Origin of the sequence: Corynebacterium macclintockiae, from assembly GCF_027570165.1 — a bacterium.
Lineage (GTDB): Bacteria > Actinomycetota > Actinomycetes > Mycobacteriales > Mycobacteriaceae > Corynebacterium > Corynebacterium macclintockiae.
In genome coordinates this window covers 115,220-172,581 of the sequence record NZ_JAKMUV010000003.1, presented here as the reverse complement: position 1 = coordinate 172,581, position 57,362 = coordinate 115,220, and the positions used below count along the sequence as shown (strand labels likewise).

The 57,362-nt window shown below is 62.9% G+C and carries 53 protein-coding genes and 4 tRNA genes (2 of these 57 running past the window's edge); 9 read left to right on the top strand and 48 right to left on the bottom strand.

Going from position 1 to position 57,362, the window contains the following annotated elements:
* Positions 1 to 794 carry the 3' portion of an esterase/lipase family protein gene (locus L8U58_RS04270; RefSeq protein ID WP_034972488.1) on the top strand. The gene continues 136 nt to the left of window position 1, outside the view, so 794 of the gene's 930 nt are visible here — the last part of the coding sequence; the start codon falls outside the window, past its left edge; it ends in the stop codon at positions 792 to 794.
* A 26-nt stretch (positions 795 to 820) separates the two neighbouring features.
* On the opposite strand, the gene L8U58_RS04265 is transcribed toward L8U58_RS04270, so the two are convergent.
* The 15 genes from L8U58_RS04265 to L8U58_RS04195 all read right to left on the bottom strand — a co-directional run bounded on the left by L8U58_RS04265 (position 821) and on the right by L8U58_RS04195 (position 14,829).
* A complete protein-coding gene (locus L8U58_RS04265) occupies positions 821 to 3,499 on the bottom strand; it encodes a choice-of-anchor M domain-containing protein (RefSeq protein ID WP_269954763.1) in 2,679 nt (892 codons plus the stop codon).
* Positions 3,483 to 4,370, bottom strand: coding sequence for an anchored repeat-type ABC transporter permease subunit (locus L8U58_RS04260; RefSeq protein WP_269954762.1), 888 nt, complete (start codon positions 4,368 to 4,370; stop codon positions 3,483 to 3,485). Before L8U58_RS04260 ends, L8U58_RS04265 begins: the two co-directional genes overlap by 17 nt.
* Entirely contained in the window at positions 4,367 to 5,086 is a 720-nt protein-coding gene (locus tag L8U58_RS04255; protein WP_034971053.1) for an anchored repeat-type ABC transporter ATP-binding subunit, read from the bottom strand. Before L8U58_RS04255 ends, L8U58_RS04260 begins: the two co-directional genes overlap by 4 nt.
* Positions 5,083 to 6,147: a choice-of-anchor M domain-containing protein gene (locus tag L8U58_RS04250; RefSeq protein ID WP_269954761.1), complete on the bottom strand. Its 1,065-nt coding sequence runs from the start codon at positions 6,145 to 6,147 to the stop codon at positions 5,083 to 5,085. Before L8U58_RS04250 ends, L8U58_RS04255 begins: the two co-directional genes overlap by 4 nt.
* Before the next feature lie 105 nt (positions 6,148 to 6,252).
* Positions 6,253 to 7,818 (bottom strand): anchored repeat ABC transporter, substrate-binding protein, encoded by a 1,566-nt coding sequence (locus tag L8U58_RS04245; RefSeq protein WP_237744168.1) that lies wholly within the window; start codon positions 7,816 to 7,818, stop codon positions 6,253 to 6,255.
* A gap of 2 nt (positions 7,819 to 7,820) precedes the next feature.
* A complete protein-coding gene (locus tag L8U58_RS04240; RefSeq protein ID WP_051893658.1) occupies positions 7,821 to 9,629 on the bottom strand; it encodes a TIGR03773 family transporter-associated surface protein in 1,809 nt (602 codons plus the stop codon).
* A gap of 257 nt (positions 9,630 to 9,886) precedes the next feature.
* Entirely contained in the window at positions 9,887 to 10,597 is a 711-nt protein-coding gene (rplA, locus tag L8U58_RS04235) for a 50S ribosomal protein L1 (RefSeq protein WP_034971051.1), read from the bottom strand.
* 74 nt (positions 10,598 to 10,671) lie between these two features.
* A complete protein-coding gene (gene rplK, locus L8U58_RS04230; protein WP_034971050.1) occupies positions 10,672 to 11,112 on the bottom strand; it encodes a 50S ribosomal protein L11 in 441 nt (146 codons plus the stop codon).
* Positions 11,113 to 11,333: 221 nt separating this feature from the next.
* Positions 11,334 to 12,254, bottom strand: coding sequence for a transcription termination/antitermination protein NusG (gene nusG / locus L8U58_RS04225; protein WP_034972588.1), 921 nt, complete (start codon positions 12,252 to 12,254; stop codon positions 11,334 to 11,336).
* Positions 12,255 to 12,338: 84 nt separating this feature from the next.
* The gene (secE, locus tag L8U58_RS04220; protein ID WP_269954760.1) at positions 12,339 to 12,683 is read right to left on the bottom strand and encodes a preprotein translocase subunit SecE; all 345 of its coding nucleotides are present in this window, start codon (positions 12,681 to 12,683) and stop codon (positions 12,339 to 12,341) included.
* 40 nt (positions 12,684 to 12,723) lie between these two features.
* Positions 12,724 to 12,796: transfer RNA gene (locus L8U58_RS04215), tRNA-Trp, on the bottom strand.
* 277 nt (positions 12,797 to 13,073) lie between these two features.
* Positions 13,074 to 13,147: transfer RNA gene (locus tag L8U58_RS04210), tRNA-Met, on the bottom strand.
* Positions 13,148 to 13,220: 73 nt separating this feature from the next.
* Positions 13,221 to 13,293 (bottom strand) — tRNA-Thr (locus L8U58_RS04205).
* A gap of 275 nt (positions 13,294 to 13,568) precedes the next feature.
* Positions 13,569 to 13,650 (bottom strand) — tRNA-Tyr (locus L8U58_RS04200).
* Between the two features lie 168 nt (positions 13,651 to 13,818).
* Entirely contained in the window at positions 13,819 to 14,829 is a 1,011-nt protein-coding gene (locus L8U58_RS04195) for a polyprenyl synthetase family protein (RefSeq protein WP_269954759.1), read from the bottom strand.
* Between the two features lie 225 nt (positions 14,830 to 15,054).
* On the opposite strand from L8U58_RS04195, the gene L8U58_RS04190 reads away from it, so the two are divergent.
* On the top strand, positions 15,055 to 16,512 hold the full coding sequence (locus tag L8U58_RS04190; protein ID WP_269954758.1) for an FAD-dependent oxidoreductase: 1,458 nt from the start codon (positions 15,055 to 15,057) through the stop codon (positions 16,510 to 16,512).
* A gap of 37 nt (positions 16,513 to 16,549) precedes the next feature.
* Here the strand turns inward: L8U58_RS04190 and L8U58_RS04185 are convergent, their stop codons facing one another.
* The 5 genes from L8U58_RS04185 to L8U58_RS04165 form a co-directional block, all read right to left on the bottom strand.
* A complete protein-coding gene (locus tag L8U58_RS04185; RefSeq protein ID WP_035001649.1) occupies positions 16,550 to 17,236 on the bottom strand; it encodes a demethylmenaquinone methyltransferase in 687 nt (228 codons plus the stop codon).
* 28 nt (positions 17,237 to 17,264) lie between these two features.
* Complete coding sequence (locus L8U58_RS04180) at positions 17,265 to 18,557, bottom strand: glycosyltransferase family 4 protein (protein WP_269954757.1); 1,293 nt, start codon at positions 18,555 to 18,557, stop codon at positions 17,265 to 17,267.
* Between the two features lie 91 nt (positions 18,558 to 18,648).
* Positions 18,649 to 19,113, bottom strand: a complete 465-nt coding sequence (locus L8U58_RS04175; protein ID WP_034972497.1) for a DUF3592 domain-containing protein — start codon at positions 19,111 to 19,113, stop codon at positions 18,649 to 18,651.
* The gene (menD, locus tag L8U58_RS04170) at positions 19,110 to 20,990 is read right to left on the bottom strand and encodes a 2-succinyl-5-enolpyruvyl-6-hydroxy-3-cyclohexene-1-carboxylic-acid synthase (protein ID WP_269954756.1); all 1,881 of its coding nucleotides are present in this window, start codon (positions 20,988 to 20,990) and stop codon (positions 19,110 to 19,112) included. The genes L8U58_RS04175 and menD overlap by 4 nt, the downstream gene beginning before the upstream one ends.
* 48 nt (positions 20,991 to 21,038) lie before the next feature.
* Entirely contained in the window at positions 21,039 to 22,160 is a 1,122-nt protein-coding gene (locus tag L8U58_RS04165) for an o-succinylbenzoate synthase (protein WP_269954755.1), read from the bottom strand.
* A 44-nt stretch (positions 22,161 to 22,204) separates the two neighbouring features.
* Here L8U58_RS04165 and L8U58_RS04160 point away from each other — a divergent pair, with 44 nt between their 5' ends.
* The 5 genes from L8U58_RS04160 to L8U58_RS04140 all read left to right on the top strand — a co-directional run bounded on the left by L8U58_RS04160 (position 22,205) and on the right by L8U58_RS04140 (position 26,928).
* Positions 22,205 to 23,167 (top strand): 1,4-dihydroxy-2-naphthoyl-CoA synthase, encoded by a 963-nt coding sequence (locus L8U58_RS04160; protein ID WP_269954754.1) that lies wholly within the window; start codon positions 22,205 to 22,207, stop codon positions 23,165 to 23,167.
* Positions 23,168 to 23,246: 79 nt separating this feature from the next.
* Entirely contained in the window at positions 23,247 to 24,074 is an 828-nt protein-coding gene (locus L8U58_RS04155; protein ID WP_269954753.1) for a DoxX family protein, read from the top strand.
* Between the two features lie 198 nt (positions 24,075 to 24,272).
* On the top strand, positions 24,273 to 24,632 hold the full coding sequence (locus tag L8U58_RS04150) for a hypothetical protein (RefSeq protein WP_035007341.1): 360 nt from the start codon (positions 24,273 to 24,275) through the stop codon (positions 24,630 to 24,632).
* A 55-nt stretch (positions 24,633 to 24,687) separates the two neighbouring features.
* On the top strand, positions 24,688 to 25,974 hold the full coding sequence (locus L8U58_RS04145; protein WP_269954752.1) for an AMP-binding protein: 1,287 nt from the start codon (positions 24,688 to 24,690) through the stop codon (positions 25,972 to 25,974).
* Positions 25,975 to 26,028: 54 nt separating this feature from the next.
* On the top strand, positions 26,029 to 26,928 hold the full coding sequence (locus tag L8U58_RS04140; RefSeq protein ID WP_269954751.1) for a 1,4-dihydroxy-2-naphthoate polyprenyltransferase: 900 nt from the start codon (positions 26,029 to 26,031) through the stop codon (positions 26,926 to 26,928).
* 106 nt (positions 26,929 to 27,034) lie between these two features.
* Here L8U58_RS04140 and L8U58_RS04135 read toward each other — a convergent pair whose 3' ends face one another.
* A complete protein-coding gene (locus tag L8U58_RS04135) occupies positions 27,035 to 27,442 on the bottom strand; it encodes a DUF4229 domain-containing protein (protein WP_370546814.1) in 408 nt (135 codons plus the stop codon).
* Positions 27,443 to 27,532: 90 nt separating this feature from the next.
* Here L8U58_RS04135 and L8U58_RS04130 point away from each other — a divergent pair, with 90 nt between their 5' ends.
* Complete coding sequence (locus tag L8U58_RS04130; RefSeq protein WP_034971038.1) at positions 27,533 to 27,886, top strand: hypothetical protein; 354 nt, start codon at positions 27,533 to 27,535, stop codon at positions 27,884 to 27,886.
* On the opposite strand, the gene L8U58_RS04125 is transcribed toward L8U58_RS04130, so the two are convergent.
* The 22 genes from L8U58_RS04125 to L8U58_RS04020 all read right to left on the bottom strand — a co-directional run bounded on the left by L8U58_RS04125 (position 27,887) and on the right by L8U58_RS04020 (position 52,131).
* A complete protein-coding gene (locus L8U58_RS04125) occupies positions 27,887 to 28,948 on the bottom strand; it encodes a phosphotransferase family protein (RefSeq protein WP_034972504.1) in 1,062 nt (353 codons plus the stop codon).
* Between the two features lie 6 nt (positions 28,949 to 28,954).
* A complete protein-coding gene (gene rfbA, locus L8U58_RS04120) occupies positions 28,955 to 29,830 on the bottom strand; it encodes a glucose-1-phosphate thymidylyltransferase RfbA (RefSeq protein WP_034975576.1) in 876 nt (291 codons plus the stop codon).
* Positions 29,830 to 30,537 carry a dTDP-4-dehydrorhamnose 3,5-epimerase family protein gene (locus L8U58_RS04115; RefSeq protein ID WP_034980449.1) on the bottom strand — a complete coding sequence of 236 codons (708 nt, stop codon included), beginning with the start codon at positions 30,535 to 30,537 and terminating at the stop codon, positions 29,830 to 29,832. Before L8U58_RS04115 ends, rfbA begins: the two co-directional genes overlap by 1 nt.
* Positions 30,538 to 30,591: 54 nt before the next feature.
* On the bottom strand, positions 30,592 to 31,359 hold the full coding sequence (locus tag L8U58_RS04110; protein ID WP_034971034.1) for an iron ABC transporter ATP-binding protein: 768 nt from the start codon (positions 31,357 to 31,359) through the stop codon (positions 30,592 to 30,594).
* On the bottom strand, positions 31,356 to 32,414 hold the full coding sequence (locus L8U58_RS04105; protein WP_269954750.1) for an iron chelate uptake ABC transporter family permease subunit: 1,059 nt from the start codon (positions 32,412 to 32,414) through the stop codon (positions 31,356 to 31,358). The genes L8U58_RS04110 and L8U58_RS04105 overlap by 4 nt, the downstream gene beginning before the upstream one ends.
* A complete protein-coding gene (locus L8U58_RS04100) occupies positions 32,414 to 33,415 on the bottom strand; it encodes an ABC transporter permease (RefSeq protein ID WP_034980455.1) in 1,002 nt (333 codons plus the stop codon). Before L8U58_RS04100 ends, L8U58_RS04105 begins: the two co-directional genes overlap by 1 nt.
* Positions 33,416 to 33,469: 54 nt before the next feature.
* On the bottom strand, positions 33,470 to 34,468 hold the full coding sequence (locus L8U58_RS04095; protein ID WP_034975583.1) for a siderophore ABC transporter substrate-binding protein: 999 nt from the start codon (positions 34,466 to 34,468) through the stop codon (positions 33,470 to 33,472).
* A gap of 66 nt (positions 34,469 to 34,534) precedes the next feature.
* The gene (locus tag L8U58_RS04090) at positions 34,535 to 35,674 is read right to left on the bottom strand and encodes a GDP-mannose 4,6-dehydratase (protein ID WP_187402061.1); all 1,140 of its coding nucleotides are present in this window, start codon (positions 35,672 to 35,674) and stop codon (positions 34,535 to 34,537) included.
* Between the two features lie 15 nt (positions 35,675 to 35,689).
* The gene (gene ccsB / locus L8U58_RS04085) at positions 35,690 to 36,787 is read right to left on the bottom strand and encodes a c-type cytochrome biogenesis protein CcsB (RefSeq protein ID WP_269954749.1); all 1,098 of its coding nucleotides are present in this window, start codon (positions 36,785 to 36,787) and stop codon (positions 35,690 to 35,692) included.
* A gap of 71 nt (positions 36,788 to 36,858) precedes the next feature.
* The gene (locus L8U58_RS04080) at positions 36,859 to 38,496 is read right to left on the bottom strand and encodes a cytochrome c biogenesis protein ResB (protein ID WP_034971028.1); all 1,638 of its coding nucleotides are present in this window, start codon (positions 38,494 to 38,496) and stop codon (positions 36,859 to 36,861) included.
* A 94-nt stretch (positions 38,497 to 38,590) separates the two neighbouring features.
* Positions 38,591 to 39,388, bottom strand: coding sequence for a cytochrome c biogenesis CcdA family protein (locus L8U58_RS04075; protein ID WP_034971027.1), 798 nt, complete (start codon positions 39,386 to 39,388; stop codon positions 38,591 to 38,593).
* On the bottom strand, positions 39,389 to 39,994 hold the full coding sequence (locus L8U58_RS04070) for a TlpA family protein disulfide reductase (protein ID WP_080716903.1): 606 nt from the start codon (positions 39,992 to 39,994) through the stop codon (positions 39,389 to 39,391).
* A gap of 8 nt (positions 39,995 to 40,002) precedes the next feature.
* Complete coding sequence (locus L8U58_RS04065) at positions 40,003 to 40,608, bottom strand: histidine phosphatase family protein (RefSeq protein ID WP_034971026.1); 606 nt, start codon at positions 40,606 to 40,608, stop codon at positions 40,003 to 40,005.
* Between the two features lie 93 nt (positions 40,609 to 40,701).
* The gene (gene hemL, locus L8U58_RS04060; RefSeq protein WP_034971025.1) at positions 40,702 to 42,030 is read right to left on the bottom strand and encodes a glutamate-1-semialdehyde 2,1-aminomutase; all 1,329 of its coding nucleotides are present in this window, start codon (positions 42,028 to 42,030) and stop codon (positions 40,702 to 40,704) included.
* Between the two features lie 62 nt (positions 42,031 to 42,092).
* A complete protein-coding gene (locus L8U58_RS04055; RefSeq protein ID WP_269954748.1) occupies positions 42,093 to 44,864 on the bottom strand; it encodes a heavy metal translocating P-type ATPase in 2,772 nt (923 codons plus the stop codon).
* Between the two features lie 5 nt (positions 44,865 to 44,869).
* A complete protein-coding gene (locus L8U58_RS04050; RefSeq protein WP_237743919.1) occupies positions 44,870 to 45,406 on the bottom strand; it encodes a DUF2157 domain-containing protein in 537 nt (178 codons plus the stop codon).
* An 11-nt stretch (positions 45,407 to 45,417) separates the two neighbouring features.
* The gene (locus tag L8U58_RS04045) at positions 45,418 to 46,173 is read right to left on the bottom strand and encodes a hypothetical protein (protein WP_269954747.1); all 756 of its coding nucleotides are present in this window, start codon (positions 46,171 to 46,173) and stop codon (positions 45,418 to 45,420) included.
* 49 nt (positions 46,174 to 46,222) lie between these two features.
* On the bottom strand, positions 46,223 to 47,236 hold the full coding sequence (gene hemB, locus L8U58_RS04040; protein WP_269954746.1) for a porphobilinogen synthase: 1,014 nt from the start codon (positions 47,234 to 47,236) through the stop codon (positions 46,223 to 46,225).
* 35 nt (positions 47,237 to 47,271) lie between these two features.
* Entirely contained in the window at positions 47,272 to 49,128 is a 1,857-nt protein-coding gene (locus tag L8U58_RS04035; RefSeq protein ID WP_034971022.1) for a uroporphyrinogen-III synthase, read from the bottom strand.
* 41 nt (positions 49,129 to 49,169) lie between these two features.
* Positions 49,170 to 50,204: a hydroxymethylbilane synthase gene (gene hemC, locus L8U58_RS04030; protein ID WP_187402055.1), complete on the bottom strand. Its 1,035-nt coding sequence runs from the start codon at positions 50,202 to 50,204 to the stop codon at positions 49,170 to 49,172.
* Between the two features lie 8 nt (positions 50,205 to 50,212).
* Positions 50,213 to 51,691 (bottom strand): glutamyl-tRNA reductase, encoded by a 1,479-nt coding sequence (locus L8U58_RS04025; protein ID WP_034980483.1) that lies wholly within the window; start codon positions 51,689 to 51,691, stop codon positions 50,213 to 50,215.
* Between the two features lie 149 nt (positions 51,692 to 51,840).
* Entirely contained in the window at positions 51,841 to 52,131 is a 291-nt protein-coding gene (locus L8U58_RS04020) for a glutaredoxin family protein (protein WP_034972519.1), read from the bottom strand.
* 84 nt (positions 52,132 to 52,215) lie between these two features.
* Here L8U58_RS04020 and L8U58_RS04015 point away from each other — a divergent pair, with 84 nt between their 5' ends.
* Positions 52,216 to 53,439 carry an HAD family hydrolase gene (locus L8U58_RS04015; RefSeq protein WP_237745514.1) on the top strand — a complete coding sequence of 408 codons (1,224 nt, stop codon included), beginning with the start codon at positions 52,216 to 52,218 and terminating at the stop codon, positions 53,437 to 53,439.
* A 113-nt stretch (positions 53,440 to 53,552) separates the two neighbouring features.
* Here the strand turns inward: L8U58_RS04015 and L8U58_RS04010 are convergent, their stop codons facing one another.
* The 5 genes from L8U58_RS04010 to L8U58_RS03990 form a co-directional block, all read right to left on the bottom strand.
* A complete protein-coding gene (locus tag L8U58_RS04010) occupies positions 53,553 to 53,654 on the bottom strand; it encodes a 30S ribosomal protein bS22 (RefSeq protein ID WP_003855542.1) in 102 nt (33 codons plus the stop codon).
* A 214-nt stretch (positions 53,655 to 53,868) separates the two neighbouring features.
* Positions 53,869 to 54,069 carry a helix-turn-helix domain-containing protein gene (locus L8U58_RS04005; protein ID WP_034971019.1) on the bottom strand — a complete coding sequence of 67 codons (201 nt, stop codon included), beginning with the start codon at positions 54,067 to 54,069 and terminating at the stop codon, positions 53,869 to 53,871.
* Between the two features lie 372 nt (positions 54,070 to 54,441).
* Entirely contained in the window at positions 54,442 to 55,308 is an 867-nt protein-coding gene (proC, locus tag L8U58_RS04000) for a pyrroline-5-carboxylate reductase (protein ID WP_034971018.1), read from the bottom strand.
* Between the two features lie 119 nt (positions 55,309 to 55,427).
* Complete coding sequence (locus tag L8U58_RS03995) at positions 55,428 to 56,546, bottom strand: DUF2157 domain-containing protein (protein ID WP_269954745.1); 1,119 nt, start codon at positions 56,544 to 56,546, stop codon at positions 55,428 to 55,430.
* Between the two features lie 163 nt (positions 56,547 to 56,709).
* Positions 56,710 to 57,362, bottom strand: the 3' portion of a protein-coding gene (locus tag L8U58_RS03990; RefSeq protein ID WP_034971016.1) for a Ppx/GppA family phosphatase. It continues 283 nt past the right edge of the window; only the last 653 of its 936 coding nucleotides appear in the window; its start codon lies off the right edge, out of view; its stop codon occupies positions 56,710 to 56,712.

The window sequence follows — 57,362 nt, the reverse complement described above, 5'->3', positions numbered from 1 at the left end:
ATAACACGTGGGATTACGTGGCCAAGCACCTCATTGCGGCCGGTCACCCGGTTTTTGCCGTGAACTACGGGAAGGATCGGGACGCGTTGACGGGTAAGGCGCCGGGCGTGTACGCGAATAACTTCTTACGCTCATCGCAGCTGGAGGTCGCACACTTTATCGACGATGTCATCGAACGCACCGGCGCGCAAAAGGTGAACCTGGTCGGCCACTCGCAGGGCGTGGCGCAGGCGCGGCTGTATCTGTCTGACTCCGGCGGAGCGGACCGCGCGGATATCGCGCGTAATAAGGTGGATCGCCTTGTCGGCGTCGGGCCGGCGCATCACGGGACCACACTATCGGGCGTCTCTACCCTGGCCGAAAGGGTTGATCCGAGCAACAAGCTCGCCGGGCCGCTGGAGAAGATCCTGGGTGGCGCGGCGATCGACCAGCGCGTGGGCAGCGAGTTCGGCGAGCACTTGAACCGCGATGGGGATACCACGCCCGGGGTTGATTACACGATGATCACCGCAAAATACGACGGTATTGCGACGCCCCGCCTGAAGCAGGTGATGGTCGCCGGCGACGGTGCGCGGGTGCGCAACCTGAGTGTGCAGGACGATAACCCGTTCGATCTGTCCGGCCACCTGGCGATGCTGTATTCGCCACGCGTGGTGGATCTGATCCTAGAGGCATTGGCGCCGGGCGACGACGGCCCGGCTGCCTACCGCACTGCCAACCCGCTGAAGCGCAGCATGGTGCTGCCGTTGATGGGCGAGTTCCGAGTACCCGGCCGGCGGGGCCGGAAGGCCTAAGTGAGGAAGGCCTGAGCACTCAGGGCCTAGGCCTGGCCTTCCTCCCAGCCGTCCTCGGCATAAGCGCCCTCAGCGTAGGCCTGTTCCGCACGATCACGGCTGATCTCGCGGTAGGCCTGCAGCAACTGCAGAGTGTGGGCGCGCTGCATGTTGCGGGCAGCCACGAAGAACAGGAGGGCTCCGCCCAGCAGACCCATCAGACCCAGTCCCAGCAGGAAGCCGGTCGTCCAGCCGCCGCTAGTGAGGGTATCCAGGAAGGACTCGCTGGCGGTATTCTTCGTCTCTACGTTCTGAGCATCCTCGCTGTGCGCCACTGCACTGTTGTTCGGGTCGGCCTGCGCGGCTGCGTCGATGCGGCGAATACCGCCGCCACCGACGTCGCCTTCAGCTTCATCGCCGGCGACGTCTGCGGCACCGTCGGCCTCTGCGGCGTCATCAACAATTCCGCCGGTCCCACCGCCGGAAACATCACCGGAAGCACCGCCGGAAATCCCGCCACCGGACACCGCACCATCAGACGCAGCACCACCGGACGCAGCATCTGATGCGGCGCCAAGTGCCGCAGAGGAACCGCCCGAGTTAGCGCTTCCGCCATTGCTGGTTCCGCTGGAGGCGCCGTTAGAGGCGCCATTGCTGGCGCCACCGTTTGCGGCGCCTACTGCCGATGCGCCGGAATTGCCGCCGGTCGAAGGCTGCTGCGAAGCCTTACGGTTACCCCGCAGCGCCTCAATCCCGCCGACGATCTGATCCATGTACTTGCCGATCTTGACGTTTTCGCTGTCGAGGTGCTTCTGCAGCTCCTGGAGTTCCTCCAGACCAGACTTCCCATTGCCCGTATCGTCCCCGCACGAATCCTTGATGACGAAGAAGGTCTCCAGCTCCTTATCGAACTTCTTGCCGTCCACAGCGGTGCCCTGGTAGCGGAAGACTACGCGGTACGCGCCCGGCTTGGTGAAAAGGAACTGCTGGTGGTCGTGCGCTCCAACCGCATAGCTGACCTTGTGCTCACGGTGCTCGGAATCCAGACGCAGGCTGACACTACCCAGCCCATTGTCCGACAGGGTCACCATGCGACCGGGACCTTCGAAGTCCTTGATGGTCACGTCCACGCCCTGCTGAGCCGAGTTCAGATGCTCGGTGGAAAAGCCCAGCCACGGAACATCAGGATTTTCCCCTTGCGCCTGCGGGAGCGCATACCCGGTCTCCCCCAGTTCCTCCTGGTACTCCTCTGGGACTCCAACCTTGGCCTTCGGGCTATTGACTAGGAAAATGAAGCTGCCGGACTCGCGCTCCTGCACATTCGCAGGATCGGCGCCGTCCTTCAGGAAAGTGTGCGGATCCGCATCGGATTCGTCCGATGTGCCCACACCCATGTCCATGTGACCCTTGGGAATCACGGCGCGCTCAGTTCCCTGCCCCTCGCCGAAGGCATCGTTGACTTCGCCACGCACATCCTCATCGGGGATATCCGCCGGGGCCTCGCAGGTCGGGGCTGATTCCGTTTCAGATTCCGTTCCAGAGGGCTCCGCGGACTCGCCGGGCTCCTCGGTTCCGGTCGAGTCGGTCGACTCGTCCGTGGCGTCGGTCGACTCGTCCGTGGAGCCTGTGCCGTCGTCGCCGTCGGTTTCGCCCTCTGTCGCCTCCGTAGAACCCGACTCGTCGCCGGAATCAGCGTCGCTCGGAGTAGCGGAATCCGTCGGCTTCTCCGACTCGTCCGGCTTGCCCTGGTCCAGTGGCGCGATGGGCTCCTGGATCTTGTTCAGCCCCGTGGTCGTCCCCTCCGGCAGGCCGACCTGCTTGTCGGAACCGACCAGCCAGTTGATGGTGCGCGCTGCGGACTTCACGGTAGAGCCGTCCTTCTTCTTGACGTCCCACTGCATCGTCAGCTGATACAGACCCGGCTTAGAGAACGTCCAGCCGAAGTGCCCGTGCCCGCCGACCTTGTAGTCGTAGTTCTTCAGGCCTTCCTTGGTGGACAGCACGCGCTCCGGGGTAGGCCTACTGGAATTGTGGAAGAAAACCTCCACGTCGCCAGGGCCGGAGAACTTCTTCATGTGGAAGTGCAGGTTCGGCTCCGCAAAGTCCGTCGGCACTTTAAGCTCATGCGCCTCGTCAAAAGCTCCCAGGCCCGCCCAGATCGGGCGCCACTGGTTAGTGAAGTCCGCGTTCTGCGGGGCATGCCACAGCACCGTGCCGGGCTTGCCTAGGAAGGACAGCGCCTTCTTGTTCGGCACCTTGATGCGGGAGGCCTCCTTGCCGTCGATCGCGTCGGGTGCCAGTCGCAGGCAGACGTCATCGGCGGGCACGGGCTGCTGCCCATCGACCACCATTACGTCCGGCTTGCCCTTGTTATACGTTCCGTAAATCGCATCCACGTGGGCGTTGTACAGCAGCTTCCTGCCCGCACAAACGTGCGTCTTTCCGGTGGCCGGGTTCTTCACGTCCTTACCCACCGTCGGCCCGTCGCTGGTCGTACCAGGCTTATGCCCTGTTGGCGTGGCCTGCGCGCGCTGCAAGACGTCTACGTTGCGCTGGTCACTGGATAGTGGCGACGCCCCGTCCCAGGCGCCAAACGCCACCGTCAACACAAGCACGCCGAGGACTGCGAACATCGCTTTGGAGGCCTGCAACATCCGTTCGGCCTTATTCTGACTGCGCTTGAGCTCTGCGATGAGCTGCTGTCTGGGATCACGCTTGTTCTGCATTAGTAGCCACCACCTGTGAGGGTTTGTTGGATTGCTTGGCGGCGCGAATTGGCGTCGCCACAAAGAACGAGAAGAGGAAAACAACGGTGAGGACGAGGACGATCGTCGCGCCCGTAGGAACGTCGATGGCCCACGAGACATACACACCCACGAAGGAACCGACCATGCCGATCACGGCGCTGAGGCTCATCATGACGACCAGGCGGTCCGTCCACAGCCGCGCGGTCGCGGCCGGGGTGATGAGCAACGCGAGAACCAGGATGTTGCCGACCGTGCGCACCGACATCACCACAGCGGCGGTGACGGCCAGATACAGCACAATGTCGATCAACAACACGCGGATCCCCATGGCGGCAGCGGTCTCGCGGTCGACGGAAACAGCCACGATCTCCTTGTGCAGTGCCGCCACAGCCAGGATCACGATCGCCCCCACGACGGCGCTGAAGATGATGTCGGAGTTCGACACACCCGTGATAGAGCCGAAGAGGAAGCTATTCAGGCTAGCGGTATAGCCCTGCACCTTAGAGATCACGACCAGGCCGAGGGCAAAGGCCGCGGCGAAGAAAATACCGATGACGGTGTCCTCCTTCACGCGCCTGCGCTGCGAAAACAGGGCGATTAGAAGAGCCACCACGGCACCAGCCATCGCACCGCCGGCGATCACCGAGAACTGCAGGGCAAAGGCAATGGCCAGGCCGGGGAACACGGCATGCGCGACAGCATCGCCGATGAAAGCCATGCCGCGGAGTACCACGTGCGTGCCGATCACGCCACAGACCAGGGCGGAAAGAACCGCCACCAGCAGCGCCTTCGGCAGGAAGGCCAGGGCGGGGTTGCTGAGGTCAACCAGGAACTGGGAGAAAGAAATCACTGCGCCAACCCCACTCCCCGCAGCAGAGGCGAATCTGGGTGGACGTCGAAGGTCTCCATCCACGGTTCCGGGCTGCGCAGCTCCCCCGGCGCGCCGTCGGCCACGACGCGACCGTTCAGCAGAACGAGGCGATCACATACGTCGACGGCCTGCGCCAGGTCGTGGGTGACCATGAGGATGCTCATCCCGTCGGCGGCCAGCGAACGCAGAATCTCCACCAGCGCTTCGATGCTGGGGAAATCCATGCCGGTGAAAGGCTCGTCCAGAAGGAGCAGGGTCGGCTCCACCGCCAGGGCGCGAGCCACCAGGACGCGCTGCCTTTGGCCACCGGACAGCTGCCCGATGGGGCGATCCGCCAAGTGCTGCAGGTTCACGCGCTTCAGTGCATGCGCCGTGGCAGCGAAGTCCGCCCGGCGCGACCGTCGGAACGGCCCGATGCTGCCCGCCCGGCCATTGAGCACCGTGTGGCGCACGTCGATCGGATAGTCCCACGCGAACTCGTGGCGCTGGGGAACGTAGCCCACGCTCGCAGCCTTGATGCTGCCCTTGGTGCGCGGGATGAGACCCAGGATGCTGCGCATCAGGGTGGTCTTGCCCGCACCGTTGGGGCCCAGCAAACCAATCAACTCGCCGGGGCGCGCCTCGAGGTTCACGTCGGTGAGGATCTGCCGCCCAGCCAGCCGAACATTCAGATCCGCTATCTGCAGTGCGGTCACTTCAGCTGACCCCACAGCTCGTCCTCGATGCGCTTACGCTCCTTGGCGCCCTTGCGTAGGGAAAGGAAGCCAAAGACCAGCACAGCGAGGACGACCGCGCCCACGCCGACGAGGATCCACGGGAGGGCGGAGGATCCACCCTGGGAATCCTCGCTGTTGGAGTTGTTGCCCTCCGCATCTGCAGCGTTGTTGGCGTTGTTGCCGTTGGCGTTGCGGGCGTCACTAGAAGAACCAGCTGCACCGGCCTTCGGCAGTTCACCCTCCCAGGCGGCGTTCTGCGCCTGCGCGGGGTCCACGCCCACGGCGAACTTCAGGACCTTCGTCACGGTCTTCTCGGAGCCATCCTTCATCTTCACCCGCACGCCCATAGCCACCTGGTGCACACCCGGCTCGGTGAAAACCCAGTTCGCGTGCGTGTGCGTGTTCAGGTCTACCCACAGCTCCTGCGGGATCGGCTGGGCAGAGTTCCACAGCTCTTGGGGCTTCTCAAAGCCACCGGCCTGTAGGAACATGCTCATCTGGCCCGGCCCCTGGTGGCCGAGGTACTCCATGGTCACGCCTCGGCTGGCCTGTGCGATCAGCGCCGGAGATTGCGTGTTCCAGCCCAGCCACGGCACGCCCTGAACCTCGGTCTGCGGCAGAACCCAGACCTCCTGGCCCGGCTGCGCACCCGTGAACTCGTAGCCGCCATCGGCGGGCAGCTGCTGCTTGGACTTGTCGGACACGTCGAAGACCACATCGTCCAGCACGCGCCACACCGGCTTTTCCTGCGCGTCGTCACGCAGCTGCACGTCCAGCTTTCCGCCATCCAGTCGCATGCCCAGATCCGCGTGGCCGCGGTCGAACACGTGCTTCGTACCTGCGGGGATGTGCTCTTCCTTGTCGCTAACGTTCTGCTTCAGCGCCGGGTCTTCCTGGCCCTGGCTCTGTGCTTGTGCCTGTGCCTGCGCCGGTGCCACCACGCCCGGCAGTCCGACTACCGGCGCGCCCGCTGCCACCGCTCCCCCGGCCAGCAGCACCGCCGCAGTGGGGGCCAGGCAGGACTTCCTGATCTTTGTCATTCGCATGTTGTGGTTTTCCTTCAATTGCTTGGTTCTAAAGTTCTTCTTGAAACGTCTGTTTTCCCGCGGTGCCACGTTGGTTGTCCGTCAGCACCAGCACCCCGGCTACGCGCTGCTTAGGCACTCGGCCATCGACTCGGCATTGGTCCGCATCAGATCCACGTACGTCGGAGCCTTCTCATCCAGAGTGTCGCTGCGGATCTGGCACACGCTCACTCCCAGCCGATCCGCGATCTGCTGCAGCTCGCGGGTTCTGCCCGCCATGGTCGGCTCGATAAACACCGCTGGGACTTTGAGGTTTTCCAGCGTCCGCGTGAGGGTCACGATGTCCCGTGCACTCGGCTCCATCTCCGGGTTCGGGGTGACGAAACCTGCGATGTCCAGGCCGTAGGCGTCCGCAAAATAGGCGTAACCGTCATGGGCAGTAACCAAGTGACGGCGGTGCTCGGGGATCGTGTCGATCTTGCCCTTGACCTCGCGGTCGAGGCGGCCGAGCTCGTCCAGGTAATCCTGCGCGTTCTGCTGATACTCCGCGGCGTGATCCGGATCCACGCCGATGAGCTTGTCACGGATGACCTTCACGTAGGCCATCGCGTTCTTGGCGTTGTGCCACAGGTGCGGGTCAAGCTCGCCGTGGACGTGTTTGCCCAGCACCGCCTGCGGCAGCAGGTAGGTCTCGTCCCCCGCATTGCCCAGGAAGCGGTAGTTAGGGTCGCCCGGGATCGGCTGCAGCGTTCGGTTAGGCACGCTGACCACGGCTTTCTGGGGGTCGAAGGTGCCGCCGTCGCCAACGAAATTGATGCTGTTGTCGTCGGCGTTCACCGCGATGTCGTAGTGCCCACTGTCTATCTTTTTGGACGCCCCGTCCTCCGTGCCCACATTGAAGCGCACGGTCTGATCCGCGATGTGCTCTGGGGGTTTGCCCTCATCCGGCACCAAAGACGCGCGGAGGTGCAGGGTGTACGTGCCGGGTTTGGAGAAAGACCAGCTCATGTGGGTGTGCGCATCGACCGGCAGCGTGGCGGTATCGCCCTCGTACCCGCGGGAGGCATCGAAGCCATCGCGGGAGTTAAAGAAGACCTCCGGCTGGCCGAAAGTGCCGGTGATATAGGCCGCAGCATCGCCCGGCCCCTCCACGTCCGTAACGCTCAGGTGCATCTCGGAGTGGGAGGACCCACCGTGCCGGGCGCCGATTCCCTGGGCGCGGATGCCCAACCAGACCGAATCAAGCGCCAGATTCTCCACCAGGGGAATGACCGTAGCACCATGGTTTGCAGCAACATCAGCGAGGGATACGACCTCTACCCCGGGGAGCACGCCATTGTCCATGGTGCGCAGTACGGACTGCTGCTCCAACAGCAGTCCGTTGTTGAAGGCCACGTCCGCGTTGGCCAGGTTGCGCACGTCGCGCAGCGTGAGCTCATAGGTGTGCGGATCCGCAGTGTTCGGGATCAGCGAAGTCACGCGCGCCGCATCCCCGGCGACGTGGCGCGCCAAATCGGCGACAATCGGGGTGGAGGCCACGATATCCGTGATCCCATCGTCACGGCTCGGCAGGCTTGCACCGTCTGCGACCGTGCATCCGGCCAGGCCGGCGACAAGCAGCACTGCGCTGACGTTGGCGCACAGTGGCTTTGTAGCCCCCTTAAGAGATGAAACTGCGTGCCCCATTCTTAGAACTTGGGGCCTTTGGAACGAGGGGGCGTCATCGACCGAAGAGCAGCCACAGACTCCGCAGACATAGCATTCGTGCGCAGCATGTACATCACACCGGCGCCGAGGGCGATCAGGCCCGCGCCAGCAATGGCCAGAGCCAGCATCGCGGACGTGGAACCAGTATCGGCCAGGGAGCCGTCGGCGTTGGCAGCGCTGCCAGCATCGCCACCAGCCGCGCCCCCACCTGCAGCGCCACCCGCGGCACCGGCAGCACCGGACGCGCAGTCACCGTCGGTGGTGATGTCCGCGCCGAAGTCGAAGTGCCCGCTGTTAGCGTTGCCGCTGCCACCGACGGTGAAGGTCAGGGTGGCAGGAGCACTGATCTTCTTGCCCTGCTTCGTGGTGGCGGTCTGGGTGATGCCTACCTTGTACGTGCCGGGCTTGGAGAAGACCCAGTTCGGGTGAACGTGCGAGTTGCGCGGGACGACGTGAGCGCCAGACGCGTTTCCACCGCTGGCCTTGAACCATTCCTTGCCCACGACCTGGCCGAGGTTGCCCTGTTCGAAAACGTACATGCTGCCCGGGCCGCTGAAGGAAGTCAGCGCGAAGGTGACATCACCCTGCGTGTTGGCCAGCAGATCCGGGTGCATAGTGTTCACACCCACCCACGGCACGCCGTTGGTCTGGGTTGCGCCGATCATCCATGCGGTGCCAGCGCCGACCGGCCCGAGGGCCTGCGGCAGATTCGTCTTTGCCGCAGAGCCCAGGCCGAAGTTAAGCGCACCAGGCTTGGTCCACTTCGCTGGCTGCTGGCGATCATCCTTGATCAGCGGACGCAGGGCGGGCTCGCCCTTCTTGCAAGTAGCGGAGCCTTCGGACTTGCCATTTGCACTCGAAGTAGAAGAAGTGCTGTTGCCGCTGGCGGTGGATGCGGATTTCTTGTTGGAAGTGGAGTTGCTGCTGGACTTGCCGTTGGAAGTGGACTTGTTCGACGTACCTTGTGCGCTGCTAGCTCCAGTTGCGCCTGTGGCACCACCGGAGGTGCTGCCACCGTCAGCCGATCCGCCGCCCCCAGCAGCGTCTTCGCTACCGCATGGGGTCGCACCTTCGGCAGGCTGATCAGCGTTTTCATCCTGGTCGGACTTGCCTACTACCCAGGTGTAGGTCTTTACCTCGGACTTCGCTCCGTCCGCGGTAGCCTGCACCTGCATGGAGTAACGGCCGGGGCGCTCGAAGGCCCAGTTGGCGTGGACATGGCTCGGGTAGGACTGGTTGATGCTATTGCCGGACTTCACCTCGATGCCATCCGTGAGCAGCGGTGCCATGCGTCCGTTCACCTGGCTCCACATAAACACTCGGCCTGGGCCGCACACCCGGTTGAAGTTGATGTTTACGCCCTGGTAGTGAGGGGCAACACCCTGCGTATCCCAGCCAGGCCAAATCAAGTTCTCCTGCTGTGTCTGCGGAAGGTAGTAGGTCGGCACTCCGACCTCGGAAACGTCCTCAGTGCGGGGCTCGTACGCCTCTGCACCGACTTTGAGGGTGACGTTGTTCGGATCCCGCGCTACATGGGAACCCGTAGTGTCCTCAGTCAGATCCAACTTGAGGTTGCCGGAACCGGAGGAGGTGACGTGGAAGGCGTCAATATGCCCCTTATCGAGCGTGACAGAATCAGCCTTCGCTTGGGGCAGGCTCTGCAAGCCCAGGTCCCCAATACCAAGGAACGCAGTGAAGGCGGTCAGGAAAGCGGCTGCGAGGACTGCGACGGGGCGGCGGGCATTGCCATGGCCGCGTTGATCACAGGCTGTGAGGGGTGAAGCGGGCACCAGAATAAGTCCTTAAAGATGCAATGGGTCTAATTTTCATTAAGAACTATAGTGAACCGGCAAGCGTTTTCAAACAGTAGGTGGACTGCTGCCCCACCCACCGCTCCACCCCGTCGTTCGACCCGCTCCCCAAAAGGGACCACCCCGGGCGCCGGACATAGAAAACAGACATAGAAAAGCACCCTCGCCACTCGAAAGCAGCGAGGGTGCGAGCAGATCCCTAGATGAACTCTAGAAGATCCCCATCACGCCGAGACTTAAGCCTCTTCAGTGAAGTCCTTCACGATGGTGTTGTCCACCGGAACACCCGGGCCGTTGGTGGAGGCCATGGTGACCTTCTTGAAGTAACGGCCCTTAGCGGAGGAAGGCTTCAGACGCAGCAGCTCGTCGATCAGAGCGCCGTAGTTCTCAGCCAGCTGCTTCTCAGTAAAGGAAGCCTTGCCCAGGATGGCGTGCAGGTTAGCAGCCTTGTCAACACGGAAGGAGATCTTACCGCCCTTGATCTCGGAGACAGCCTTGGCAACGTCAGTGGTGACGGTACCGGTCTTCGGGTTCGGCATCAGGCCACGGGGACCCAGCACGCGAGCCACGCGACCAACCTTGGCCATCTGGTCCGGGGTAGCGATAGCAGCGTCGAAGTCGGTCCAGCCGCCCTGGATCTTCTCGATCAGCTCTGCGGTGCCAACGACGTCCGCGCCAGCTTCCTCAGCAGCGGTAGCGTTCGGGCCCTCAGCGAAGACGACAACGCGAACCTGCTTACCCGTGCCGTTCGGCAGGGAAACGGTGCCGCGAACCAGCTGATCAGCCTTGCGCGGGTCAACGCCCAGGCGGATAGCAACATCAACGGTAGCGTCGAAGTTCTTGGAGGAGGTCTCCTTGACAACCTTGGCGGCTGCCATCGGGGTGTACAGGCGGCCAGCGTCGATCTTCTCCGCTGCCGCGCGGTATGCCTTAGAGGTCTTGCTCATGGTTATTCCAATCTAAAGAGTTGTTGGAGTTGTGGTGCAGGCGAAGCAAGTAGCCTTACCACGGTCAGTGAAAATTACTTCTGCGGAGCGTCCTTGACAGTGATGCCCATGGAACGTGCAGTACCAGCGATGATGGCTGCACCGGCCTCAATGTCGTTGGCGTTCAGGTCTTCCTTCTTGGTGGTTGCAATCTCCTTGCACTGATCCCAAGTAACGGAACCGACCTTGTCGGTGTGCGGAACGCCGGAGCCCTTCTGAATACCCGCAGCCTTCAGCAGCAGCTTGGCTGCCGGCGGGGTCTTCAGCTTGAAGTCGAAGGAACGGTCTTCGTAGACGGTGATTTCCACCGGCACGATGTTGCCGCGCTGGGACTCGGTAGCAGCGTTGTAGGCCTTGGTGAACTCAACGATGTTCACACCGTGAGCACCCAGAGCCGGGCCAACCGGCGGTGCCGGGGTAGCCTGACCTGCCTGGATCTGCAACTTAATGAGGCCAGTGACCTTCTTCTTTGCCATCTTTAAACCTTCTTTCTGTTATCAACGCGATCCGCAGCACCCTATACCCTTGTTGAAACCGCAAGGTTCCGCATGGAGAAAGTTACGCCCGTTCCCGCGCCAATTGATGGCCAGCACGGGGTTTATCGCGTCGACCGGATGCCGGAGTTTCACCGGCCACCGGAGGATGTAAAACTTGCCTGTCGATCTGCGAGCCTAACCCGCAGACAACCTGCATAATTCTAGTTCAGCTTCTCTACCTGATCAAATTCTAGCTCAACCGGGGTCTCACGGCCGAAGATGGAGACCATGGCCTTCAGTCGGTTGTTCTCGGTATCGATCTCACTGATGGTTGCAGAGACGGAAGCGAAAGGACCGGACAGGATGGTGACAGACTCGCCTTCCTCGTAGTCCACCACAACCTGCTCGCTGGCCGGCTTCGGCGGGGTGGCCACACCGGTGGAGGAAACATCCACGCCCGTTGCCGGAACCTCTTCGCCATCCTCGGTCTCCTGCGGCTTCGCGGTCTCCGGCGGCAGCAGGAACTTCGCAACCTCGCGGATCTTCACCGGGGTCGGCTTACCTTCGTTGCCAACGAAGCTGGTCACACCAGGAGTATCGCGAACGACGGACCACGAGGCGTCCTCCAGAGACATACGCACCAACACGTAGCCCGGCAGCAGCTTGCGCTTGACGATCTTGCGCTTGCCGTCGCGCAGCTCTACAACCTCTTCGATCGGCACAACGACCTCGTGGATCTGCTCGTCCACTCCCAGGGTCTGCGCGCGCATCTCCAGGTTGGTCTTCACCTTGTTCTCGTAGCCAGAGTAGCACTGGATGATGTACCAGTCGCCCGGCAGCTTCTTCAGCTGGCGCATGAACTGGCGCAGGCGGGTCTTGTACGCCTCCATTGCCGCATCCTCGGCAGACTTCTCTGCCTCGTTGCCCTCGCCGCTCTCGGAGGCCTCGGCGCCCTCAGCCGTCGCCGTTTCTTCGGCCCCTTCGGTCGCTGGGGCTGCGGCGTCGTTACTAGTGACGCCCTCAGCCTCAGCACCCGCAACGTCCTGGTGCGCCTCAGCAACAGCCTGCTGTACGTCTTCTTGCGCGGCCGCAGCAAGACTCTCTGCGCTGACGGCCTCGTTGTTCTGGTTTTCTTCGGTCATGGAAGCACCCTCCATCCATTAAAAATCCGCCTGTCGCCGGGCGGCGAAGGCGGTGTAAGAATTGATGTTCGCTAGTGTAACACGTTAGCGCATGATCTGCTGCAAGCCCCAGCTAGCGGCCCAGTCAGTACCTGCAACGAGGGCGCAAACGAAGATGAGGAACAGCAGCACGATGATGGTGTAGTTCACCATCTCGCGGCCAGTGGGCCAGATAACCTTGCCCATCTCGGAGATCACGCCGCGGATATAGTCCGCAATGGCGCTAAAGGGGTTCTTCCTGGTCTTAACAACCTCCGGCGCCTTGGAGCTGGAGTTTGCAACCGCGCGGGACGTCGTGGCCTCGCCGGCCACCTGGCGCTTGCCGGACGGACGAAGGCTGCCGCCAGTGCCGGATTCACCGGCTGCAGTCTTTTTGCTCTCGTCGCTCACGTCTAAGTTCTCCTTAAAGGTACCTGCAAGGAAGATCGTGCAGGGGCGACAGGACTTGAACCTGCAACCTGCGGTTTTGGAGACCGCTGCTCTGCCAATTGAGCCACGCCCCTATCGAAGTTCTGATTCACGAGTGTACGCGACCAGATCAACATAGGTGAAGCAACATGCTGCGAGCGCCGAAGTTGACCCCGTTATCCGGGTTCGTTCCTTCCTGCGCCGTGCAGTCAGTGCAACGTTCCAAAACAATAGCAGGGTTACGAGTGCGCAACCAAATGGGGTGCGGGCGCTGGGGCTAAGGGGACTGGAGCTAAAGGGGGCGGGGCTAGGGGGAGCAAACACAAAACCACCCGGTGACTTTGATCACCGGGTGGTTTTGTTTCTAGTTTGTAGCGGTGGAGGGACTCGATCCCTCGACCTCACGATTATGAGTCGTGCGCTCTAACCAGCTGAGCTACACCGCCATCGACGCCACTTTCCTACGGACCGTCAACGGTCTGTGTCTAACGTCGCGTGACGGTGCGCATAAAATGACAGAGCCCCCTGACGGAATCGAACCGTCGACCTTTTCCTTACCATGGAAACGCTCTGCCGACTGAGCTAAGGGGGCAATACTTCTTTTTGCTCTGCGGATTGTTTTAACCGCATCGCTTGAAGCCTGAGTTAGCTTAACCACCCAGCTACGTTTTACACAAATCGGCTGGCCAGGCGGCCATTCCAGCCTCATTTTAGGTGCAAGTTCGGCACTCTTCGCCACAAATGTCGTTAGAACGACATCTAGCCCCTCCCCGGAGCCAGAACCCGCACCCCGGACATAGCAAAACCCGGTGGCTACCTCCCGCACAGGGAAGCAACCACCGGGTTGTTGTTTGCCATTTGGCTTTGTGCCAGATGATGGATTCGAACCAACGAAGGCAGAGCCGGCGGATTTACAGTCCGCTCCCTTTGGCCGCTCGGGCAATCTGGCATGCACCATTCGGTGCGCTGGTAACTCTACTACGAGTCGCCCCAACTTATGCAAATCGCCTGCACAAAGCACCCTCCGGAAGCTACCCCGAGCAGCTCCAGCTGCAAGCCAGCACCTGGGGCTGCCTTGAAACAAATGCTCGGAACAAATACTGCTCCAAACCGGAAGCTACCCCAACCGCTCCAAGGCGAAGTCCATCAGGCGCCGCAGCGCATTGGTCACCTGATTGTCGGGCAGCTTGGCCAGCTCGTCTTCACCGTACTGGCGGTACCGCTGGACGACCTCGAAGGACTTGTCGCGGCCTTCGGAGCCGCGGATAAGCTCCAGCGCCTCGTCCACCAGTTCATCATCCGTCACCGGTCCGGTGAGGATCTCGCGCAGTCGCGCCCCTGTGGCGTCATCCTGCTGCATTGCATAAAGAACCGGCAGAGTGAAAACACCCTCGCGCAAGTCCGTGCCAGGCTGCTTGCCGGAGACCACCGGGTCGGCCCAGATGTCGATGATGTCGTCGACAATCTGGAAGATCTGGCCAACATTCCGGCCGAACTGGAACAGCGCGTCGCGGTACTCGTCGGAAGCGCCACTGTGCAAGGCACCCAGCCAACCGGCAGAAGCGATCAGCACGCCCGTCTTCTCCTGGATGACGGTCAGGTAATGCTCGATCTCGTCCTCCCCCTCGCGGGCGCCGACGGTTTCGCGCATCTGCCCGGTCACCAGCTCCCGGAAGGTCTCCGCGAAGTGCTGCACCGTTTCGGTGCCCAGCTCTGCCATGATGTCGCTGGCAATCGCAAACAGGTAATCGCCCGCCAGGATGGCCACGGAGTTGTTCCAGCGCTTGTTGGCGGATTCCGCCCCGCGGCGTTGGTCGGACTCGTCCATAACGTCATCGTGGTAGAGCGTAGCCAGGTGGGTTAGCTCCACCACCGCGGCAGCCTCGTTGACTTGCTGTGCCGTCGGGTTTTCACCGTAGTGGGCCGCCAGCAGTGCAAACATCACACGGAAGCGCTTACCACCTGCGTCGAAAAGGTGGCTGATCTTGTCGGTGAGGAAGGATTCGCCAACCGACAACCGGTCCTTCAGCAGCTGCTCAACCTGCTGCATCGACTGGCCCAAGGCCTCGTTGAGTTGCGCGTCCCCGACGTCAGGGAGCGCCGGTTTACGGGGTGTGGCACTTGGCATGTCCGTGGTCAGCCTCGTCTTTTCCTCTTGAACTTCACATGCGGTCTTTCACATGTGGTCTTTACGTGTCTACGGACACTTTAGTCCATTACCCAGACGGTGTTTAACCCGCGTGTTCCCGTGTCGACGCCTGCGTCTGCCGAAGTGTCTCCCCTGGCATCTGCCCAGGCGCCTACCCAGTACCGACGCCACCGCGCCCGCACCCGCGTGGAACAATGGGTGTCGATGAACTCCCCCGCCGCTGAAACCTCCAATCTTGTGACCTGTGATGTCGTTGTCGTGGGCGCTGGCCCGGCCGGCTCCGCTGCTGCTTTCCACGCTGCTCGCGCCGGTTTGGATGTGGTGATGGTGGACATGGCCGACGTTCCGGGTACAGCACCGGGTACTGGCAGCACTGACAACAGCGCCTCGGGTTCCCTCCCCCACGGCCGCGACAAGACCTGCGGCGATGGCCTCACCCCGCGCGCCGTCGCCGCTTTGGAATCGATGGGCGCGCTCCACCTTCTCGACGGCGCCCCGCACATTCAGGGCCTCAAGCTGCACGGTTTCGGCGGTTCCGTCACCGCACCCTGGCCTTCGGGCAGCTTCCCGCAGCGCGGTTCGGCCATCCCCCGCTCGCGCCTCGACGCCGCTCTGGCCCGCCTTGCCATCGCTGCCGGTGCGCGTTTTATCCAGGCCAAGGTTATGGACGCCACCTCGGATCCAGTAACCCAGCAACTCAGCGAGGTCGCTGGCACTCGCACGGGCGAAGGCACCCAGGGCGCTGGCGCTGCCTTGCCGGTGAAGATCCGCGGACGTTTCTTTGTGCTGGCAGAAGGAGTGCGCAGCGGCATCGCCCGCAAGTTGGGAGTGCAGTGGGATAAGGGGCTAGTGCATGGCATCGCGGCCCGCAGCTACATCGACACTCCCTTCGGAGACGAGCCGTGGATCCATTCGCACCTGGAGCTCAACGACTCTTCGGGCACGGCCCAACCGGGCTACGGCTGGGTGTTCCCTCTGGGCAACCCGGCTGAAGGGACAGGTAGCAACCTCGCCACAGTTGAAGGCATTGGCAAGGCGAACCTCGGCTGTGGTGTGTTGGCCACCACCAAGCGCCCGGCGAAGGTGAACACCAAGAAGCTGCTGTGCGACTATGCGCGCCAAGTCAGCGATGAGTGGGGCATCGTCGGAGAACCGACGTCCATCACCTCCGCACTGCTGCCCATGGGCGGGGCTGTCAGCCGCGTGGCCGGACCCAACTGGGCCGCCATTGGAGACACGGCAGCGCTCGTCAATCCGCTGAATGGCGAAGGCATCGACTACGCCTTGGAATCCGCCGAGCTGCTGGTTCGGTTATTGGTTGACGAGTGGGGCGGACCGGAGCGGTGGGCGTCCAGAATAAAGAGCAACAATGGCGCCGGCATAGCGCCAGAATGGACGGCCGAACTGCAGAAACAGTACGGGCTTGCGTTCGGGCTGGCGCGGCGGCTGGCGGTGGTGCTGACGATGCCGGGGCTGATGAGTGCGCTCGGACCGATCGGCATGCGCGGGCCGCTGGCGAATCGTGCGATGGGGGTGGCCACGCGCCTGATGGGCAACCTAGTGAGCGCCGAGGACCGCGACGTGGCGGCCAGGCTGTGGCGGGGCGCGGGGCGAGTAGTGAACCTCGCGCCGATCGATAAACCCTTTGCAGCGCGGGGCTAGATTGCGCCGCAGAACGACGGCGCGGGGCTAGTCAGGCCTAGTGGCGAATAGCGCTGTGGAGGGCGACGATACCGCCCGTGAGGTTCTGCCAACCGACCTCTCGCCAACCGCAATCGCGGATCTCCGCAGCGAGTTCCTCCTGGTCAGGCCAGGCGCGGATCGATTCGGCGAGGTATTCGTAAGCCTCCGCGTTGGAGCTGACAAGCTTCGCGACCTTTGGCAAGGCGCGCATCAGGTATTCCTTGTAGACCGTCTTGAAAATCGGAATAACTGGGGTGGAAAACTCCGCGACGGCGAGCTTGCCGCCCGGTTTCGTGACGCGCGCCATCTCACGCAGGCCGGCGCGGAAGTCCACAATGTTGCGCAGCCCGTAGTTGATGGTCACCGCGTCGAAGGTCTCGTCCGCGAAAGGCAGGTTCGTGCCGTCCGCGCACACCATCGGGACGTCTCGGTGGGAACCCGCGGCGAGCATCCCGAAGGAGAAGTCGCAGGCGATACAGGTGGCGCCGGTGCGGGCGAATTCCTCGGTGGAAACGCCAGTGCCAGCGGCCAGGTCCAGCACCAGGTCACCGGGCTTGAGGTCCAGGCGCTTGCGGGTGCGGATGCGCCAATAACGATCCTGGCCGAAGCTCAGCACCGTGTTGGTGAGGTCGTAGTTCTTGCCGACCGCGTCGAACATCGACGCGACTTCCTGCGGTTTCTTTTCCAGACTTGCCCGAGACACGACTCACATCTTAGCGCGGGCATTTCGTCTACTTCGCGACGGGCTCAGCCGCTACCTCGACCTCGGTCTCGTCGGTGGTCGGGCGGGGAACCTCCCGCACGCCCGTGAAGTCACGCTGCGAGTTCGTCCGCGGCGCAGCCTTGCCACCCTGCGCAGCCTTGCCACCCTGCGCGATGGCCTGGCGGTAGTAGCCAAGCAGCTGGTCGCACAGGCTGGCCCAGCTCTTGTTCTGCACACCCTCGAAGGCATTGTCGCGGTAGGCATCCAGGCCACCCGCCAGGATGGAATCCACGGCCTCGACCAGCTCTGCCTCGAAGTTCTCCACATTCAGCAGGAAGCCGTTGTGACCTGGCTTGATCAGGTCGATGGGGCCACCGGCGGCCGGGCCGATCGTCGCCACGCGGGAAGCCTGGGCCTCCTGGATCGCCTGGCAGAAAGTCTCGAACTGACCGGTGTGCACGAAGATGTCCAGGCTGGCGAACGCGTGGGCCAGGTCTTCGCCATACAGCCCACCCGTAAATACTGCGGTGGGCATCAGAGCCTTCAGCTCATCCATCTCCGGGCCATCGCCGACGATGACCAGCTGCACGTCGTCCCGCCCGTTCAGGGCTGCCATGCGCTCCACGGATTTCTCCGCAGCCAGTCGGCCTACAAAGCCGACGATCTTCCGGTTCGCTTCCAGCGCGTCTGCGCTCGCCGTGCCGCCGCGCTTACGCTCGCCTTCCAGCAGCCATTCGCGCCGCAGTTCCGCAGAGCGCTTGGCCGGGTTGAAGCGCTCCGTATCCACACCACGCCCCCAGTGCGCCACGCCGCGCACGCGGTTTTCTTCCAGCTCGCGCATCGTCACGGAGCTCGGGGCCAACGTCATGGCACACATGTTGTGCATGACTCGCACCCAGCGCCATGCCATCTTGGACAGGAACTTCATCTTGTAGTTGTTGGCGAATCCGGCAACGTCGGTCTGGAAGATCGCCACGCACGGCAGCTTCAGCGCCTTGGCCACTACCGCGCCTGCACCGCCCAGGACGAAGGGGCTGGCTAGGTGCACAACGTCCGGCTGGAACTTCTTTAGCTCCGTGTAAAGGTTCGTCATGGGCACGCCGATCGGCAGAGAGTTAATGCCCGGCACATCCACTACGGGCACGCGGGCGATGCGGAAGCCCTCGTAGGTTGCAATTTCTTCCTGTCCCTTCTTCGCCCCCGGTGCGATAACCAGGGCTTCGTGCCCGTTGGCACGCAGATGCTCTAGCACTCGGAGTACGGAATTAACCACTCCGTTGACGTTGGGCAGAAAGCTCTCGGCGACAATTGCAACTCGCATACCCTTCAGCATCCCTTTTGTAGGTCACACCAGCGTTTCTTCTGGGTAAAAACATTAACAAGTCTAGGGAAACAAAAGGTTACTTTCGACGTCAAAAGCCATGCTTCTTCTGCCAGCGCCGGATCAGTAGCGACAGGACGGCGCAGACAAGCAGCCCGGCGGACATGGAGGACAGCGCTGGCAGGAATGCCAATGTCCACCCCCTCCCCTGAACCTTCACGTTCTCGGGGTCGCTGACCTGGTATTCAACTTTTACGTTTTGCCCTTCTTCCAGCCCGGAAGGGTACTTCAACCCTTCCTCGGGCTGCTGGTAGTTGCCGTCGGCATCGCGGAAACGCACAGTGGTTCGCAGGGTCTGCACGGACACTACTTCCGCCGTCGCCTCCCCCTTGTCGCGCGAAATCGCATAGTCGTCGATCGCCGAGGTCACGATCATGCCGCCGCACACCAAGATCACCAACCCGGTCAGCGCGATCACGGCCTGTTTCGCGCGCCGCAGCCTACGGGCCGCACGGAATTGTTTCGGCGTGAGCTCGGCGTTCCTCACGCGATTCATCGCTTACCCGCAATTCTTTTTTCTATTTCTTGACGCCCACGCCTGTCCACCTTCACTTCCAGCACCGTGATCCCGTTTCCGCCGAGCTCAGCGTGCTCTTCGATGGCGTCAGCGAGCTCTTCCACGCTGCTAGCAAGCTTGTGTTCCACTCCGAATCCGGCGCACAGTTCGGCGAAGTCTAGGTCCAGCGGGGTGCCGAATACGCGCTCGAAGGCGGCGGTGCCGTCGGCAAAGGTGCGCAGATCATCCGCACCAGGCTCGAGGGTTTCGAAGATCCCGCCGCCACTGTCGTTGGTCAGCACGATCAGCAGGTTATCGGGCCGTGGCTCCAGTGGCCCGATGTTCAGGCCACCCAGGTCGTGGGCGAAGGTCAGATCCCCCATCACTGCGATGGTGCGCGGTGCACGGATTGCGGTCGGGTCGGAGTGAGCGTGCGCCATCGCCGCCCCCACCGCCGTGGAGATGGTTCCGTCGATCCCCGCCGCCCCGCGGTTGGCGATCGCCCGTACCCCGTCAAAGGGCAGCCCGGCGCGGGACGCATCCCGCACCGCCGTAGACGCCCCCAGAACCAAGAGGTCCCCGTCGCGGAGGGCGTCCGCAACAACGGCCACAGCGTGTACCGCGGTGAACGGTTCGTGCTTCGCCAACCCCTCGCGAACCTGGTTTACGCCCATGTCGCTGATGGCGCGGGCGACCTGCAGCCAGCTTTCCGGCTGCTCGCCGCGGGGGCGGACGGTACTGCCGACCTGATCGACGTTGCCGAATACGTCTGTCACGTTGCGGGTATCGCTGAGGGCGATGACGTGGATGTCTTTGTTGGCCAGGAGCTTTGTGACGCCACGGTGGAGGGTTGGCCGGCCGATCACCACGATCTGTTCCGGGGTGGTGACCGCCGAGTGTTCTCCATCGCTGACGACCTGGGTGCTGAACATGTCGACGGCCGCGCTATGCACGGGGAAGTCGGGTGCGGGCGCGACGGGTTCCGCGATGGTTGGCACATCGGCTAGCTCGTCCATGATCGAACGAGCCCAGGCAGTATCGGCCACCGATCCGGCGATGACCAGCGTGCGAAGGGAAAGATCCACCTCTACCTGGCCAAAAGGCAAGGCGCGGGGCGTGTACGCGGGGGTTTTGACTGTTGTTGCTGCACCGTCTGTTTCTGCAGACTCTGCTGACTCTGCAGCCCCTGCGATTTCCCCCGCCCACAGCGATAGCTCATCCAGCGTCGGCGGCACGAGCGGTTCCCGCAAGGGAACGTCCAGGTGGGCTCCGCCACCGTCGATTGGATCAGTGGCGGCTGCAACGAGCTTCCTCACCACATCGCGGAGCTCCGCTGCGGCATCGGTACCCCCGGCGACTTGGCCCGTTCCAGCGTCGGCAACGGCGCCTTCCAGCGCCTGCTCCCCCGTGTTCAGAGTGCATACGGAATGGCTACCAAAGAGCTCCGCCTGGTCAATGGTTTGGTTCGCGCCCGTCCCCACCATCGAAAGTGGTCGATTGGCCGACAGCACCAACAGTGGAACTCCAGACAGCGTGGCTTCCACCATCGCCGGTAGGCAATTGGCCACGGCGGTGCCGGACGTCATCACAACCGGCACCGGCTGGCGCGCCACCTTGGCCAACCCGAGGGCCAAAAAAGCCGCCGAACGCTCATCGGTGCGTACGTGCAGCCGGACCCGTCCGACTCTTTCGGCTTCCACGAAAGCCAAGTTCAGCGGGGAATTGCGCGACCCTGGGCACAGCACGGCCTCGCGCACCCCGCTGTGGATCAATTGGTCGACCAGAACCAGACCCGCCCGCACGGCGACAGGGCTGGCTAGCGCAGCGGCGGGCCGCTGGGAGGAACCTTCAGAGTTAGTCCTATCGGTGTTAGTCACAGTTCCACAATCTACCTTCCGCCCCGGACAACCTTGCCCCGGACAGTGTTAAAGCGCCTCCTGGCTTTCCAGAATGCGATACGTAGCACGCAGGCGATCCATCCACCATTCCCGACGCTCGCCGGTGACTCGGAACTCGACCAGGCGATCCGATTCGGGAGCCACGGCACAGGCTTGGATGCGACCGTCGACGATCTGCCGCTCGGCGAGGTCACTTTCAAACAGGGTTCCTGTAGCCAGGCCAGCTGCGTTGGGCTCTGCGACCATTCCGTCGTCGTCAACGTGGAACAGGCTGGCCGCCGCCTGCAGCCCTGCCCCGAGCCCCACCACGGTATCTAGTGCAGAGCTCACCGTGATGGAGATCCCCCGCTTGGCCACTTCCGTGGCCACTCTGCGCAGCTGATCTACGCCGCCCAGGGGAGGAACTTTAAGCACCGCAACATCGCAGGCTCCAGCCTCCGTGACCTCCCGCACGGCTGCAAGCGGATCCCCACTCTTTCGAATGGCCTCATCCGCTGCAACGCGGACAAACAGGCCGCGGCGCATGAGGCTTTGGCGTACCTCCGCCAGCTCGGCGGTGCTGGGGCAGGGCTGTTCCACGTAGTCCAGCGGACCGTCTGCGGCCAGCGTTTCCACCACCTCGAGGGCTTGTCTGACCGTCCACCCGCCATTGGCATCCATGCGGATCCGCGGCGCGACTACTCCCTGTTCGGCGTACCACTCGCGGACAGCGCGGACGCGCTGAATGTCTTGACGCATACTGGCTGCAGGATCCTTGGCCAGGGCGGTTTTCTCCGCCACCTTGATCTTTACCGTGGTGCATCCGGGGTAGCGAGCCATGAGGTCATCGATCACTCCCGGATCGGCTGCGGCATCGACCGCTGGAATGGTCGCGTTCACGGGCACCCAGCGTTCGGAAAGATCTGTGCCGCCACCGATATCGCCACCGCCATAGCCAAAGTGGATTGCCGAGCGCAGCCACAGGGAGGACTCGGCCGGCTCGTACTCCGGGAAGGGGGCGAACTCTGCCCACTGGGACGGGGCGTCAATAAGAAGAGCCTCGCGGGTAGTCACACCACGGAAGGGCACCCGCATCGGTAAGGCAACTACCTCCGCGCGCTCCTCAAGATCGGCGAGCGGCGGCAGTACGAAAGTAGAAGGGCTATACATGCTTCCTACCTTGCCAAAAGAGGTCGGCCGATAGAATGGCGGGCATGACGAACTCCAGCAGCAACCCCTTTAACCCCGAGCTGTGGCGCCCGGTCGATGTGCCGGGCGTAGACAACTTCACGGACATCACCTACCACCGCCACGTCGGCGAGGGCCGCGCCAACGGCATTGTGCGCATCGCCTTTGACCGCCCTGAGGTGCGCAATGCCTTCCGTCCACACACCGTCGACGAGTTGTACCGGGCGCTGGATCACGCGCGCCGCACCCCGGATGTCGGCACGATCCTGCTGACCGGTAACGGGCCGTCCCCGAAGGACGGCGGCTGGGCGTTTTGCTCCGGTGGTGATCAGCGCATCCGTGGCCGTTCCGGTTACCAGTACGCCACCGAGCACAACGACGACGTAGCCGCCGCTGGCGCAGAAGGGGTGGACAAGGCTCGCGCGAAGGTCGAGGGCGGCCGCCTGCACATCCTGGAGGTGCAGCGCTTAATCCGCACGATGCCCAAGGTTGTGATCTGCCTGGTTAACGGCTGGGCTGCTGGGGGCGGGCACAGCCTGCACGTGGTGTGCGACCTGACTCTCGCTTCCCGCGAGCATGCGAGGTTCAAGCAGACGGACGCCGACGTGGGCTCCTTCGATGCAGGCTATGGCTCCGCATACCTGGCCAAACAGGTGGGCCAGAAATTCGCCCGCGAGATCTTCTTCCTCGGCGAGGCCATCGACGCCGAAACCATGCACCAGATGGGCGCCGTCAACCGGGTGGTGGATCATGCGGACCTGGAGGACACCGCCATCGAATGGGGCCGCAAGATCAACACCAAGTCCCCAACAGCGCAACGCATGCTGAAGTTCGCCTTCAACCTGACCGACGATGGGCTGATGGGCCAGCAGGTCTTCGCGGGTGAGGCCACGCGCCTGGCCTACATGACTGACGAGGCCGTAGAAGGCAAGGAGGCCTTTCTGGAAAAGCGCGAGCCGAACTGGGACGACTTCCCGTACTACTACTAACTGAAGCTGTCCGGAGGCCTACCACCAGACGAACACTTTTGCCAGGCCAAGGTGCTGGTTAATTGGTAGCGTTATTTTCATGAACATTCTTAAGGACGTCAGCATTCTGATCTCCCGCATCCTAGTCGGAGTGGTGTTAGTCGCACACGGTTGGCAGAAGTACAACTCCTGGACGATCGAGGGCACCGCGAAATCTTTCGAGGGCATGGGCGTACCCTCGGCCAACATCGCCGCGCAGGTCGCGACGTATTTCGAGCTCGCCGGTGGCGTACTTCTGATCCTGGGCCTGCTGGTTCGCATCATCGGCCCGTTGCTGTTTATCCAGATGGCTTTCGCCTTCGGCTTTGCCCACTGGGGCAAGGGTATTTTCATCGCTGACGGCGGGTGGGAGCTCGTCGGTATTCTGGGCGCAGCGGGTCTCGCTCTGGCAGCTCACGGCGCTGGCACCTACAGTTTGGACTACCTGTTTATGACGCCCTTCCGCGCCCGCAAGGCACGTAAGGAACAGGAAGCGAAGAGCACCGAGACTGCTTATAGCAACCAGCCTTTCGCGCCGAATAACTCCAGCTTTAACTCGGCAGGCGCCCCGGGTGGCAACACCTTCAGTAACTCTTTCGGCACTTCCGGTGGGCAGCAGACGAATAACAACCCATTTAGTTCTAACGCTGGATCCACCACTAATTACGGTCAGTGGAATAGCCCCACCCCTACCAGCACTACCGGCACCAGCAGCGCTCCTAGCAACACCGGCACCAGCGGAAACAATGGCACCTCTGGTGCCACGGGCGGCACGAGCACTGGCAATGCCCAGCCGGTAAAGAACTCCTTTGAGTCCAACACCAACGGCGGCAACACGAATCCTGCGGACCCCGAGGCGCCAACTACGCAGTGGCCGGGCTCCAAGTAAGCGCTTAGACCCTCAAGTTCGCTTCTTTTACCCCGCAGACAGGGTTGCTAACCCTCTCTGCGGGGTTTGTGCATTTCTTCCTCAAATCCCCAATAAGGTGGGCACAAAAAATGCTTGACGTTCCCCACTGTTGTTAACTACCCTATGTTCTAGCTTTAAATACTTCACAATTTGAGACCAGGAAGGAGAGCGCGCATCGTGTTCAACCCATTCACTCAGCTCCGGGCGAAGCTCCGGACGCTAGACAACACAGAGGCCCCCGACCCAGCCACCACCGCACACGACCATACGGCAGACGATGCCCTCCCCCTCCCGGAGGAATACCGCATCTACCTCAAAGCAAACCGTGATCTCCCGACCCCCTTCTTGAACGCCTTGGACACCCGCAGCCCGTCTTACCTGGATATCCTCGCCTACCTGATCGACACGGGGAAGACCCCCGCCACCCGTCAGGACATTCAGGCAAGCTTCCTCGCAGTACACAAGCGCCTCCCAGGTCCGGCGGAATTGGAATCCACGGTGAAGCGAGTGCAGGAATTCGGCCTGCACGCCGACTAACACCTGCAGCACCGTTCAGACTGAGCTATCCGGCGCGGGTTGTACATTGGTCAACATGACCGGAACCGTCGCCCTCCTCCCCTTGCAGCCGACTGTCATCAGCGCGGAATCACCCGAGCTCTTCGCTTCCTCTCTGACTGCACTGAAGCGCCTTCTCGCAGAGGAGGTCGCCCTGCTCCCCCTCCCGACAGACTGGCGCAGCACCTGCCCTGACCTGCCGGAACAGATGCGTGCAGGTAGCTCTAAGGAAGCAGACGCCATGGCGCCCGGAACCCTCATCGCCTGCACCTCCGGTTCTACTGGCACACCGAAAGGTGCGGTGCTTGGACCACGGCAACTCACAGCAAGCGCCCGCGCCACCGAGGCTTTCCTCGACAGAGAATTCTCCGGCGCACCCGGCGCTTGGTTACTCACACTGCCAGCGCATCACATCGCCGGGCTGCAAGTGATGCTGCGTAGCCTGCGAGCAGGCTACGCCCCGCTGGCGGCGCGGAACTTGCTGGAACACACCCCTTTTAGCGCCACCGGATTTGCGGCAGACACGCGGGCTTTGGCGGAGGCATACCCGGGCGTGGACCTCTATACATCCCTCGTACCGGCGCAGTTAGAAAGAATTGCTGCAGACCCCGCCGCCGTGCAGGCACTGACACGCTACACCTGCGTGCTGGTCGGTGGCGCGGCGGCGCGTGGGGGCGTCATAAAGAAAATGGCAGAAGCAGGGGCTCACATCGCACTAACCTACGGCTCCAGCGAAACAGCGGGCGGCATGGTGTACAACGGCCAGTGCCTGCCGGGTACGCAGGTTCGCATCGACAACGCGGACGAGCGCGGAGCCGGGCGCGTGCGGATCACCGGCCCCATGGTGGCAGCGGGATATCGCAACGTCGACGCGGCAGTCGCTGCAGAGGTTTTTCCGGCGCCGGGAGAGTATTTAACTTCCGACATTGGGATGCTGGACGACGGCAAACTGCAGATCCTGGGGCGGGCCGACAGGGCAATCAATACCGGAGGCTACAAGGTGCTTCCCGAGGAAGTGGAAAAGGCAGTTTGCCAGCACGTTCCCGGGGCGCAGTTGGCCTTCGCTGCGGGCGTGGAAGATCCGAAACACCCGGAGTTTGGGGAATCAATCGGAGCGCTCGTTGTCTTGCACGGCGATAGCGGTGAAAGTACCGCTGAGATCACCACGGACGTGCGCGAGTCTATGCGCGGACACGTGGGACGGGGCCTACTTCCCCGGCGCGCGTGGGCCGTTGACGAACTGCCGACTATCGGTCCGGGAAAGATCGATCGGCAACGGGCAGCAGCGATGCTGCGTGAATATGCGCCTGCGGGGGACGACTAGAATAAAGAGGTTCGCTAGGCACCCCTAGCCACATAAGCCCCAGAAAGGCGGACCATGACCTCCACGACCAAGCAGTACTCCGGAGCGACACCAGCCCAGTGGCTCGAAGGAGCACGCCCACACACCTGGGCCAACGCTGCCGCCCCCGTGTTGGCCGGCACCGCTGCGGCCGCGCTGGTGGGGGCAGCAAACCCCCTGCGCGCAGTGCTGGCCGGGGTGGTTGCCCTGGCGATGATCGTAGGCGTGAACTACGCCAACGACTACTCCGACGGCATCAAGGGGACGGACGATGATCGCTCCGGCCCGCTGCGCCTGACCGGCAGTGGGCTCGTGGAGCCGAAGAAGGTCAAGTATGCGGCGTTTGCTTCCTTCGGCGTGGGAGCGGTCGCCGGCATCGCCCTAAGCGTGCTGAGTGCCTGGTGGTTGATCCTCGTCGGAGCCGCGTGCATTGCCGGAGCGTGGTTCTACACCGGCGGCAAGAACCCCTACGGCTACCGGGGGCTGGGTGAAGTCGCGGTGTTCGTGTTCTTTGGCCTGGTCGCAGTGCTGGGGACGGAGTTCACTCAAAGCGGTAGCATCAGCTGGCGCGGAGCCCTGCTGGCTATCTCTGTCGGTAGTCTTTCCAGTGCCGTGAACCTGGCCAACAACCTGCGCGACATCCCCACCGATTCGGTAAGCGGAAAAATCACCCTGGCCGTTCGCCTGGGGGACGCGAACACCCGCCGCCTGTGGGTGGGGCTCGTTTCGCTGGCGGTTGTCTTCACCGTCGCCATCAGCATCGGCCACTGGTGGGGGCTGCTAGCCCTGCTGGCTACTCCCCTGTTCGTCATCGCTGCCCGTCCCGTGACAGGTGGCGCTCAAGGCAAGGACCTCATCCCCGTGCTGGGATTGTTGGGGCGAGGCATGCTGCTATGGTCGCTCCTGCAGTTCATCGCCGCATTGCTGGCTACGTAGGCCGCGGACCGAAGGCCACGCCGCGGAAGCGGACATTGTCCTCGATCGGCCAGGCCAAACCGTCCACCCCACCACGTCCTGCGGTTTGCCGTTCATGGCAGCGAGTCTAGTCGTCCAGGCGCTCCTGCAGCTGGTCGCGGAGGCCCTGCCTGTGAGCCCGACGGTCGGCGTCCCACCGAGCCACCTGCTCGGTCACGCGCAGTCGCAGTCCCTTAAACATAAACATGGACAGCGGCAGAGCCAGGATCAGCGCCAACGTCATGCTCAGCAGCAGCGGGAAGTAGTTCGCCATACCCAGCAGAATCACGATCGAGTGAATGATGAACGTCAGCACCAGGAACAGAAGGAGGCGCAGGAATGCGTACAGCGCCACATCGCGGACTGCCTTGCCCTTGTCCAGGTTCCCTTCGTCCTTTTTCTTGACGCCCTCATCGCCAGCAACAGCAGTGTCAGCCACAGTGCTTGTATCCTCTGCCGCGCTATTGTTCTTCGGGTTCACATCATCGTTAGTCACGCACCTAACCCTACGTTTACCCCAGGGGCTTGGGGTAATCACGAGTCTGTTCCACCGGCATTTCAGAGCCAATCCACTAGGATGATCGGCATGGGTCGACTTTTGCTTTTCTTCTTGGTCATCGTCACGATTGTGCTGCTGTGGAAGGCATTCGGGCCACAGACCTGGGGGAATGGTTCGCCGTTCGGCCGTAGGGGCGTCACGAAGAAAAAGTCGCAAGAAATAACCCGCAAGGGGCCGGACGACGACCCGGACTTTCTGTGGAACATCGAGAAGGAACGCTTCAAGCAGCGGCGTGCGCAGGAAGCCAAAGAGGCTGAAGAGGCCGAGCGTAAGCGCCGCCAGGAACTCCGCGAGCAGCAGCGGCGAGAAGCACGCGGCGACGACAAGCGCGACAACGAACGAGACGCGCAGGATCCGAAAGACCCGAAAGACGGAGCGTAACTAGAGCAGCTCCACCCGCGGCGAACGCCCCGTGCGATAGTGGTCGATCAGCAGGAAGATGTTGTCCCAGTCCTTGTAGACTGCCGCGCGGCGCAGAACATCCGTATCTTCGGTGCTTTCTGATGTGCGCCCACCACCCGGCGCGCGATACAGCGGCCCCGGCATGGGCGGTGGTACTCCCGGCACGGCGGGGGCTTGGCGGCGCTGCTCGTGCTGAATGATGGCCTGCTCGTAGACCATCCCCGGCAGGCTGGGCGAAATACCGGCGAAGTGCGCGTAGTCCAGGGCGGGGTCGCCGACGGTCATGTCGGAAAAGTCGATCACTCCCACGCCACCCTCGGCCGTCCACAGCATGTGATCTTCATGCAGTTCGCCGTGGTTCAGGGCGCGCTGCTGGTACGGGCGGGCAAGCATGTCGTCTACCTGGGCGAATACGCGCTCAACGAAGTCGGTTTCCGCCGCGGATAGGTGCGGGTCAACGACCTCCACCACGCGCTGCTTCATCAACTCCAGCTTGCCGGGCAGGCTGCGTGGGACGCGGTTCGGGGTGCTCGTCGCAGCGCCATCGGACCACCAGGAATCCACCCGGCTGATGGGCAGCACGTCCGGGTCGAAGGCATGCATGGTCGCCAACAGACTGCCCAGTTGTTCGGCTACCCACGCGCGCTGGCTGGCGGACAGGCTCTGCCACAGCTCGGCGCTCAGGGGCTGGCCCAGCACTTCGGTCTGCATCGTCAGCATCACGGGCTCGGCGGTGTTGAAAGTCCCCCGCGCGTAGGCCTGCCGCACCGTCCCCGGCACGCGCACCTTAGTGCGGCGGAAAAGCTGCGCGATGAGGGAGGATTCCAGCATCGCCTGGGTGCGGTATTCCTCTTCGAAGGGCACACGCACCACCACGGATTCGGGCAGCATGTCATTGAGCTCGTATTCCTTGGAGCGGAGCCCGTCGAGGATCACCACCGCATGGTCGATCCCCTGCTTCGGCACGCGCTGGCCGGTCCATTCCAGGTCGCGCCACGTCCGCGCCACCATCTCCGGGATCGTCTCAATCGAAATAGCCATGTGCTTCTAACGCTCTTTCCCGCGCTTCAGCAGCGCGCCGAGGTACTGCCCGTAGGCGCTCTTGCCCAGCTTGCGTGCGGATTCACCCAACTCCGCATCGTCGATATATCCGAGCCGCCAGGCGACTTCCTCCGGGCAGCTGATCTTCAGCCCCTGGCGCTGCTCAACCGCGCGGACAAAGTCGCCGGCGGCGGCCAGGTCGTCCACCGTCCCGGTATCCAGCCAGGCGGTTCCGCGTGGCAGCACCTCCACGTGCAAGCGCCCTTCGGCCAGGTAGCGACGATTGATGTCGGTGATTTCTAGCTCCCCGCGGTCGCTGGGTTCCAGGGATTTGGCGATGCGCACCACGTCGTTGGAGTAAAAATACAGCCCCGGCACGGCGTAGTTGGACTTCGGCTCAGCCGGTTTCTCTTCCAGGCTCAGAGCGGTGCCTTCGCGGTCGAACTCCACCACTCCATAGGCCTCAGGTTCCGCAACCCAATAAGCAAAGATCGCCCCGCCGTTGGGGTTGTGGAAGCGTCGCAGTTGGGTTCCCAGGCCGGTGCCGTAGAAGATGTTATCGCCCAGCACGAGGGCCACCGCGTCGTCGCCGATGAAGTCCTCGCCCACTATGAAGGCCTCGGCCAGGCCGTTCGGCTGGTCCTGCACCGCGTAGCTGATCCGCACGCCGAACTGCGAGCCATCGCCCAGCAGCCCGCGGAACTGCTGTGCATCCGCGCCCGTCGTGATCACCAGGATGTCGCGAATCCCCGCCAACATCAGGGTGGTCAGCGGGTAGTAGATCATCGGCTTGTCGTAGACGGGCACCAGCTGTTTGGACACGCCCTGCGTGATCGGCCAGAGCCGCGAGCCGGTTCCCCCGGCCAGGATGATGCCCTTCATCAGCTGTTTCCCCCCTGCGCACCTTCCCACTGCTCGGCCTCGTGCAAGGCCTCGGCCCAGTCCGCGCGCAGCTGCGCCTCCCACGCCCTGACCTCGCGGTATTGGGGCAGTCGGTCGCGCACCTCGCTGAGGCTAGGTGCCTCTTTATCTTTGTCGGACAGCACGGCTTGTTCCTTAGGGACGCCCCACACTACAGCCAAATCGGCGTCAAACGGGTCGATCCCGTATTCCCTCTGCGGGTTGTAAGCCTCGGTAACCAAGTAGTTCACAGTCGTCTGGTCATCGTGTGCACGGAACCCGTGGCCCACCCCCAGGGGCACGTACACGCTGACGTTATTCTCGGCCGACAATTCCACGGTAATGTGCTGGCCGAACGTCGGCGAGCCCACACGTACGTCCACCAGAACGTCCGTGATGGCACCCGACAGGCAACTGACGAATTTCGCCTGCCCCGGGGGAACATCCGCCAAGTGAATCCCGCGCACTACGTCGCGGGAAGAACGCGAAAGGTTGCCCTGTGCGACCTCGAACGGATACCCCAGCTTCTGGCCGAACAGTTCTGCCTTGAAACTTTCGTGGAAACTCCCGCGGCCGTCGCCATGCACCTTGGGCACGTACGCCCATGCTCCGGGGATGGGCAGATCCACGATGCTGCCGGGTTCAGCGGCAGCCAGTAGCTCTTCGGTGCACGGAGTGTTTTCAGTCATGGCCTCTACTTTAGCGGCGCTACCGGACAACCAACGGCAAGGTTGTGCAGCGTCCTAGAAGTAGCAGGCCATCGGCCCATCCGGGCCGTCGACGACGGTGACAGGGGTGTTGAAGATGTCGCTCAGCAGCTCATCATTCATCAGTTCTGCCGGGGTGCCGAATTGGGCGATCTGCCCATCCTTGACCGCACAAATGTGGTCGGAATACTTCGCTGCGAAGTTAATGTCATGCAGCACCACAATGATGGTGCGGCCGAACTCCGAAGCCGCGCGGCGCAGGTGCTTCATCATCTGCACTGCGTGTGCAATGTCCAGGTTGTTCAGCGGTTCATCCAGCAGCACATAGTCAGTCTCCTGGCACAACACCATCGCCACATAGGCACGCTGGCGCTGCCCGCCGGACAGCTGATCCAAGTAGCGATTCTCCAACTCCCGAAGGTTAAAGAAGTCGATGTAGGTGGAGATGATGCCCTCGTCCTCCCGCGTCAGCCGCCCCTTGGAGTACGGGAAGCGGCCGAAGCCCACCAGCTGGCGGACGGTCAGTCGGGTGACAAAGTGGTTCTCCTGGCGCAGGATCGACAGCACCTTCGCCAGGTCCTTCGACTTGGTGGTGCTCACGTCGAAGCCGGCGACCTCGATGGTGCCCTCATCCAGATCCAGCAGCCGCCCCATCATCGTCAGCAGGGTGGACTTGCCCGCGCCATTGGGCCCGATCAGGGAGGTCACGCCGCCCGCGGGGATTTCCAGGTTCGCGGGACCAATGTGGGCGCCGGAGCCGGTGGCGTCGCTATATTTCTTGGCCACCTCGGATAGCTTGATCACAGTCGCCCCTTTCTGAGGATAACGTAGAGGAATACGGATCCGCCGACGAGCTCAATGATGATCGAAACCACGCCCTGGGCGTAGAAGATGTGATTCATCACGAAGTACGCACCCGCCAGCACGAAGAATGCCGTGGCGATGGCCATCGGGAAGACGTAACGGTGATCCGGGGTACCGGCGAACTGATAAGCCAGAGTTGCAACCAGGAAGCCCAGGAATGCCATCGGCCCGACCAGCGCAGTGGACACAGCCATCAGCACTGCGACCAAGATCAACACCGCAAGCGACTGCCCGCGGTGATTAATGCCCAGGTTCGTTGTCGCATCGCGCCCCAACGCCAGCACATTGAGCTTGCGGGACATCAGCAGCAGCGCGCTCGCGGCCACGGCCACTAGGGCGATAGAGATCGGAAAGTACTCTGGCTCCGCGTTATTCACCGATCCGAATAGTCGGGCGGTCAGCAGGTCGAAATCGCTGGGCGTCAATAAGCGTTGCATAAAGGTAGACACCGACCCCAAGCCTGCCCCGATAACGATGCCCACCAGCAACATCGCGTGCATGTTCGCGTTCTTGCCGGTCAGCAACCAGGAATACAGCAGCAGGGCAAACCCGACCATGAGGACCAGCTGAACAATGTAGGTAGTCATGGTGCGGGCCTCCACCAGGCCACTTCCACCCAGGAAGAACACGGTGGAGGTGTGGATGGCGACATACAGCGACTCGAAGCCCATGATCGACGGAGTAATGATGCGATTGTTCGTCACCGTTTGGAAAGCCACCGTGGCCACGGCCTGGGCGACCGCGACGATGGCGATGGCAATCACCGCGTTCATGCGGCGCTCCGCCAGCAGCCAGAACCCGCGCGAGCCGAAAGGCATCGGGTTGCCGTACGCCAGCAGCCCCACCGCGGAGGCCACGCCCAGCACGACGATGATCCCCAGGATCACCCAGTACTTCGCCATCGCGGATTGCGTGGGAAACGCGCCCGACGAACGGTCGGACACTCCGGAGAGCAGGCGCTGCGGCACCAAGCGTTCAAGGGTTCGGTTAGCCATCAGCGGTTCCTCACAATCAGCACGACGAACACCACGGCGCCGACGATGCCCAGCACCACGGAGACGGGGATCTCGAAAGGCGAAATCAGCGTGCGGGCCAGCAGGTCACACGCGGCCACGGTGGCGATACCCACCAGGCACACCCACGGCAGGTTGCTGCGCAGGTCATCACCGCGGATCATCGAGACAATATTCGGCACGATCAATCCCAGGAAAGGCAGGTTGCCCACCACGACGGTCACCACGCCCACGGCGATGGCCACCATCACGGTACCGACCAGCACGATCCGTCGGTAGTTCATGCCCACGCTGGTAGCGAAGTCTTCGCCCAAGCCAGCCAGGGTCAGCCGGTCAGCCAGTAGGAACACGCCCACCACGACCAGCAGCACCACCCACAGCACCTCGTATTGGCCCTTATAGACCGAGGTGAAACTGCCCGCAAACCACACGCCCAGCTGCTGCAGCATGTCCGTCTGCAGGGCAACGAAAGTGGATACCGCAGAGACGACTGCGCCCAGCATGATTCCCACGATCGGCACGATCAGGGAGGAACGCAGCGATACTCGCTGCAGGAAGAAGAAGAACACCATCGCGCCGACGAAGGAGAACACCACTGCGCCGACCATTCGCCCCATTACGGTCGCGCCCGGGAAGACGATCATCACGAACAGCAGACCCAAGCCCGCCCATTCTGTGGTGCCGGTGGTGGTCGGAGAGACGAAGCGGTTCTGCGTCAACATCTGCATCACCAGACCGCACATCGCCATCGCCGCGCCCGCCAACACCAGGGCTATGGTGCGCGGTACGCGAGTGATCGAAAACATGTCGATGCCGTCGTGAGCGTTGAACACGTCGTACTCACCGACCAGCAGGCTGGCAATCAATAGCGCCCCGACAACCGAAGCGGCGACCAGGAACTTCCAGTCGACGAGCTTTCCCCGGGTACGCGCAACCCGAGGTTCGTCGTGAACCTCGGGTGACGTAGTGCTCTGAGCAGTCATTTTCGGCTGGTCAATCCACTTTCTGTAGCGTTCTCGCGTGCTAGTTCTAGTGTGTTACTTCTTCCCCTCGAAGGCATCTGCCAGGGAGTTCAGGATCTCGGTGTACGTCGTAATCGACTCGTTGATGTACGTATCCTGCGGTGCCACCAGGACGTGGTTGTCCTTCAGCGCCGGCACACCCTTCAGCGCATCGGCGCGCTTGATCACATCCGCGGCCGGGGAATAATCCGGCTTGTCGGCGTTGATTGCACCGTCGCGGTCTAGCACCAGCATCCAGTCCGGCTTCGCCTTCGCGATAGCCTCGACGGAAATGTCATCGCCCTCGTGGTTGCTAGAGGCGTTGTCAACCTTCAGCGCCGGATCCATTCCCAGCCAGTCGAACACCGGCCCCCATACGCGACCGACGTGCGGCGCAACATAGCCGATTTCTCCGCCGGAGACGTTGACGGCCATGACCTTCTTACCGCCATCCAGCTTGTCGTAGGCCTTCTTCGCACGCTCCTTCGCGCCCTTGAAGTCTTTCACCATCTTTTCGGCTTCGTCCTTCTTGTCGAAGACCTCACCGAGGGTGGTGATCTGGCGGATCAGCTCTTCGTCCAGGGGCTTGCCTTCGCGGGGCTCCAGCTCCACAACGGCTGCGTCCGGGACCAGCTTCTTGATCTCCTCGTCGTGGCTCGAGAAACGCTGGCCGCTAATCACCAGGTCCGGCTGGGCTGCCACTAGGGCCTCGAAGTCAGGCTCCTTGTGGTTGCCGAGGTCCTTGATTCCCTCGTTTTCCTTGTAGTCGGTGACACTCGCCGGGACCAGCTTCTTCGGCGCTGCGGTCAGCTCCACTCCCCACTCGTTAAGGATCTCGAAGCTGCGGTTGTCCAGTGCAACCACGGACTTCGGGTTCTTAGGCACCTGCAGTTCGCCGTTGTTGTCCTCGATAGTGATCGAGTTTTCGCTATTCAGGTTGTTGGAGGTGCCGTTGTCTTCCGTAGAGCCACATGCCGCTACGGACATGCCCACCGCCACCAGCGCGGCGAGCATCTTAATGCGATTCTTTGCCATTCTTCCCTTTAATGTCAGGTTCAGCGAACGCTACAGTTAGCCGAATCTTACATAGGGTTTACTAAGTTAGTCAAGCCTTCCCTGCTTACGGGGGTCTATCTCGCGTTCGTTGTCGCGGTATTTCTTTTCGGACGCCGCCCTGGACTCAACCCACCACTTTTCATTGCGGCGGTACCATTCCACCGTCTCGGCAAGCCCGGAGGCGAAGTCCGTGAAGCGTGGCTGCCACCCGAGTTCGGCAATGCTGCTGGGATCAATCGCATAGCGGCGATCGTGGCCAGGACGGTCGGTGACGTGCACAAAGTCATCTGTTGGACGGCCGAAGAGCCCCAGCAGGTCTTGCACGACCTGTAGGTTAGAGCGCTCCCCCTCCGCGCCGATGAGGTAGGTCTGCCCCAGCTCGCCGGAATCCAGGATCGCCCAGACAGCGTCGTTGTGATCGTCTACGTGGATCCAGTCGCGGACGTTCTCCCCCGTGCCATACAAGCGAGGACGATGTCCCTCAATCAGCCCCGTGATTTGGCGGGGGATGAACTTCTCCGGGTGCTGGCGCGGGCCGTAGTTGTTCGAGCAGTTGGAGATCGTGGCCTTTAGCCCCCGCGAACGCACAAAGGCGCGGACGAAGTGATCCGCCGCCGCCTTCGACGCCGAATAGGGCGAAGAGGGGTTGTATGGAGTGTCCACAGTGAAGCGATTCGGATCGTCCAGGGCGAGGTCGCCGAAGACCTCGTCGGTGGAAATGTGGTGCAGGCGCACCCCGAAGTCAGCGGCCGCCTGGGCGACGTTCAGGGTGCCCTCCACGTTGCTGCGGGCGAAGACCGCGGGCGTGGCCAAGGAGTTATCGTTGTGACTCTCCGCCGCAAAGTGCACGATCGCCACCCGGTCGGCGGCGGACTGCTGGAGCTCGGCAGTGCCTTTGCTTCCCACAGACCCTACAGGCTCGGCAATCACAATCGCCCGCTCCAGGGCTGCCCGGAAAGCCGACGCGTCCGCCACGTCACCTTCGATAAACTCCACCCGCCCCGGATAGACAACCTCCAGCGGGGTGCCATCGTCCGTGCGCAGATTCAGTGGATTGGCTGCGTACGTGAGGGCGTCAAAAATAAGAACCTTGACATCCGGCCTGGTCTCCAACGTGCGGTGGACGAAGTTTGCACCGATGAAGCCCGCCCCGCCAGTGACGAGGACGGTAGAAAATCTGCTCACGCTACCCCCTGGCGATTAGTTCAGGCCGGCGTAAGAGTGCAGGCCAGAGACCACCATGTTGATGAAGAAAAGGTTGAAGACCATCGTCGCGAAAGCAAAAACGTTGATCCACGCGGACTTCGGGCCGCGCCAACCCGGGGTGGCGCGGGCATGCAGGTAGGCGGCGTACAGGATCCAGGTGATGAAGGAGACGGTCTCCTTCGGATCCCAGTTCCAAAAACGACCCCAGGCGGCATCCGCCCAGATAGCGCCGAAGATGACGCCCAGACCGAAGATCGGCAGCGCCCACACGGCAGTGCGATAGGCCAGGGTATCCAGCTTGGTGGCCTCCGGCAACGGGGCGGCAACAGTGCCCAGCAAGCCTTTTTCCTCGCCCTTCGGGTTCGCGTGACGCAGCAGGTACATCAGGGAAGCCACGCCGGAGATCAAGCCAATGCCGGCGCCAATAGAGACCACGGATACGTGGATGATGAACCAGTAGGACTTCAGTGCCGGAACCACCGGGGCGGTCTCCGCGTACAGCTTGGTTCCCGCGTAGAACAATAGACCAACGACCGGGGTCAGGATCCATGGCCACATGACGCGCATGGCCTTCCGACGAACCATCGAGGCCGCGATGATCATGGCGAACAGGGTGACCACGCCGACATATTCGAAGAGGTTGCCCCACGGAAAGCGGTTGGCGGCCAGGCCACGCAGAACCACGAACACCGCGTGCATGGCAATAGCCAGCCAGACCAGCGACTGGGTGATGCCGCCCAGCTTGTCCGTGCGCTCCAAAGACTTGGTCAGCCGATCGGAACGCAGGCGCTCTGGCAGCTGCGTTTCAAAGGAGGCGAAGTCGGGCTCAATGTCGTCGCCCTTGGCTTCGGCAGCGTCTGCGTCATCGCTCGAGGCGCCTGCACCGACGGCCACCTTGGCGGGAGCTGCCACGTTTGTAGCCTGCTCCGCCTTCAGCTTCTCCAGTTCCTCGGCGCGCTGGCGACGCCGATCCGCACCCATGCGCACCATTCCGTAAAACACTAGGGATACGGCGAGCGCCAGTAGGTACAAGGCCTCCGCTGTGCGGAAGGCCAAGTCGGAGAAATCGGATAGCTGCGGATCGATCTGCATCGAAAATCCTTCTGAAAAGTGTTAATTCGCTACAAAGTATCAGCCTAGCGCCTATTTGCGCCCTTCCACAATCACTTGTCGTCATCCTCCCAGTCGGCGGAATCCACGTCGTACTCCTCGTCCAGGGCCTCTTCCTCCAGCCCCAGCACGCGCTCGGCACGGCGGTTGAACTCGCGGCCCCATCCGGCGGAGTCCGTGCGGGACAGTCCGGCGATCTGAATCAGCGTGCCCTCACCCTCCGGGGTGATGCGCACCCAGAAGCGGCGGCGCTTCACGGCCAGGGACCCGACCAGCGAGGCGAGCATCAATACGGCAAACACCAACACCCAGGTGGTCGTCGGATCCTTAGAGATCTGCAGGTTCACAAACTCCTTGGCCCCGTCGAACGTAATTTTCGTGCCATCGTCCAGGGTGACGGACTCGCCCTTCTCCAGGTTCACGCGATCCAGCATCTGCATCTGGCCGGAGTGCAGCGCCTCCCTATCCAAGGCGAAGATGTTCTGGCTGCGCCCGCCGTCCAGGCCGGTATCGCCCCGGTAGACGTCAATCGCAACCGCCGGATCCCGCATCGCCGGATAGTTGGAAGAAAGGATCTTGCCCTTCGGACCCGTCCACTCCGCCGACGGCGCGAACAGGCCTTGCAGGGAAATCTGATTCTTGCGGCGTTCCTGCAGGTCGGGGTACATGCCCGCGGGCGGATCCCAGCGCACCGCACCGGAGGACAGGAAGTAGGTCAGGTCGTCGGGACGGAACTGCACCGTCTCCGTGCGCTTCTCCCCGTTCGGCCACTGGATAGTGAACGTCGGCGCATAGCCGTGGCCCTGCAGGTACACGCGGTTGCCCTGGAAACGCAGCGGGTGGTTGACCTTCAATGTCTCGTGCTGCCACTGTTCCGTCGGTTTGAAGGCATCTTCTTTGCCCGCGAAGTCGATGTTCGACTCGAAGCCCACCGCCTGACCATTTGGCAGGTAGTCAGCCTTGAAGTCCTTGACGTTCACGCAGAAGGGGGTCAGCCCCGTGCCGTCAAACACCGGGCCGTTGCGGAAGGAATCGTAGTTGGAGACGGCAGAGTTGCAGAACTGCGACTGCTCGCTATCCGTCCCGGCCACCACGATGACCTGGCCTTCGTAGTACAGCATCTTGCCTGCTGCCACGGCGATGAGGATGCCCACCAGCGACAGGTGGAACACCAGGTTCGCAGCTTCGCGCAGGTAGCCCTTCTCCGCCGACATGGACCATGCTCCGGCGCGGTCGTCTTCCTTGTCGACCTCGTTGATGTTCCAGCCCTTAAACTCCTCGCGCAGGGACTTCTGCACGTCCTCAACGGACTGGTCGACGGTACCGGAGTAGTGATACGGCATGCGGTCCAGGCGCTTCGGCGCTGGCGGCGGGGAGGAACGCAAGGCCTTGTAGTGGTCGATACTGCGCGGCAGGATGCAGCCGACCAGGGAAACGAACAGCAGGACGTAGATCGCCACAAACCACGAGGAGCTAAAGACATCGAAAAGCTGTAGTTTGTCGAATACTTGGGCGGTCTTGCCGTTGGCGTCAATATATTCGGCAACCTTGCCCTCGTTGAGCGACCGCTGTGGCAGCAGCGCGCCCGGGATCGCGGCCAGCGCCAGTAGGAAAAGCAGCACCAGGGCCGTCTTCATCTTCGTGAGCCACTGCCAGCCCTTCTTCGGCAAGCTAAGGATCGTTGTCAGCATGGTTGCTCTTTCGTACTTTCGCTCTCTCGTTCTTTATTGACGCCCACTGCTCAGCCGCGACCGTTTCCCTCAGGCCGGCGGCATGGGTTCGGTTCTAGATCGGCAGGGTCTTGTCAGAGATAAATACCTCTCGGATGTATTCCACAAATGTCGCCCACTGCCCCGTGACCAGCAACAGCCCCACGATGATCAGCATCGCGCCGCCGATCATCTGGATAGTGTGGGAGTGCTTGCGCAGCCAGCTAATTCCCGACAGCGCCTTGGAGGATCCCAGCGCCACGACAATGAATGGTAGCCCGAGGCCCAGACAATAAGCGACGATCAGGATCACGCCCCGGGCGGCGGTCATGCCCTGAGTGCCAGCGGAAACCGAAACGATGGAAGCCAGCGTGGGGCCCAGGCACGGGGTCCAGCCCAGGGCGAACACCCCGCCCAGCAGAGGCGCGCCGGCGATGGTGGTCCAGCGCTTGGGGCTCAGGCGCGTATCGCGCTGCAACGGGGAGATGAATCCCAAGAACACCACGCCCATGGCGATCGTCACTCCGCCACCGATGCGCATCAGCAGGTCTTGGTTAAGCCTCAGCGCGCTGATCACACCGAAGACGGTGGCCGTGGCCAGCACAAACACGACGGTAAAGCCCAGCACGAACAGCAATGCGGCAGTGGCCACTCGGCCACGCTTGGCCTTGACCACCGTGCCTTGCTGGGTGAATTCTGTCTCTGCGCCGACGACTCCGGCGAGATAGGAGATGTAGCCGGGCACCAATGGAATGACGCAGGGCGAGGCAAAGGAAACCAGGCCCGCGAGTGCGGAGACCAGCAACGCGAGCAACAGCGGACCGGCGGCCGCCGTATCCGCGAAGGACTCTCCGATCGACTCCGCGAGGATCATCTATTCGTCCTCATTCAATAGCGGCTCGACCTGCTCCCACAGCTCCTTGTCCGTCACTTCCTTCAGGAAGATATGTGCCGGGCGGTGCTGCTTATCCAGGACGATGGTTGTGGGGATCACCGAAGCTGGTACACCACCCAGCGCCAGAGCCGTCTTGAACGGCGGGTCGTAGATCGACGGGTAGGTGATCCCGTTGTCCTTGACGAAGTCCTGTGGCTTTTCCTTCACGTTGTCGCGCACATTGATACCCAGTACGGTTCCGCCACCGTGCTTCTCCAGCTTCTCCTGGACCCGCTGCAGGTCGTCGGATTCACTGCGGCAGGGGCCACACCACTGCCCCCAAGCATTCAGCACCACGACCTGGCCGTCGAAGTCGGTCAGGGAGATCTCGCCATCGCCGCTCAAGTCGGTGCCCGCGAAGTCGGCAACCTTCTTGCGCTCCTCCGACTTGTAATGGATGCTGGTCTGCCCGCCGGGGGAAACGAACTCGAAGCTACCGCCGCTGGCCACTGCGTTGGTGCCTGCGGTGTTTTCCTCGCTGCAGGAAACGAGCGCCGCACCGCCGACCATGAGGCACACCGCGAGTGCAGCTGTCGTAGTTTTAATGCGCACCGTTAAATCTCCTGCGCCGGCTCGGAATAGAACAGGTCAGTCAGCTGCCCGCCGTCGAACACCAGGGAGGTCACGGAGGCCAGCTCGCACTGGCGATCAGCCGGATTGTGCGCCAGTGATAGTCCCTGCGCATCGCGCTGGATCATCACGATCGGCAGCTGGTGGGTGACCAGAACGGCCTCGTGCCCGCGGGCCTTCTCACGCGCGGCGTCAACGGCCTCCCACATACGGTCGGCGATCTCCTGATAGGGCTCGCCCCAGCTAGGGACGGTGGGATTCTTCAGCATCGGCCAACGCTTTGGGTTCCACAGCGCACTGCGCACGCCCTTGATGTGAAGCCCCTGCAGGTCGTTGCCAGCTTCGATGATGCGTTCGTCCGTCTGGACCTCCAAGCCCAGCTTCTCCGCGAAGGGACGGGCAGTTTCCTGCGCCCGCTGGAGCGGGGAGGCTGCCAAGTACACCACATCGTGGTCCGCGAGATCGGCCGCGGTGGCGTGCGCCATGTTCCGCCCCCGCTCGGAGAGTCGATAGCCAGGCAGACGGCCGTAGAGAATGCGATCCGGGTTGTGCACTTCTCCGTGCCGTACAAGGTGAACGATCGTAGCCATGGTCACCTAGCTTACAGTGCCCACCACCCCAACCCAAGTAAGGCGAACCCCGCTTTAGAGGCCTCTTACAGGCCTTTTAGGCGGAGCCCTGAACTACTTCTGGGCGGCGGCTGCAGCCTGGGCTGCGGAGGTAGCGGCCGCGGCGATCTTCTCGAAGTCGGCGTCCGTCAACGCAGTGGATACGAACCAGGTCTCAAACACGCTCGGCGGCGGGAACACGCCGGCGTCCAAAAACGCGTGGAAGAAGGCCGGGTAGCGGAAGGTATCCGCGGCCTTCATCTCCGCGAAGTTGGTGCCCTCCCCTTCCGCGAAGCGCACGCTCAACATATTGCCTGCGCGCTGAATGTTGTGGGCGACAGAGGCCTGGCTCAGAGCGTCGGACAGGATGCCTGCCAGCGCCTCGGCATTCTCGTCGAGCTTCTGGTATGCGGCGGCGTCCGCCAACTTCAAAGAGGCCAAGCCCGAAGCGACAGCGACCGGGTTACCCGACAGAGTACCGGCCTGGTAGACCGGGCCGACAGGCGCGAGGTGATCCATGATCTCCGCCTTACCGCCGAACGCCGCGGCGGGCAGACCACCGGACACAACCTTGCCGAAGGTGGTCAGGTCGCCAGCCACGCCGTCCTTGCCGAACCAGCCGGACTCGCTGACGCGGAAGCCGGTCATGACCTCATCGACGATCAGCAGGGCGCCGTTCTCGTGGGCAATGCGCTGCAACTCCGCGTTGAAGCCCTGCGGGTTCACGGTGCCCATGTTGCCCGGCGCGCCCTCGACGATGATCGCGGCGATCTCGCCTGGGTGGGCTGCAAAAGCGTCCTCCACGGCCTGGACGTCGCGGTAAGGAACCACAACGGTATCGCCCGCAGCTGCCTTCGTAATGCCCGGCGAATCCGGCAGGCCGAAAGTAGCCACACCGGAACCGGCGGCGACCAGCAGAGAGTCAACGTGCCCGTGGTAGCAGCCCTCGAACTTCAGGATCTTGTCGCGGCCCGTGTAGCCACGCGCCAGGCGGATGGCGGACATCGTGGCCTCGGTGCCGGAGTTCACCAGGCGAGCCTTTTCCACGGATGTGCGGCGGACGATCTCCTCCACCAGGTCCACTTCCATGGTGGTCGGGGCGCCGAAAGACAGGCCGTGCCCCACGGCTTCGCGCACCGCCTCGACGATCTGGGGGTGGGCGTGGCCGTGGATCATCGGTCCCCACGAGCAGAACAGATCCACGTAGGAGTTGCCGTCAATGTCGTTCAGCGTGGATCCCTGCGCGGAGGTGATGAAAGGCGGAGTGCCACCCACCGAGCCAAACGCGCGGACCGGCGAGTTCACGCCGCCGGGGATGAGGGTGCGAGCCCGCTCGAAGGCCTCGGCACTAGCGCGGCCGTTGGAATGGTTGTTGGGCTGCTGCGGATCGACAGTTACAGACACGAAGTAATCCTTCCCGCCACCTCAAAGGTGGTTAGCTTGCAATACCCACCAGCCTAGCGCGGCTACCCCTGGGACTGTTCAAGCTCCTCATCCGCGGCCTCGGCGCGAGCCAAGGAGATCGCCTCGGCGCGCTGCTTTTCCTGCTTTCGCAGCTCCCTGATTTCCCGTCGGCGGGCCACCCAGCCCTGCCACGAATGGGTCTGGCGCAGAGTGCCCCGAGCGTAATTACGGTGCAGAATACGCGCGCTGCGGCTTTCGATCAGCGTGGAGCTGAGCAGCATGAATACCGTCGCCAGCAGCGGGTTAAGCACACCGGCGACAGCCAGGGTTGCGCCGATCGCGTTATAGGTCCAGGACAGCCACACGTTCCAGTCAGTGGTGTTGCGCACGTGGCGCAGCAGGTTGACCAGCTCCGGCAGGGCGGAGACGTCCTCGCGCTGCATCACCACGTCCGCCACCTCAGCGGCGGTGGGGTCGATGCGGTTCGACGAAGCCATGAGGATACCCACATCGGCGACCCGCAGCGCCCCCAGCACGTCGCGGTCGCCGACCATGGCCACGCGCACACCCATGGCGTGCACGCCGCGCACGGTGGCCTCCTTCCGGTTCGGCGGGATGCCAGCCAGCACGGTGGAGATGCCGATGGAGTTCGCGGTGCGTCGCGCCACTGGGTAAATATCGCGGGAGAGCATATAGGTCTCCAGCTGCATATCCTCCAGCCGGTCGATCGCGGCCGGGGCGTCGTCCTTGAAGCTATCTGCCAGGCTGATGACTCCCCGGTCCTTGCCCTTCCAGCTGACGATGACCGGCGACCCACCGCCCAGAGCAGCGGTAGCTATGTGCGGATCGCGGATCTCGCCCAGATCGTGCGGTCGCCACAGACGCGCCTTGACGTGGCGCATCTCGCCGTCGACGGGCAGTTCCACCATGCCCTCGAACGTGCCGTCCTTGGTGATCTTCACCTCGCCGACGTCCAGCCAGTTAGGAATGTCCTCCCCGCCTGCGCCCGCATCGCGCGCCTCTCGGTCGGCACGCACCAGGGCCTGGGACACGGCATGCTCGGACTCCAGCGACAGGGCGCCGGCCACTCGGAGAACCAGGTCCGGATTCTCCCCCTTGGAAGGCGTAACGCCAATGACGTGCATGGGCCCATCGGTGAGGGTGCCCACGCGGTTGAAGATGATGGCGTCCACCTCAGCGAGCTTGTGAATGGTGCCCGTATCGCGCAGCAGGGCGCCGGAGGTCGCAGCACGCCACAACCCCAAGCGCAGCGCCAGCGGAGCCGATAGAGCGAGGGCGACCGGTGCGACGACCGCCAGCACCGACAGGGCGGTGGCCATCGCCGCATCGAAGGACTTCGTCACTGCAAGCCAGGCAATAAAGTCCACGACCGCCAGACCGAAAGCCCAGGGCACCAGCAGGCTCGCGGTGCGGTTCGTGAGCTGCGTCAGGCGCGTCTCATCCAGCGCGGAACCGCGCACCCATTGGTGCATCGCTGCCAAGCGCGTGGAAGAGCCTGTCGCATGCACGCGCATCTTCAACGCCGCACCATGGTTGCGGGCGCCGGCGTAAATGCGATCGCCGACGGAGACCTCAAAGGTACGGTGCAGGCCACCGACCGGACCCATGTCCACCAGAGACTTACCACTAATGATCTCGCCATCGCTGGGCACCATCATTCCGGTGGGAATGATGATGTCGTCGCCCGTGCGGATCTCCGCGATCGGGATGTCCTTCTTTTCCGTCTTTGACTTGCGCGTCTTGCGCACCACGGTCACTTGCTTAGCCGCAGGCACCGTCAGCACGGACAGCATCGACTTCGAGCGCAACGCCGTGCGCCGGGACAGCAGTCGACCGAACAGCAACAGAATCGTTCCGCCGCAGGCCACATCGAAGAACACCGCGCCTTGAATGTGCCGCGCCGACCACACACCGGCCAGTAGCACCTGGTGACTTTCCCACCCCACGTCGCCCGCGGAGGTGAAAATCAACATCCATGCGGAATACAGGTAGGCCAGGACGATCGCTACGGAACTGGCGCCGTCCAGCGCTGATTGTCTACGTCTTAGCCCTCCGAAGAAGGCGCGGTGGAACGGCCAAGCGCACCAGGTGACAACCGGGGTCGCAAGTGCCAAGCACACCCACTGCCAGTAGTTAAACTGCCAGGCAGGAACAACCTGCAGCACCACCACGGGCAGCCCCAACACGACCGCGACGATCAGTCGCATCCGAGTGATCAACTGGCGGGCGGTGTGCAGGCCCTCGGTCGCGTCGAAGGGGTTACTACGGCGGAACCTTTCGAACTCCGCCTTGTTCGCATCCCACCGCTTACGATTTTCAGCCGCCGCCCACGCGCGCCGGTGAGCCGTGGCGTGGCGCCGCATGCGCCGCCGCGTTTCCTCAATCTCCAGTCGGGAAGCCCGACGGCGTAGTGAGGAATCAGTCAGCCAGCTATCCAGGTTGTGCCGTTCCAGCACTTCCTGGATTTCCGCAGGGGTCACCCGGTCCTCGGCAGAGATCCAGGCCATGCCGGTGGAGTACACCACTGCCGCCTGCACCCCCGGAATGTCGTTGAGCTCCTCCTCCACCGTGGTGGCCTCGACCGCGGTTTCCAGCCCCTCCAGCCGGTAGGCGAAGCTGGCCAGTCCCCATCGTTCCCGGGCCGCGCGGTCGATCTCTTCGTCTGACTGCGCGGACCTTTCCATGTCAAAGCCGGCCTTAGCCGCAGCTGCGCGGGCTTGCAGGATTGCCTCGTCCACGTCGTCGACGTGCACGTTCGTCTGTCGCGCCGCGCGAGTACTGGTGGGGACGATATTCGAGTTTGGTTCAGCCATTGCTGCTAGCCCCGCAGTTCGTCGCCCGGCAGTCTACCGTCACCTTCGACGGGGGTTTCTTCGAGCCGATGCCCGGCGTCAAAAAATGGATTAACCGCTGGCCGGTAGGCCATCAGCAGGGCGACAGCCACCCACAGGGCGATGAGCGCCTGGCCGGGGCCGGTGAAGCCGAAAACCCAACCTGCCAACATGAACAGAATGCCGATCGCGCCCAGCCACAGCACCAGACGGCGCTTGCCGCGGTAGCCGTCGCGCACGCCGGGGGCGAAGAACACCAGCAGCGCGCCGACCACAACGTTGATCCCGCCGAGGATGCGGACGTTGTTGATCATGAAGCGCATGTGCTCGGCCTCTTCGGCGCTCGTGGGCTCGCGGTCCCACGAGGCCGTTAGGGACAGCACGCCGACCAGAACCATGATGGCGCCACCGAAAACCAACATCGCGAAGGAAGCGATGACCATGCGGGGCGTGGGGTCGCCGGGTTGCCAATACGCGACCCGACGGTTCGGATCGTCGCTATTGGGCACCATCGAGGGGAACATCGCCGGCATGTCTAGTGCCCTCCCCAGGTGTGGTCATTGTTGTTCTGGTTGTTTTTGCTGTTCTGCTGCTGTTTTTGTTGTTTCGCTTCTTCCTTTTGACGCCGCATTTCAGCCCGGTACTCGTCGAGTTCCTTGGAGTATTTGTCCATCTCCTTTTCGCTGGGCACACCCAACCAATCGCGATTCTCCGGGCGGGCCATAAACCACATGCCGAGTGCCGCACCCACGCCAGAGAGGATGGTCAGCACGCCGATAAGCAGCACGAAGCCCACGGGCATGAATTCCGGCCCGCTGGTGAACGTGATGAGCACCGCGTTGAGGATCATGAATAAGGAGGCGACGTTGAGGAACATCCGGGAGTACGGACCACCGCGCCCCGCGCGCAAAGCCAGGAAAGCGCACACCACCGAGGCTACGATGCCCCAGATCAGCGAGGATACGTTGACCTGCGTGGCGATCTGGGAGGCATCCCGGTCAGCCAGCACACTGGCGAACATGCCTGTCTGACTGTCCAGCATTCCCTGGCTACTCTTGGTCAGGTTGCGCGGATCGACGAGGTTGGAAACGAACTGCACCACACTGGCCAACAGCTGGAGCACCGAGACAGCCAGCCACGCCCACACTCCGAAACGGACATCCTCCGGCGCGTTCTGCAGGTTCGGAGCAAGCCCATCCTTGCGTCCCACCTTCGGTGGCTTCGGTGGTTTCGGCGTGCCCGTAGGTCCACCGGTGCCCTGGGGGCGCGGGTGGTGCTGCTCTGTGTTCATGTGTGCGCTGCTATTCATATAGCCTCTTAGCCTACTGTGACCGCTTAGGTTAAAGCATCTTTGGACGCAGCATCTGCGCCACCCGGGTGGCCCAGTACGTCAGGATGATGTCCGCCCCGGCGCGGCGAATGCCGTAGATGGATTCCATAATTGCGGCTTCCTCGTCGATCCAGCCGTTCTGGGCTGCTGCGGAAATCATCGCGTATTCGCCGGACACCTGGTAGGCGGCCACAGGCACAGGCGACATCTTCGCTACCTCGCGCAGCACGTCCAGGTAGGGCATGGCGGGCTTAACCATCACCATGTCTGCGCCTTCGTCGATATCCAGCTGCGTTTCCAGGATGGATTCGCGGAGGTTTCGGGGATCCTGCTGGTAGGTGCGGCGGTCGCCTTGCAGGGAGGACCCCACGGCCTCGCGGAACGGGCCAAAGAAGGCAGAGGCGTACTTCGCGGAATAAGCCATGATGGATACGTCCTGGTGGCCGGCCTCGTCCAGGGCCTCGCGGATGTGGCGGATCTGGCCGTCCATCATGCCGGAGGGGCTGACGATGTGCGCGCCAGCGTCGGCCTGCGCGACCGCCATCTTGGCGTACTGCGGCAGGGTTGCATCATTGTCGACGATCTGGTGGCCAAAGCGGTCGGTGGACAGCACACCACAGTGGCCGTGGTCGGTGAACTCGTCCAGGCAGGTGTCGGCCATCACCAGAATGTCGTCGCCGAAGCGCTGGCGCACCGCGTTGATGGCGCGGTTCAGGATGCCATCCTCGGCAACCGCCTGGCTTCCGGTCGCATCCTTATCCTCATCCCGGGGAACACCGAACAGGTCGACCGACCCCACGCCGGCGTTCGCGGCCTCCTCCACCGCGCGCAACAGTGAATCCTCCGTGTGCTGCTGCACCCCCGGCAGGCTGGTGATGTCGCGCGGGGCATCCAGCCCGTCGGCGATGAACATCGGTAGCACCAGCCGGTTGGGGTTCAGGTCCGTCTCCGCAGTGAAGTTGCGAATCTGCGGGGACGTGCGGAGTCGGCGGGGACGGCGGAACGGGGTGTAGTTCGAAGTCATGCCCACGATGCTACTACCGCGCCCGGACGGGCTTGTTAAGCCCCGGTGTCCTTCTTTTCGGCCGTCTTTTTACGACGCCGCCTCCGCTTGCGCGGCGGCGGGAGCTGTCCCTTGGCGCGCAGGTCAGCCACGTGGGCAGCGAGGGCGTCCACAAGCTCCGGTACACCAGCGGCCTCGGGCATGACGTCGACGCGCAAGCCGTGCTCGCGAGCGGTCTGTGCGGCCATCGGTCCGATGCAGGCGATGATCGTGCGCGCATGCGGCTTGCCGGCGATGCCCACCAGGTTCTTCACGGTCGAGGAACTGGTGAAGCAGACTGCGTCGAATCCACCGGTCTTGATCATGTCGCGGATCTCCGGGCTGGGCGGGGCAGCGCGGACCGTGCGGTAGGCAACGACGTCTTCCACGTCCCAGCCCAGCTCGATCAGGCCGTCGACCAGCACGTCGGTGGCGATGTCGGCCCGTGGCAGCAGCACGCGATCCACCAGATCCAGATCCGGATCGTGCGGCGGGAATACGTCCACCAGGCCCGCAGCGTTGCGCGCATCGTCCTTCGGCAACAGCTCTGGTGTGATGCCCAGGTCCTTCACGGCCTGGGAGGTCTTCGGCCCTACCGCGGCCACGCGCACGCCGGCCAGGGCGCGGGCGTCCAGGCCGAACTCGCGCAGCTTTTCCCACACGGCCTTCACCGCATTGACGCTGGTGAAGACGATCCAGTGGTAGCGGCCGTCAACCAATCCCTTGATGGCGCGCTCCATCTGCACGGGGCTGCGGGGCGGCTCGACGGAGATCGTGGGGACCTCCACGGGAATGGCGCCATGCGAGGCCAGGCGGGCGCTCATGGGCCCAGCCTGGTTCTTCGCGCGTGGCACCAGAACAGTCCAGCCGTACAGAGCGCGGTTTTCCCACCAGGAGTACTTGGAGCGGTTGCCGACCTGCGAGCCCAGCGTGACGATGAGTTCGGTGGGCAGCTCACCATCCTTGGCGGCAGGACCGGATTGGGTGACGATGGACTTCATCGTGTCCAGGGTTGCATCGTAGCTGCGCTGGCGACGGGTGGTGCCGTGCAGAGTCACCGTCGCGGGAGTGGTTCCGGCGATGCCGCGGGCCTTCAGCTCCTGGGCAATGGTCGCCAGGTCCTCCGGGGCGGCGGTAAGGATCAACGGCAGGCCGGCGCCGGCCAGCTGATCCCAGTCAGTTCCACCACGCACATCGGCCTCTGTGACGTCGGGTCCCACTCCAATGCCGGTAAAGGCCGGCACGGCCACCGAGCCGGTCATGCCAGGGATCACCTGGAAGTCAACGGTGCTCGCCGCAACGTGCTGCAATTCGTCCATGACGGCGGGGTTGCTCAGCGGGTTGCCGGCGACGAGGCGCACCACGTCGTTGCCTGCCTTTGCACAGGCGATCATCTGCTCGGCCAGGATGTCCGGGGCGACGACAAGCGCATCCGCGCTACCCTCGGCGGAGGCATCGCCGTCTTCCACCTGGCCTTCGTCTACCTGCGAAGCAGAGTCGTGGGCAGCGGGGGCTGCCAAGACAATCTCCGCTGCGGTCGGCGGGGCTGGACGTGGCGGACGGCGCCGGGCGCCGGCCTCCTTCGCAGCCTGTACTTTCGCTTCCCACTCAGCTTCCGCTGCATCCAGCTTCGCCTGCGGTACAGGAAGCCGGGTGGCAATGATGCTGCGCACGGATGCCAAAACCGAAGGATCCACCCATGCATGGGCGGTGGTTTCTAGGACGTCGCGCGCCCGAATGGTCAACAGCTCCGGGTTTCCGGGGCCAGCGCCCACGAAAAGAATTCGGCCGTGTCCAGTGGGAGCCAGGTCGGCTACTGCCGCCACGGTGGCCTGATCGGAGCCTCCCACCTGGGACAATCCGGAATCGGTCATAGTGGAACTTTCTAATTTGTCGCGTTGATATAAAAGGAGATTTAGTTGGTCTCTGCCACTAATTCAGCAGCACCGTCGTCAAGCAGTGCTCTTCCTATGCCGGTACCTATCGCTCTGGCAGCGTCTATGCACTCTTGCCAGCGGGGCTCCTCAGCTGCGGGGAAATCGCCCTCCCCGGTCGGGTCCGGGATATCAAAGGTGGCCTCGCCGACCTGCACCAGCTTGCGGGATCCGTCCATGGCAAACACGCCTCCGAACACGCGCAGGACGTGGCCCGTGGCGCCATCCGAATCCTCGTCCTCCGACGTGGTCCACAGGGAATAGGCTGCGACTGGTGCGGTGCAGCCGGCCTCCAGGGTGGACAGCACGGCGCGCTCTGCAACGGCAGCCATGTGGCTGGGCAGGTGGTCTAGGTGGCGGACGGCCTCCCAGGCAGCGTCGTCATCGGCACGTACCTCCACGCTCAGCGCACCTTGGGCGGGCGCGGGCATGATCGTGCCGGGGTCAATCGACTCGGCGGCGCGGTGCAGCTGGCCAACGCGCTCCAGTCCGGCGCGTGCCAGCACGACCGCATCCAGGTCTTCCTCGGTGCGTCCCATGCGGGTATCGATGTTGCCGCGCAGGGGCAACAGTTCCAGGTCGGGACGCACAGCGCGGATCTGGGACACACGCCGGGGTGCGCTCGTTCCCACCTTGGCTCCCTGCGGCAGTTCCAGCAGGGTCTCGTTGTTCCGGCTGACCAGTACCTCGCGGGGGTCTACTCGGCGCGGAACGATGGTGCGGAAGCGCGCGTCCGGTGCGGTGGGCAGATCCTTGAAGGAGTGCACGGCTACGTCGCATTCGCCCGCGTCGAGGGCCTTGCGCAGGGTCTCGGTAAACACTCCCACGCCGATGTTCGCCACCGGCGTCTGCGCTGCCTGTGAAGCATCCCCCGGGGTCTGAACCAGGTGCAGTTCCGCGTCGTAACCAGCGGCGAGCATGCCTGCGCGGACGTGGCTGGTCTGGGTGGTCGCCAGGGCGGATCTACGGGTGCCGATCAAGAAGGTACGGGAGGTACGGGATGTCCGGGATGTCATGGAAAGTCTTAAGCCTCCTTCGCTACCTGGCCAATGCGGGCAGCGCTTGGAATTTGATCGGCGCGGGTAGAAGTACCCACTGTTTTGGTTGCGCCGGTCTGCCCCGGCTGCGTTACGGAATCCACCATTCCGTTGGGCAAGTTGAACAGCGCGGCCAGCGCGTCGGGGTAGCTCACCTGCTGGCCACCCGCGGACAGCTTCTTCGCCTGCACCGTCGGCGTGTGCAGCAGCTTGTCCACCACGCGCTTCATCGACTTCGCCACTGCGGCGCGGTCGGCCTCCGACATGTCGGGGGTCAGGCGCTCCAGCGCCATCAGCTCCTCAGCCATAACCTCACCGGCTTTCTGGCGCAGGGCCTTGACGGTGGGCACCACGGACTGGGCGCGCTGCTGTTCCAGGAAGCTCTCCAGCTCGTTGGCAACAATCGCGCGGGCGGGATCTTCGTCCTGTGCGCGGTCGCCGGCCATCGTGGTGAGTTCCTCGATGTTCAGCAGTTTGACGCCCTCGACGTCCGCAACGGATCGTTCAATATCCGCGGGCATGGACAGGTCGATCAAGACCTTCGTACCAGCGCCCCCGGCGAGTCCGGCGCGGATCTTCACTGCCGCCCGCACGGCCTCTTCGCTGACCACATTGCCCACGGCGCCGGTGGCGGACACCACAATGTCCACAGCGCTCAGGCAGTCCGCCACGCTCTCTAGCGGCACGGCGGAGGCATCCACCCCCGCTTCCCGCGCGTGGCTCACCAGGTTCTCGGCGCGCGACAGCGTACGGTTGGCCACGGTCACGTGGTCGATACCGAGCTTGCCCAGGTGCGTGGAGGCCAGGGAGGCCATCGCCCCCGCGCCGATGATCAGCGCGCGGCGGCCGGCGAGGGGTTGGGACGCAGGGGCGTCCTCAACAGCAGAAACAAGGGCATGCGCGGGGTCGATGTAGCGCAGCGCCTGGTCCACCGCGAACGACACCATGGAGGCACCAGCCGAATCGATGGCCGTTTCGGAGTGCACGCGCTTGCCCGTCCGCAGGGCGCGCTGCGTGAGGTCGTGCAGGGTGCGCCCCACCGTCCCGGTCTCGTTGGCGGACTGGTAGGCGCTGCGCAGCTGGCCGATGATCTGCTGCTCGCCGACGACCATCGAATCCAGCCCGGAGGCGACCTTCAGCATGTGCTCCGCAGCGGAGTCCGCGTAGTGCACATACAGGTGCGGCTCCAGATCCTGGGTCTGCAGCCCCGAGAACTGCGCGATCGTATCCACCACGTGGTCCAAACCGGAGTGGAAGGCGTTCGCCACCGTGTAAAACTCCATGCGGTTACACGTGGAAAGCACCAGGGATTCAGAGATCACATCGTTGTCCACCAGCGACAACTGCAGCTTCGGCAGATCCGCATCCGCGACCGTCGCCCGCTCCAACATGGTCACCGGGGCAGAACGGAAAGACAGTCCGACCAGCAACACCGACGCGGAACCAGTCCGGGTGTTACTACTCATATGTCTTCAAGCCTCCTGCGGGGATCACTTGGGGTGGCGGCGCGCGGGGCTAACCCCCAAGTTGTTACGAGTGTCTACGGTAGCCCTTAACCCACCCCGTTGCCAAAACGTGTTCGCCCGGCTGATATATGGGCGTATGCCTCCCGCGGTTACTGCTCCAGCGCCGCGATCAGCTCGTCGTCGTCGATTTCCCAGCACGCGACTTCTTCGTCGTCGACCAGCACGACGGGTACACGGTCGCCGAACTCTTGTGCCAATTCCTCTTTTTCTTTGGTGACGCCCCCACGGTCCAATTCAATCACTTCCACCGTGGTGCCGTAACGGTGTGCGATCGGCAGGATTTGCTGGTGCACGCGCTCGCAGGAGCCACACGTGGAACGAGTGATTAACTGGACCCGGGCTTTCGCTTCACTACCTGCGGAAAGGCTGTTCAAACTCACGGTTCCCCATGCTACCTACCGGCCTGGCGGGGTCAAACGGATCTCGAACAGACTAACCGAGCGCTTTCAAGTAACTTTGTCTATGTGAATAAAGCGCCTGATCTTGAACCGCCGAGCAGCTCCCAGCCGGGTGTAGCGGCGCGGGCTGCTGCGGAACGGCGCGCGGGGAGGATTGCCAGCTGGCGCGATACTGGCAGCGAGTGGCGCGGTTACCTGCGCGCGCTATCGCTGAACATGCAGGCGTTCCTCCGGGAATTCCGCCACGAACGCTTTGGGCACGCACGCCGGAAGGACTCTTCCCAGGATGCTGAGGCTGCAGTTGCGGAGAAGGGGGCGTCCACACCCCAAAACCTGCAGGTCGGATACGGTACGGGCGCACCTCGATCCTTGTGGGAGCTCAGCGAAACGCAGCTAGACCAACTGGCTCGCAGCTACGAGATCGACGGCGACCAGCTGCGCACTGGGCTGGCCAACCTTGAGGGCGCGGGCATCCGCAAGCAGCCGCGGCCTCTGAACCAGACCGATCCATCGATCCCCCCAGACGCAGGTGTGGGTGCCTTTTTCGACGTGGACAATACGCTAATCAAGGGTGCTTCGATCCTGCTTTTCGCCCGCGGCTTGGCTAAACGTCGTTTCTTTACCGCGCGGCAGCTGCTGGGCTTCATTTGGGTGCAGCTGAAGTTCCGGGTGCTGGGCAAGGAGAGCGCAAACGATATCTCCAGCGGCCGGGAACAGGCATTGGCTCTGGTGAAGGGGCGCAAGGAATCCGAGGTCATCGAGATGGCCCAGGAGATCTGGGCGGCAACCATTGCAGAGCGGATCTTCCCGGACACTAAAGAACTGGCCGACATGCACATTCAGGCCGGCCAGCAAGTGTGGCTGGTGACGGCCTCCCCGGTGCAGCTGGCGCAGATTATTGCAAAGGAGCTGGGTTTCACCGGCGCGCTTGGCACGGTGGCTGAGGTGAAAGGCGGGCGCTTCACCGGCCGCATGGTCGGCGACCTGCTGCACGGCGAAGGCAAGAAGCACGCGGTGATCGCTTTGGCGAACTACCAGGAGTTGGATCTTGAGCGCTGCACCGCCTACTCCGATTCCGTCAACGATCTGCCAATGCTGTCGACCGTAGGAACTGCGGTGGCCATCAACCCAGATTCGAAACTGCGCAAGGCCGCAATGGAGCGCGGTTGGGAAGTGCGCGATTACCGGCGCCTGCGCCGCATCTTCCGGCGCGCAGGCGGCATGCGGCTGGCTGCGGGCGTAGGCCTGGCGGGGCTGGGCTTGGGCGCCTGGCTGCGGTGGCGCCGCTAAGCCGTATAGATCCAGTACTGCTGGCTGATACAGCGGGCACGCAAAAACCCACCGCGGTGGAAGCCCCCTGGCGGGGCGCTTGCGGTGGGTTTTGTTGAATGCGGCTGCGGAAGTTACTTACCGAGCTTCCTACGCTGAACGCGAGTCCGTCGCAGCATCTTGCGGTGCTTCTTCTTGGACATGCGCTTGCGGCGCTTCTTGATGACAGAACCCATGGGGTAAGCCTCGTTTCTCTCGGTTAGTTTCTTTTAAAGCAAAGGTGTGAAGTTCCCTCACATCCGTAGGCACGAATGCCAAACAGTTTAGCGCCCAGTACCTCAGAGAAACAAAAATCCCCCATCGCCGGGCTGGTAGCGGAAGCCACCTGGCACCGAAAATGGAGGACTGTTGCGTTGTTGGCGTTGCCCGAAAACTAACGGGACAGGCCAGTTAACCGGTCTGACCGGGGTTGTACTCGGATGCGCCGAGGTATGCATCGACAGCAGAGCCGCGTACGCGGAAGTTACGGCCAACCTGTACGGCAGGCAGCTCTTCCGAGTGGATCAGACGGTAAACAGTCATCTTCGACACGCGCATCAGATCGGCGACCTCTGCGACGGTCAGAAATGTTCCATTTTCGGTGTTAGCCATATAGATCTTCACTTTCTTTGCGCTCTCATGCGCTGCAGGCTTCCCCTCCTGCAGGACGTCACACGTGATCGCTCGCGAACCATCATAACGTGAAACCAGTGAATCATGTGCAACAAGGGGAACCATTGAGGGGGATTTGTCCCGTGTGGCAGACATGACCAAGGGGGCTGAAAACCAACGCAAGTCATCAATTGAGGCTGGATTTAACAGGCGTGATTGGTGTTAAACAAACATATGTAAAAAGATCATTGGGTCTAGCCGGAGCTTGGGTGGCGAGTGCGCGGGAGATGAAAAATTAACCCCGAATGGGCGGGTTTCCCGCGCCGATTCGGGGCTAGTTCGGGGCCAGTCCGGGGGCCGACTAGCTGCCGACTAGTCGTCGTTCTTCGCCGGGTTCGCTCCCGGGGCGGGCGCGCCCAGCTCCTCCGAGCGTTCCTTGCAGGCCTCCATCGCACGGAAGAAGGCACCGCGGATGCCGGACTCCTCCAGCTCGCGCAGAGCGGCCGCCGTGGTTCCCCCGGGGCTGGTGACCTTGGTGCGCAATACAGAAGGCGTATCCCCGCCCTCTGCGAGGTTCCTGGACATCATGGTGGCAGCACCCTGCACGTTGGCGATAGCCAGCTTCTCCGCCAGTGGGCGTGCCAGTCCCAGCTGCACAGCCGACTCGATCATGGACTCGACAACCAGGAAGATATAAGCCGGACCAGAGCCAGAGACGGCCGTGACGGCGTCGAGCTCCTTCTCCTTCACGATAACGGCCTCGCCGACCTTGGACATGATGTCCTGCACCGTGTTCAGCTGCGCCTCTTCAGCAAATCGGCCACCGGCGATACCGATCGCGCCCTGACCGACCAGCATCGGGGTGTTCGGCATAGTGCGCACCACGGTGGTGCCAGCGGGAAGCGCGGCTTCCATGGTGCTGATGGTTACACCGGCAGCCAGGGAGACGACGATCGTGTCCTGCGAATTAGCGTCCAAAACCTCCGCAACCTCGTCCAGAACGATGGGGACGATGTTGGGCTTAACACAGATGAAAAGGATGTCCGTGCCCTCGGCAGCCTCGCGCCCCTCCTGGGCGGTGACCATGCCGTACTTGTCCTTCAGCTCGCTCAGGCGCTCCTGAGATGGATCTGCAACGATGATCTTCTTCGCATCGGCGGCGTCCGTGGTGTCCGCAATGATTCCGGCCAGCAGGGCCTCGCCGATGTTACCTCCGCCAATAATTCCAATTTGAGTCATGCAACCCAGCGTGCCAGGATTGGCGGCTTCCTGCTACCCCACCCCAATTTCCCCCGAGTGATAATCGCCCCGACTGGCGCTGCTCCGCTAGTCCCCCTGACCAGCGGAAAGCACCACTCCTAGAGCCCCTGGATCAGGCGCGGGCCGAAGGTCAGCACCAGGCCGACAATGGCGGCCAGCGCCATCAGCAGCTTGTCGCGGTGGCGCAGCAGCGCGTGGACCAGGCCAACCAGCAGTAGCGTGACGGCAATTGCCAGAACCAGCGCCAGCACCGTCGGGGCCTTCGCCCAGATCAGGCTGAAGCCGAAGAACACGCCCACACCGACGGCGATCGCCGCAATTGCTTGCAGGATCATCATCGGCCAGGAGATCGTGTCGTCCTCGTACTCGACAACCTCACCGTCTTCGAGCGATTGCTCCAGCTCGGCGAACTGTGCGCTCTCCTCCGGGGAGGCCTCCGGGTAGCCGGCTGCGGGCGTCGCCTGCGCAGGCTTTTTCGGCGCAGGCTTTTTCGGCGCAGGCTTCTTTGGCTCAGCCTTAGCCTCCGGCTTAACTTCAGCCTTCTCAGCCTCAACCTTCTTCGGCTCGGCCTTCACCTCGGCAGCGCCAGCAGCACCGGTCGCCGTCGCAGCCGTCGCTGCCGTTGCTGCAGCCGCGGGCTTAGCCGAACCCGGGATCGTGCCCGTCTTCTTGGTGGCCTTCTTTGCGACGCCACCCTTTTCAGCCTCTACATCTTCAGCAGGCTTTGCCGCTGCAGCGGGCTGGGGGGCTTCAGCAACCGGCTTGTCAGAGGCCTTCGCTTCTTCGCGGGCAACCTCACCGAAGGTTGGCTTTGTGGATTCGCGCGGCTTCTCTGCCGTCTCTACCTTGGCCTCGTCAGCGCTCTCCACGTTGGGAAGCTGGCCGGTCTTCTCTTCCGGACGCTCCGCGGTGCGGCTGACGGAACGCTGATTCTGCTGCGGAGCTGCCGGCGCCTCCGCCTGCGCGGTAGAGGGAGTCTCGGCGGGAGTCGTGGTGAGAGTCTCGGCGGAAGACGGAGCGGAAGCCTCGGCCTGAGCACGCCCTCGGGCGCGGTCTTCCTCGGTCTTTACTACTGGAATGGAACCCGTCAGCTCGGCGACGGACACGCCACCTTTATCTAGGTTGCGATGACGGCGTCGACGCCGGCCAGTGTCAGCAGAACTAGCGTCGCGCCCGTTGCGGGCGAGCAATTCGGCGACTGTCAGCTTCTCACTCATCCATTGATCCCATCACATCGTCACTTGCAGTGCAGTTCCTACGAAGCCGTTCCCACGAAACTATCGCCAGCGATCCGCCCTCAAGCTTCACTTTAAACATATGTCTTCAAACAGAGTACTTTACTCACCGGCACCTGGGTAAGGGCAACTGGTGCAACGCCCCCTAGGCGAGGTCCACCCCATGGTCGAGCTGCCGGAAGATCACGCCTTCGCGCAGCGCCCACGGACACATGTGCAGCACATCAATGTCCAGCTTGCGCATCGCAGCTTCCGCCACCAACGCTCCGGCAACCACCTGGTGGGAACGCTCCGCACTCACGCCCTCCAGCTCCGCCCGGTCCGCGGCGGTCATGCGGGAAATAAAGGCAATCAGCTGGCGCAGACCCGCCTGCGTCAGGGTGCGCTTCACTCGGGGACCGGCTGAGGACGGTGCAGCACCGGTCAGGCGCGCCAGCATTCTAAACGTTTTCGAGGTTCCCACGGCCAGGTCAATGTCGCCGGAATCCAGCAGCTTCTCCACCGGAGCATTCAGCTCTTCATCAATGAACTCTCCCAGCTCGGCAATCTTCTTCTTCGACGGCGGATCGGTATCGAACCAATCACGGGTCAGGCGCCCGGCACCCAGGTTCACACTGCAGGCCACGTCCGGGTCCTCATTCATGCCGATGGACATCTCCAGCGAACCGCCACCGATATCTAGGTCGCAGATGCGCCCGGCCGACCAGCCGTACCAGCGCCGCACTGCCAGGAACGTCAGACGGGCTTCTTCCTCACCCGACAGGATGCGCAGGCGCACACCGGTCTCTTTTTCTACCT

Excerpts from the sequence above, each read along its gene's own strand:
- L8U58_RS04045 (WP_269954747.1), bottom strand. The coding sequence starts at position 46,173 with ATGAACACAGAGCAGCACCACCCGCGCCCCCAGGGCACCGGTGGACCT.
- rplK (WP_034971050.1), bottom strand. The coding sequence starts at position 11,112 with ATGGCAAAGAAGAAGGTCACTGGCCTCATTAAGTTGCAGATCCAGGCA.
- L8U58_RS03995 (WP_269954745.1), bottom strand. The coding sequence starts at position 56,546 with ATGAGTGAGAAGCTGACAGTCGCCGAATTGCTCGCCCGCAACGGGCGC.
- L8U58_RS04005 (WP_034971019.1), bottom strand. The coding sequence starts at position 54,069 with ATGGCTAACACCGAAAATGGAACATTTCTGACCGTCGCAGAGGTCGCC.
- L8U58_RS04145 (WP_269954752.1), top strand. The coding sequence starts at position 24,688 with ATGACCGGAACCGTCGCCCTCCTCCCCTTGCAGCCGACTGTCATCAGC.
- L8U58_RS04105 (WP_269954750.1), bottom strand. The coding sequence starts at position 32,414 with ATGGCTAACCGAACCCTTGAACGCTTGGTGCCGCAGCGCCTGCTCTCC.
- L8U58_RS04180 (WP_269954757.1), bottom strand. The coding sequence starts at position 18,557 with ATGCGAGTTGCAATTGTCGCCGAGAGCTTTCTGCCCAACGTCAACGGA.
- L8U58_RS04250 (WP_269954761.1), bottom strand. The coding sequence starts at position 6,147 with ATGACAAAGATCAGGAAGTCCTGCCTGGCCCCCACTGCGGCGGTGCTG.
- L8U58_RS04010 (WP_003855542.1), bottom strand. The coding sequence starts at position 53,654 with ATGGGTTCTGTCATCAAGAAGCGCCGCAAGCGCATGTCCAAGAAGAAG.
- rfbA (WP_034975576.1), bottom strand. The coding sequence starts at position 29,830 with ATGAAGGGCATCATCCTGGCCGGGGGAACCGGCTCGCGGCTCTGGCCG.
- L8U58_RS04265 (WP_269954763.1), bottom strand. The coding sequence starts at position 3,499 with ATGCAGAACAAGCGTGATCCCAGACAGCAGCTCATCGCAGAGCTCAAG.
- L8U58_RS04195 (WP_269954759.1), bottom strand. The coding sequence starts at position 14,829 with ATGCCAAGTGCCACACCCCGTAAACCGGCGCTCCCTGACGTCGGGGAC.
- L8U58_RS04160 (WP_269954754.1), top strand. The coding sequence starts at position 22,205 with ATGACGAACTCCAGCAGCAACCCCTTTAACCCCGAGCTGTGGCGCCCG.
- L8U58_RS04025 (WP_034980483.1), bottom strand. The coding sequence starts at position 51,691 with ATGAGTAGTAACACCCGGACTGGTTCCGCGTCGGTGTTGCTGGTCGGA.
- proC (WP_034971018.1), bottom strand. The coding sequence starts at position 55,308 with ATGACTCAAATTGGAATTATTGGCGGAGGTAACATCGGCGAGGCCCTG.
- L8U58_RS04125 (WP_034972504.1), bottom strand. The coding sequence starts at position 28,948 with ATGGCTATTTCGATTGAGACGATCCCGGAGATGGTGGCGCGGACGTGG.
- L8U58_RS04100 (WP_034980455.1), bottom strand. The coding sequence starts at position 33,415 with ATGACTGCTCAGAGCACTACGTCACCCGAGGTTCACGACGAACCTCGG.
- L8U58_RS04245 (WP_237744168.1), bottom strand. The coding sequence starts at position 7,818 with ATGGGGCACGCAGTTTCATCTCTTAAGGGGGCTACAAAGCCACTGTGC.
- ccsB (WP_269954749.1), bottom strand. The coding sequence starts at position 36,787 with ATGCAGATCGATCCGCAGCTATCCGATTTCTCCGACTTGGCCTTCCGC.
- L8U58_RS04055 (WP_269954748.1), bottom strand. The coding sequence starts at position 44,864 with ATGGCTGAACCAAACTCGAATATCGTCCCCACCAGTACTCGCGCGGCG.
- hemB (WP_269954746.1), bottom strand. The coding sequence starts at position 47,236 with ATGACTTCGAACTACACCCCGTTCCGCCGTCCCCGCCGACTCCGCACG.
- L8U58_RS04115 (WP_034980449.1), bottom strand. The coding sequence starts at position 30,537 with ATGACTGAAAACACTCCGTGCACCGAAGAGCTACTGGCTGCCGCTGAA.
- L8U58_RS04075 (WP_034971027.1), bottom strand. The coding sequence starts at position 39,388 with ATGATCCTCGCGGAGTCGATCGGAGAGTCCTTCGCGGATACGGCGGCC.
- L8U58_RS04165 (WP_269954755.1), bottom strand. The coding sequence starts at position 22,160 with ATGTATAGCCCTTCTACTTTCGTACTGCCGCCGCTCGCCGATCTTGAG.
- L8U58_RS04095 (WP_034975583.1), bottom strand. The coding sequence starts at position 34,468 with ATGGCAAAGAATCGCATTAAGATGCTCGCCGCGCTGGTGGCGGTGGGC.
- L8U58_RS04080 (WP_034971028.1), bottom strand. The coding sequence starts at position 38,496 with ATGCTGACAACGATCCTTAGCTTGCCGAAGAAGGGCTGGCAGTGGCTC.
- L8U58_RS04130 (WP_034971038.1), top strand. The coding sequence starts at position 27,533 with ATGGGTCGACTTTTGCTTTTCTTCTTGGTCATCGTCACGATTGTGCTG.
- hemC (WP_187402055.1), bottom strand. The coding sequence starts at position 50,204 with ATGACATCCCGGACATCCCGTACCTCCCGTACCTTCTTGATCGGCACC.
- L8U58_RS04155 (WP_269954753.1), top strand. The coding sequence starts at position 23,247 with ATGAACATTCTTAAGGACGTCAGCATTCTGATCTCCCGCATCCTAGTC.
- L8U58_RS04050 (WP_237743919.1), bottom strand. The coding sequence starts at position 45,406 with ATGTTCCCCTCGATGGTGCCCAATAGCGACGATCCGAACCGTCGGGTC.
- L8U58_RS04035 (WP_034971022.1), bottom strand. The coding sequence starts at position 49,128 with ATGACCGATTCCGGATTGTCCCAGGTGGGAGGCTCCGATCAGGCCACC.
- rplA (WP_034971051.1), bottom strand. The coding sequence starts at position 10,597 with ATGAGCAAGACCTCTAAGGCATACCGCGCGGCAGCGGAGAAGATCGAC.
- nusG (WP_034972588.1), bottom strand. The coding sequence starts at position 12,254 with ATGACCGAAGAAAACCAGAACAACGAGGCCGTCAGCGCAGAGAGTCTT.
- L8U58_RS04140 (WP_269954751.1), top strand. The coding sequence starts at position 26,029 with ATGACCTCCACGACCAAGCAGTACTCCGGAGCGACACCAGCCCAGTGG.
- L8U58_RS04175 (WP_034972497.1), bottom strand. The coding sequence starts at position 19,113 with ATGAATCGCGTGAGGAACGCCGAGCTCACGCCGAAACAATTCCGTGCG.
- L8U58_RS04190 (WP_269954758.1), top strand. The coding sequence starts at position 15,055 with ATGAACTCCCCCGCCGCTGAAACCTCCAATCTTGTGACCTGTGATGTC.
- L8U58_RS04065 (WP_034971026.1), bottom strand. The coding sequence starts at position 40,608 with ATGGCTACGATCGTTCACCTTGTACGGCACGGAGAAGTGCACAACCCG.